Annotated in this window: 45 protein-coding genes and 1 pseudogene; 29 read left to right on the forward strand and 17 right to left on the reverse strand. The window is 63.6% G+C overall.

The genetic code is table 11. The features are described from left to right. Positions 1-532: 532 nt before the first annotated feature. Entirely contained in the window at positions 533-1,744 is a 1,212-nt protein-coding gene (gene tyrS / locus GGR62_RS01955; protein ID WP_184406330.1) for a tyrosine--tRNA ligase, read from the reverse strand. 170 nt (positions 1,745-1,914) lie between these two features. On the opposite strand from tyrS, the gene GGR62_RS01960 reads away from it, so the two are divergent. Both GGR62_RS01960 and GGR62_RS01965 read left to right on the forward strand, forming a co-directional pair. Next, positions 1,915-3,333 carry a M23 family metallopeptidase gene (locus tag GGR62_RS01960; protein ID WP_184406331.1) on the forward strand — a complete coding sequence of 473 codons (1,419 nt, stop codon included), beginning with the start codon at positions 1,915-1,917 and terminating at the stop codon, positions 3,331-3,333. A 285-nt stretch (positions 3,334-3,618) separates the two neighbouring features. Then, positions 3,619-4,755 carry an anhydro-N-acetylmuramic acid kinase gene (locus GGR62_RS01965; protein ID WP_184406332.1) on the forward strand — a complete coding sequence of 379 codons (1,137 nt, stop codon included), beginning with the start codon at positions 3,619-3,621 and terminating at the stop codon, positions 4,753-4,755. Between the two features lie 235 nt (positions 4,756-4,990). On the opposite strand, the gene GGR62_RS01970 is transcribed toward GGR62_RS01965, so the two are convergent. From GGR62_RS01970 to GGR62_RS01980, 3 genes are all read right to left on the reverse strand, one after another. Further along, positions 4,991-5,218 carry a hypothetical protein gene (locus tag GGR62_RS01970; RefSeq protein ID WP_184406333.1) on the reverse strand — a complete coding sequence of 76 codons (228 nt, stop codon included), beginning with the start codon at positions 5,216-5,218 and terminating at the stop codon, positions 4,991-4,993. A 78-nt stretch (positions 5,219-5,296) separates the two neighbouring features. Next, positions 5,297-6,664, reverse strand: coding sequence for an MFS transporter (locus GGR62_RS01975; protein ID WP_184406334.1), 1,368 nt, complete (start codon positions 6,662-6,664; stop codon positions 5,297-5,299). Further along, positions 6,661-7,461, reverse strand: a complete 801-nt coding sequence (locus tag GGR62_RS01980; RefSeq protein WP_184406335.1) for an exodeoxyribonuclease III — start codon at positions 7,459-7,461, stop codon at positions 6,661-6,663. The genes GGR62_RS01975 and GGR62_RS01980 overlap by 4 nt, the downstream gene beginning before the upstream one ends. Positions 7,462-7,581: 120 nt before the next feature. Here GGR62_RS01980 and pyrE point away from each other — a divergent pair, with 120 nt between their 5' ends. The 9 genes from pyrE to GGR62_RS02025 all read left to right on the forward strand — a co-directional run bounded on the left by pyrE (position 7,582) and on the right by GGR62_RS02025 (position 14,299). Beyond that, positions 7,582-8,241 (forward strand): orotate phosphoribosyltransferase, encoded by a 660-nt coding sequence (gene pyrE / locus GGR62_RS01985; RefSeq protein WP_184406336.1) that lies wholly within the window; start codon positions 7,582-7,584, stop codon positions 8,239-8,241. A gap of 22 nt (positions 8,242-8,263) precedes the next feature. Beyond that, a complete protein-coding gene (locus GGR62_RS01990; protein WP_184406337.1) occupies positions 8,264-8,932 on the forward strand; it encodes a hypothetical protein in 669 nt (222 codons plus the stop codon). A 115-nt stretch (positions 8,933-9,047) separates the two neighbouring features. Then, the gene (locus tag GGR62_RS01995; RefSeq protein WP_184406338.1) at positions 9,048-9,845 is read left to right on the forward strand and encodes an AAA family ATPase; all 798 of its coding nucleotides are present in this window, start codon (positions 9,048-9,050) and stop codon (positions 9,843-9,845) included. Beyond that, on the forward strand, positions 9,845-10,774 hold the full coding sequence (locus GGR62_RS02000; protein WP_184406339.1) for a ParB/RepB/Spo0J family partition protein: 930 nt from the start codon (positions 9,845-9,847) through the stop codon (positions 10,772-10,774). Before GGR62_RS01995 ends, GGR62_RS02000 begins: the two co-directional genes overlap by 1 nt. 34 nt (positions 10,775-10,808) lie before the next feature. Then, entirely contained in the window at positions 10,809-11,117 is a 309-nt protein-coding gene (locus tag GGR62_RS02005; RefSeq protein WP_184406340.1) for a helix-hairpin-helix domain-containing protein, read from the forward strand. 97 nt (positions 11,118-11,214) lie between these two features. Beyond that, the gene (locus GGR62_RS02010) at positions 11,215-12,180 is read left to right on the forward strand and encodes an NAD-dependent epimerase/dehydratase family protein (protein WP_184406341.1); all 966 of its coding nucleotides are present in this window, start codon (positions 11,215-11,217) and stop codon (positions 12,178-12,180) included. 294 nt (positions 12,181-12,474) lie between these two features. Then, complete coding sequence (locus GGR62_RS02015) at positions 12,475-13,197, forward strand: glycosyltransferase family 2 protein (protein ID WP_184406342.1); 723 nt, start codon at positions 12,475-12,477, stop codon at positions 13,195-13,197. After that, on the forward strand, positions 13,197-13,538 hold the full coding sequence (locus GGR62_RS02020; protein WP_039816706.1) for a lipid-A-disaccharide synthase N-terminal domain-containing protein: 342 nt from the start codon (positions 13,197-13,199) through the stop codon (positions 13,536-13,538). The genes GGR62_RS02015 and GGR62_RS02020 overlap by 1 nt, the downstream gene beginning before the upstream one ends. Positions 13,539-13,756: 218 nt before the next feature. Further along, positions 13,757-14,299, forward strand: coding sequence for a hypothetical protein (locus GGR62_RS02025; protein WP_184406343.1), 543 nt, complete (start codon positions 13,757-13,759; stop codon positions 14,297-14,299). 511 nt (positions 14,300-14,810) lie between these two features. Here the strand turns inward: GGR62_RS02025 and GGR62_RS02030 are convergent. Genes GGR62_RS02030 through coaBC form a run of 3 tightly spaced genes read right to left on the reverse strand, consistent with a single transcriptional unit; the run spans position 14,811 to position 18,923 of the window. Beyond that, positions 14,811-17,174 carry a phosphomannomutase/phosphoglucomutase gene (locus tag GGR62_RS02030; RefSeq protein WP_184406344.1) on the reverse strand — a complete coding sequence of 788 codons (2,364 nt, stop codon included), beginning with the start codon at positions 17,172-17,174 and terminating at the stop codon, positions 14,811-14,813. A gap of 13 nt (positions 17,175-17,187) precedes the next feature. Next, a complete protein-coding gene (gene dut / locus GGR62_RS02035) occupies positions 17,188-17,655 on the reverse strand; it encodes a dUTP diphosphatase (protein WP_064632651.1) in 468 nt (155 codons plus the stop codon). Beyond that, the gene (gene coaBC / locus GGR62_RS02040; RefSeq protein WP_184406345.1) at positions 17,652-18,923 is read right to left on the reverse strand and encodes a bifunctional phosphopantothenoylcysteine decarboxylase/phosphopantothenate--cysteine ligase CoaBC; all 1,272 of its coding nucleotides are present in this window, start codon (positions 18,921-18,923) and stop codon (positions 17,652-17,654) included. Before coaBC ends, dut begins: the two co-directional genes overlap by 4 nt. A gap of 60 nt (positions 18,924-18,983) precedes the next feature. Between coaBC and radC the strand changes: the two genes are divergently transcribed. The 6 genes from radC to GGR62_RS02070 all read left to right on the forward strand — a co-directional run bounded on the left by radC (position 18,984) and on the right by GGR62_RS02070 (position 24,208). Continuing rightward, complete coding sequence (gene radC, locus GGR62_RS02045) at positions 18,984-19,697, forward strand: DNA repair protein RadC (RefSeq protein WP_184406607.1); 714 nt, start codon at positions 18,984-18,986, stop codon at positions 19,695-19,697. Positions 19,698-19,783: 86 nt separating this feature from the next. Next, entirely contained in the window at positions 19,784-21,472 is a 1,689-nt protein-coding gene (gene argS / locus GGR62_RS02050; protein ID WP_184406346.1) for an arginine--tRNA ligase, read from the forward strand. A 182-nt stretch (positions 21,473-21,654) separates the two neighbouring features. Further along, on the forward strand, positions 21,655-22,545 hold the full coding sequence (locus GGR62_RS02055; protein WP_184406347.1) for an SPOR domain-containing protein: 891 nt from the start codon (positions 21,655-21,657) through the stop codon (positions 22,543-22,545). Continuing rightward, on the forward strand, positions 22,546-23,091 hold the full coding sequence (locus GGR62_RS02060; protein WP_184406348.1) for a hypothetical protein: 546 nt from the start codon (positions 22,546-22,548) through the stop codon (positions 23,089-23,091). It abuts the gene before it with no gap. Between the two features lie 40 nt (positions 23,092-23,131). After that, complete coding sequence (locus GGR62_RS02065; RefSeq protein ID WP_184406349.1) at positions 23,132-23,887, forward strand: SDR family NAD(P)-dependent oxidoreductase; 756 nt, start codon at positions 23,132-23,134, stop codon at positions 23,885-23,887. A 27-nt stretch (positions 23,888-23,914) separates the two neighbouring features. Then, the gene (locus GGR62_RS02070) at positions 23,915-24,208 is read left to right on the forward strand and encodes a hypothetical protein (RefSeq protein WP_184406350.1); all 294 of its coding nucleotides are present in this window, start codon (positions 23,915-23,917) and stop codon (positions 24,206-24,208) included. A gap of 436 nt (positions 24,209-24,644) precedes the next feature. Here GGR62_RS02070 and GGR62_RS02075 read toward each other — a convergent pair whose 3' ends face one another. After that, entirely contained in the window at positions 24,645-25,772 is a 1,128-nt protein-coding gene (locus tag GGR62_RS02075) for an acyltransferase (protein ID WP_184406351.1), read from the reverse strand. Positions 25,773-26,192: 420 nt separating this feature from the next. Here GGR62_RS02075 and GGR62_RS02080 point away from each other — a divergent pair, with 420 nt between their 5' ends. Further along, positions 26,193-26,378, forward strand: a complete 186-nt coding sequence (locus GGR62_RS02080; protein ID WP_184406352.1) for a hypothetical protein — start codon at positions 26,193-26,195, stop codon at positions 26,376-26,378. A gap of 202 nt (positions 26,379-26,580) precedes the next feature. Here GGR62_RS02080 and GGR62_RS02085 read toward each other — a convergent pair whose 3' ends face one another. From GGR62_RS02085 to speA, 3 genes are all read right to left on the reverse strand, one after another. Next, on the reverse strand, positions 26,581-27,918 hold the full coding sequence (locus tag GGR62_RS02085; RefSeq protein ID WP_184406353.1) for a glycosyltransferase: 1,338 nt from the start codon (positions 27,916-27,918) through the stop codon (positions 26,581-26,583). Beyond that, a complete protein-coding gene (locus tag GGR62_RS02090) occupies positions 27,911-31,900 on the reverse strand; it encodes a non-ribosomal peptide synthetase (protein ID WP_184406354.1) in 3,990 nt (1,329 codons plus the stop codon). The genes GGR62_RS02085 and GGR62_RS02090 overlap by 8 nt, the downstream gene beginning before the upstream one ends. A 1,130-nt stretch (positions 31,901-33,030) precedes the next feature. Then, on the reverse strand, positions 33,031-34,917 hold the full coding sequence (speA, locus tag GGR62_RS02095; protein ID WP_184406355.1) for an arginine decarboxylase: 1,887 nt from the start codon (positions 34,915-34,917) through the stop codon (positions 33,031-33,033). A gap of 233 nt (positions 34,918-35,150) precedes the next feature. On the opposite strand from speA, the gene speE reads away from it, so the two are divergent. Further along, positions 35,151-36,008 (forward strand): polyamine aminopropyltransferase, encoded by an 858-nt coding sequence (gene speE, locus GGR62_RS02100; protein WP_184406356.1) that lies wholly within the window; start codon positions 35,151-35,153, stop codon positions 36,006-36,008. Between the two features lie 384 nt (positions 36,009-36,392). On the opposite strand, the gene GGR62_RS02105 is transcribed toward speE, so the two are convergent. From GGR62_RS02105 to GGR62_RS02120, 4 genes are all read right to left on the reverse strand, one after another. Then, complete coding sequence (locus tag GGR62_RS02105) at positions 36,393-37,004, reverse strand: PH domain-containing protein (protein ID WP_184406357.1); 612 nt, start codon at positions 37,002-37,004, stop codon at positions 36,393-36,395. Between the two features lie 192 nt (positions 37,005-37,196). Then, on the reverse strand, positions 37,197-37,982 hold the full coding sequence (locus GGR62_RS02110) for a hypothetical protein (RefSeq protein WP_184406358.1): 786 nt from the start codon (positions 37,980-37,982) through the stop codon (positions 37,197-37,199). Between the two features lie 279 nt (positions 37,983-38,261). Continuing rightward, positions 38,262-40,235: a beta-N-acetylglucosaminidase domain-containing protein gene (locus GGR62_RS02115; RefSeq protein WP_184406359.1), complete on the reverse strand. Its 1,974-nt coding sequence runs from the start codon at positions 40,233-40,235 to the stop codon at positions 38,262-38,264. A 727-nt stretch (positions 40,236-40,962) separates the two neighbouring features. Beyond that, the gene (locus tag GGR62_RS02120; RefSeq protein ID WP_184406360.1) at positions 40,963-41,301 is read right to left on the reverse strand and encodes a P-II family nitrogen regulator; all 339 of its coding nucleotides are present in this window, start codon (positions 41,299-41,301) and stop codon (positions 40,963-40,965) included. Between the two features lie 188 nt (positions 41,302-41,489). Between GGR62_RS02120 and GGR62_RS02125 the strand changes: the two genes are divergently transcribed. The 4 genes and pseudogenes from GGR62_RS02125 (at position 41,490) to GGR62_RS02140 (ending at position 45,586) form a co-directional block, all read left to right on the forward strand. After that, complete coding sequence (locus GGR62_RS02125; RefSeq protein WP_184406361.1) at positions 41,490-41,768, forward strand: accessory factor UbiK family protein; 279 nt, start codon at positions 41,490-41,492, stop codon at positions 41,766-41,768. Between the two features lie 16 nt (positions 41,769-41,784). Further along, positions 41,785-42,627, forward strand: a pseudogene (locus GGR62_RS02130) (magnesium chelatase domain-containing protein); the annotation flags it as partial. Between the two features lie 1,306 nt (positions 42,628-43,933). Next, positions 43,934-44,923 (forward strand): NYN domain-containing protein, encoded by a 990-nt coding sequence (locus GGR62_RS02135; RefSeq protein WP_043087853.1) that lies wholly within the window; start codon positions 43,934-43,936, stop codon positions 44,921-44,923. Positions 44,924-45,088: 165 nt separating this feature from the next. Further along, positions 45,089-45,586, forward strand: coding sequence for a hypothetical protein (locus GGR62_RS02140; protein WP_064485213.1), 498 nt, complete (start codon positions 45,089-45,091; stop codon positions 45,584-45,586). A gap of 273 nt (positions 45,587-45,859) precedes the next feature. Here the strand turns inward: GGR62_RS02140 and GGR62_RS02145 are convergent, their stop codons facing one another. Next, positions 45,860-46,726, reverse strand: a complete 867-nt coding sequence (locus GGR62_RS02145; RefSeq protein ID WP_039513759.1) for a hypothetical protein — start codon at positions 46,724-46,726, stop codon at positions 45,860-45,862. 1,049 nt (positions 46,727-47,775) lie between these two features. On the opposite strand from GGR62_RS02145, the gene GGR62_RS02150 reads away from it, so the two are divergent. The 6 genes from GGR62_RS02150 (at position 47,776) to GGR62_RS21500 (ending at position 54,944) form a co-directional block, all read left to right on the forward strand. Continuing rightward, complete coding sequence (locus GGR62_RS02150) at positions 47,776-48,552, forward strand: sigma-70 family RNA polymerase sigma factor (RefSeq protein WP_043087852.1); 777 nt, start codon at positions 47,776-47,778, stop codon at positions 48,550-48,552. 113 nt (positions 48,553-48,665) lie between these two features. Continuing rightward, the gene (locus GGR62_RS02155; protein WP_201741897.1) at positions 48,666-49,118 is read left to right on the forward strand and encodes a hypothetical protein; all 453 of its coding nucleotides are present in this window, start codon (positions 48,666-48,668) and stop codon (positions 49,116-49,118) included. Positions 49,119-49,120: 2 nt separating this feature from the next. Then, positions 49,121-52,504 (forward strand): UvrD-helicase domain-containing protein, encoded by a 3,384-nt coding sequence (locus GGR62_RS02160; RefSeq protein ID WP_184406362.1) that lies wholly within the window; start codon positions 49,121-49,123, stop codon positions 52,502-52,504. A gap of 85 nt (positions 52,505-52,589) precedes the next feature. After that, positions 52,590-53,339, forward strand: coding sequence for a multiubiquitin domain-containing protein (locus GGR62_RS02165; protein ID WP_043087849.1), 750 nt, complete (start codon positions 52,590-52,592; stop codon positions 53,337-53,339). Next, positions 53,314-54,501 (forward strand): ThiF family adenylyltransferase, encoded by a 1,188-nt coding sequence (locus GGR62_RS02170; protein ID WP_184406363.1) that lies wholly within the window; start codon positions 53,314-53,316, stop codon positions 54,499-54,501. The genes GGR62_RS02165 and GGR62_RS02170 overlap by 26 nt, the downstream gene beginning before the upstream one ends. Further along, complete coding sequence (locus GGR62_RS21500) at positions 54,501-54,944, forward strand: DUF6527 family protein (RefSeq protein ID WP_223571241.1); 444 nt, start codon at positions 54,501-54,503, stop codon at positions 54,942-54,944. Before GGR62_RS02170 ends, GGR62_RS21500 begins: the two co-directional genes overlap by 1 nt. Before the next feature lie 501 nt (positions 54,945-55,445). Here the strand turns inward: GGR62_RS21500 and GGR62_RS02175 are convergent. Beyond that, on the reverse strand, positions 55,446-56,945 hold the full coding sequence (locus tag GGR62_RS02175; RefSeq protein WP_184406364.1) for a hypothetical protein: 1,500 nt from the start codon (positions 56,943-56,945) through the stop codon (positions 55,446-55,448). Between the last annotated feature and the right edge of the window lie 726 nt (positions 56,946-57,671).

Below are 57,671 nucleotides of genomic sequence, written 5' to 3' on the forward strand. Positions count from 1 at the left end.
GTTCCCGTCAGCTTCGTCGTTTCCGTCGAAGCGAGCCGCCTAGTATAGCGGACTTTTTCTTACCGTCAACACCTTGTTTCCGAGGTGGTTGACGCCGCTTCGTTTCCACCCGAAGGTTTTCTGCGAAGCGAGCCGGCCATATTAGCAGGCTTTTCATCTCCGTCAACCCCTCGTGAAGAGGATGTTGCCGCCGCTGCACCTCAATCCGCCGTAGCGTCTTTCCGTGTAGCGAGCCGCCCATCATAGCCGGCTTTTGCGTTTCGTCAACACCCTAAATTCAGGGGATTTTCGAACCCTTTTGCTCTGGTTCCGCGTTTGCGGGGCCGTTGCGTCGGGGGAGGCGAACTATAGACCCGCACGGAGCGTTTTGGAAGCGTTTTGTGAAAAAATTTTCACTATTTCTATTGCGGTACTGCCAACCCGGCGTGGAAGCTAACTGCGGCACGCGTCTGACCGTAGACAGAGGTGCTGACGCCTACTAATAGGTTGCTGCAAGGCCAGTGGGTTGCCGCCCTGCAGCAACCTGTAACGCTCAGCCACTCACCAAAGCGATGCGGGCGAAATTGCGTTTGCCTACCTGGATGACGCCTTCAAAGCCTGGGCCGAACTGGCGCGCGAGGTCCTCGACCACTTCACCATCGATCTTGACCGCGCGCTCCTTGAGCTTGCGCGTGGCTTCCGAATTACTGGGGGTCAGGCCGGCAGCGGTGAGCAGGCTTGCGATCCGCACCCCCTCGGCCGGCACGGCAACCTCTTGCAGCGGCAACAAGCTGGTGTCGCCCTGCCCCGTCACCACGGCATGCCAGCCAGCGATGGCCTGCTCTGCGGTGGCGGCGTCGTGGAAACGTGCAGTGAGCTCGCGCGCCAATCGCAGTTTCACCTCGCGCGGGTGCAGTTCGCCCGAGGCGACCTGCGCTTTCAGGCGCGCGGCCTCGGCCACGCCGATATCGAAGGACAGCAACTCGATCCAGCGCCAGGTCAGCTCGTCGCCGATCTTCATGGTCTTGGTGACGATGTCGATGGCTGGCTCGTTGATGCCGATGTAATTGCCCAGCGACTTGGACATCTTGGCCACGCCATCCAGGCCTTCCAGCAGCGGCATGGTCAGCACGACCTGCGGAGCCTGGCCGTAGTGCTCCTGCAGGCCGCGCCCCATTAGAAGGTTGAACTTCTGGTCGGTACCGCCCAATTCGACGTCCGCCCGCAGGGCGACCGAGTCGTAGCCCTGGACCAATGGATACAGGAACTCGTGGATGGCGATCGGCTGCTGGCCGGCAAAGCGCTTGGCGAAGTCGTCGCGCTCCAGCATGCGCGCCACGGTGTGCTGGGCCGACAGCTTGATCATGTCCGCCGCCGTCATCTGGCCGAACCACTCGGAGTTGAAGCGCACCTCGGTACGTTCACGGTCCAGGATCTTGAAGACCTGCTCCTCATAGGTGCGCGCGTTGGCCAGCACATCGTCGCGGCTGAGCGGCTTGCGGGTGACGTTCTTGCCGCTCGGGTCGCCGATCATGCCGGTGAAGTCGCCGATCAGGAAGATCACCTGGTGCCCGAGCTGCTGGAACTGCCGCATCTTGTTGAGCAGCACGGTGTGGCCCAGATGCAGATCCGGCGCGGTGGGATCGAAGCCGGCCTTCACCCGCAAGGGGACGCCGGATTCCAGCCGCGCTTGAAGCTGATCGAGCTTGAGGATCTCGTCGGCGCCACGGCCGATGAGTGCGAGGGATTCTTCGAGAGTGGCCAACTACAGGCTCCAGCGGCGCTTGCCGTCAAAAACGTGAACGATGTTAAACGTGGGTTAATTCCACGCCAATTGAAAATAACGAACAGGCTCAATGGTTTGACGCGCTGTTACAGGCTGTCTATGGTACCGGCGATTGGGCTCGCACTTCGAGCCACCGAGGAATTTGAACGATGCAGAATTCAGAGCAGGGCCGTGCACGCAAGCGGCGCTTTCAAGAACGCCTCCACGTCCTCCACGACACTGCCCTGCATCGCAAGCTCAAGGCTCATCTTCCGGCGGCATTCAACGACCGTTGGACGCGTCGCCACTGGATCCATGCCAGCCTGTTTGCCACCATCGGTGCGCTGGTCGCCACGATCGTGCCGGGTTTCTCCAACGCCATCGAGACGCCGTTATCGGGCCATTCCACGCTGGCCTTGCCGCTGCCGCCATTGGTCCCTAGCCGCAAGCAGTTGGCACCGAGCCCTGACTGGAACATTGTGCAGGTCAAGTCGGGCCAGACGCTGAGCGCCTTGTTCGGCGAGCTGGGAATTCCGACCACCGTGATGTATCAGGTGCTGGCGCATCCGGGCACCAAGGAAGCGCTGACCAAGCTGCGTCCGGGCGCCGAGATCGCCTTCGATATGCCGACTCCGGGCGAGCTGCGTGCACTGCGCTTCGATCGCGACGACAGCCATCGTGTGGAACTGCGTCTGCTGGGCGACAGCGTGCGCGAGAACGTCACCGAGCGCGCAACGACCACGCGCACGGTGGTGGCAAGCGGTGAAATCAGTAGCTCGCTGTATGCATCTGCCGGCAAGTCGGGGCTATCGCCTGCGGCAGTGGCGACCATGACCGACGAGATCTTCAAGTACGACATCGACTTCGACAAGGACCTGCAGCCGGGCGACCGTTTCAGCGTGGTGATGGATGAGACCTGGCGCGAGGGCGAGCGGATCAGCACTGGCGACATCCTGGCGGCGACCTTTACCACCGGCGGCAAGACCTATACCGGCTTCCGCTTCGAACGCGCCGGCAAGCCGGCCGAGTATTTCGACATCACCGGCCGGCCGTTGAAGAAGAGCTTTATCCGCATGCCGGTGGCTTACAGCCGTATCAGCTCGACCTTTGGTGCACGCCGGCATCCGGTGCTGGGCACGATGCGCATGCACAAAGGCGTGGACTACGCAGCCGCTTCCGGTACGCCGATCATGGCCGCTGGCGATGCACGGGTGGTGTTCGTCGGAACCCAGCGCGGCTACGGCAATGTGGTGATCCTGGACCACGGCAAGAACTTCAGCACGCTGTACGGGCATATGTCGCGCTTCGGCAAGATCAAGGCCGGCCAGCGCATCAACCAGGGCACGGTGATCGGCTATGTCGGCATGACCGGCCTGGCCACCGGCCCGCATCTGCATTACGAATTCCGCGTGGCCGGGCAGCAGCGCAACCCGATGTCGGTGACCATGCCGCCGCCGGAACCGTTGCAGGGCGCCGAGCTTGCAGCGTTCCGCGCGCAGACCGCACCGGCACTGGCGCGTATCGAAGGCATGGAGAAGTTGATCTACGCCGACGCCGCCAAGCCTGCCAAGGGCAAGTCACGCGGTTGAGTGGGTGCGGCGGACCTCTCAGCGGCTGACCGATCAACGGCAGCCGCTTGAACGACCGCGCATCCATTCGCCAATGAAGTTTTAGCTCACGCAAAGCCTGTCGAGCGCCCAGTGCCGCCAGCGACAAGCCGACACCGTGATGCCTACGCGATCGTCGGCACTGCATGTGGACTGCTCGCCTGGTAAGCGCAGCGTCCATTGGTGCTGTCGCGCTGCGTGCGGCGCCGGTTGACTCACCCGCCCCGGCTGCACAAGCTGGGCGATTGCGACGCAACCGGCTCTGGCATGTCTGCTCTGGAACTCAAGGAATCCCCGCTCTATCTGGGCCTGATGTCGGGCACCAGCGCCGATGGCATCGATGCCGCGCTGGTGCGCTTTGCCGACGACAGCCACCGACGCTGCGACCTGGTCGCAGGCACGACGGTGGCCTGGGAGCCGCAGCTGCGCGAGACGTTGGTGACGTTGGGCCAGGGTGCCGAGGTCATCGCCATCGATACGCTTGGACAACTGGACGCGCAAGTGGGGCTGGCGTTTGCGGCTGCGGCCAATCAGCTGATCGACGACAGCGGCATCGAGCGTGGCCGCATCCGCGCGATCGGTTCGCATGGGCAGACCATTCGCCATCGGCCAAAGGCGGACCCCGCGTTCACCTGGCAGATCGGCGATGCCAGCCGGATTGCCGAGCACACCGGCATTACCACGGTGGCCGATTTCCGCCGTCGCGACGTGGCCGCCGGTGGTCAGGGCGCGCCGCTGATGCCGGCCTTCCATCTGGCCATGCTGGGCGCGGGCGATGAAGATCGCGCGGTGCTCAATCTGGGCGGCATCGGCAACCTGACGTTGATCCCGCGCAACGGCGCAGTGCTGGGCTTCGATACCGGCCCGGCCAATGCATTGCTGGACAGCTGGTGCCAGCAGCATCAAGGCACCGCCTTCGATGCCGACGGTAGGTTTGCCGCCAGCGGCCAGGTCGATGCGGCGCTGCTAAACGCGTTGTTGGCCGACCCGTGGTTTGCGCTGGCGCCACCCAAGAGCACCGGGCGCGAGCAGTTCCATCTGGGCTGGGCGCTGCAGGCAATGCAGTCGACAGGGACCGCGACTGCGGCCGATGTGCAGGCAACCTTGCTCGAACTCACCGCAGCCAGCGTGGCCGATGCGTTGCTGCGGCTGCAACCCGATACGCGCCGCATGCTGGTGTGCGGTGGCGGGGTGCGTAATCCGGTGTTGATGGCGCGATTGGCGGCGCGGTTGCCGAACGTGGTGGTGGAATCCAGCGCGCGGCATGGGCTGGACCCGGATTATCTGGAGGCGATGGGATTTGCGTGGTTGGCAGCGGAGCTGCTCGCGGGACGTGCAGCCAATCTGCCGTCGGTGACCGGGGCGGCGGGCCCGCGCTTGCTCGGGGCGATCCATCCGGCGTGAGCCCGGTTGCGCGGCATGGGAGATGGCCGATGCCTGGCCCGTGTTGCTTGGTCCGCATCCTCCGCACGGCATTGGGGTTCAGGGCCGCCGGACGAGCGTCAGGCACTCTACCGAGCCTTGAGGCGGCGTCAGCGAGACGCCTTCTCTTGGCGACACCACGCGTCTCACCGCGTTTGATCGTGCGCGGCTGCGATCACCGGCGAGCATGCTTTACTGCCCAGGACGCAGCCGTCGCCTAGGGATGATTTCCCGCCGGCAGCGCCTTGAGCGCGGCGATCGCGTCGGCCAATGCGTCGACTTCCGGATGCTGCAGGCCACCGGCGACTTCGTATTCGCTGGAAAACAGGCCTTGTTCGAGCAGATGCAGCACGGTCTGGTGCTGGGTCCAGCCCCGCGCCACGGAAATGCGGCGGATCCTGTCCACCAGCACCGGATCGATGTCCCGCACTACCAGATCGGTCATGCCTACTCCCTGTCTGCAAAGCGCCGCCCCTAGGCGAGTCGGGCGATCATCCCGCAGCGACAGCCTGCCCTGCAACCGTCAGGTCACCGCAGTGCGCCGACGCTGTTGCAGGATCAGCATCCCGCACAGGATCACGACAGGAATCGCAATCAGCGCGGTACCAACGAAGAACAGGGCGTAGCCCTCCAGAAGCGTTCGCCCCTGTGATAAGGCCTGCACCGACCAACCAGAGAAGCCCTTCAAGGCCTTGCCGGGCATGGCATAGAACGAACTAAGCAGCGCATATTGGGTCGCCGTGTAACCGATGCTGGTCAGGCTGGACATGTAGGCGATCAGCGCAGTGCTGGCGAAGCCATTGGCGAAGTTGTCGATTGCCATCGCCACCGCAAATTTGGTGGTATCCGGGCCGACATACGCTAACCAGGCAAATGCCAGATTCGAGCAAGGACCCAACACCGCGCCAGCCATCAATGTCGCCAGCACACCCCAGCGTACAGAGACCAACCCGGCCGCAGCGATGCCGGCGAAGGTGGCGATCAGCCCCACCGAACCACGGATGGCGCCGACGGTGTCTTCGGACAAGCCAAGGTCAACGTAGAACGGATTGGCCATCGGACCCATCACGAAATCAGCCATGCGGTAGACGCTGATGGCCACCAAGATCAGGAGTGCACCGCTGCGGTGTTCGCGGATAAAGGCCAGGAACGGCCCGGCGATCGCGTCGAACAGCCCGCGCGGTGTCCACAGCCGCGCTGCCTGCGCCTGCACGGCCACTATTTCGCGAGCAGGCTCTGGGGCCATCGCCACGGCGACCACGCCTAGCGCCATCAACGCAGCCATGACGTCATAAGACACCTGCCAACCCACGCGCGCGGCGATGATCAGGATCAGTGCATCGGTCACCAATAGGGCCGAGCGATAGCCCAACGCCGAGGAGGACGTCAGCAGGCCGAGTTGCTCGGTGTTGTCGGCACTCTCGATACGCCAGGCGTCGATGACGATGTCCTGCGTGGCCGAGGCAAAGGCAACTACTACCGCCATGACCCCGAATACCACCAGGTGTTCCCAGACGATGCCCAGCACCAGTACTTGGCCGCCCCTGGGCTGGACCCAGGCCATCCCGACCAGACCCATCGCCACGACGACTTGTGACAGCAGCATCCAGCCGCGACGGCGGCCCAGCCGTCCAAACAGCGGCACGTCGGTCTTGTCGACAATCGGCGCCCAGAAAAACTTCATGGTGTAGGCCAGGCCCACCCAGGACAGGAAACCGATCGTCTCCAGATCGATGCCCTCCTTGCGCATCCAGAAGCCGAGCGTGTTGCCCACCAGGTACAGCGGCAGGCCGGAACTGAAGCCCAGCATCAGCATCGTCAGCACTTTGCGCTGCCGCAGGTTGGTCAGCACTTGCTGCCAACGTCTGCGTGGCTTGGCCACTTCGCTCACTGCGCGTAATCCACGATGTACGGTGCGTGGTCGGAGAAGCGCTGCTCGCGGTAGATGGAGCAGGCCTTCACCTTGTCGCGCAGACCGGGGGTGACCAGTTGGTAGTCGATGCGCCAACCGACATTGTTGGTGCGCGCCGCGCCGCGGTTGCTCCACCAGGTGTAGTCCTGGCCCTCGGGATGCAGCACGCGGTAGGTATCGACCCAGCCGCGGCCGCTGGCGGCGTTGACGTCTTCCAGCACATCGGCGCACAGGCCGTTGAGCCAGTCGCGTTCGGGCGGCAGGCAACCGGAATTCTTCTGGTTGGACTTCCAGTTCTTGATGTCCAGCGCCGAGCGCACGATGTTCCAGTCGCCGCACAGCACGTACTGACGGCCGCTGGCCAGCCATTCGTCCAGGATCGGCCGCAGCCATTCCATCACCTGGAACTTGTAGCCCTGGCGCAACTCGCCCGAAGAGCCGGACGGAATATAGAAGGACACCACGCTGAGGTTGCCGAAGCGCGCTTCGACATAGCGGCCTTCCTCGTCGAACTCGGGCCAGCCCAGCGCGGTGCGCACTTCATCGGGCTCGTGCCGGCTGTAGATCGCCACGCCGCTGTAGCCCTTCTTGGTGCTGGCATCGCGGAACCAGGCCTTGTAACCGGTGGGCAGGAACTTGGGACCGGCCAGCTGATGCTCCTGGGCCTTGGTCTCCTGCACGCACAGCACGTCGGCGTCCTGGTCGGCGAACCACTCGAAGAAACCCTTGGTGACGGCCGAGCGCAGGCCGTTGGCGTTGAAACTGATGATGCGCATAAGGGCCGGGAATGGGGAGTTGGGAATGGGGAATCGTAAAGCCTACCCCAGCGCAGCCACGAAGGCTGCCGAGGCGCGATGCGTTTACCATTCCCGATTCTCCATTCCCCATTCCCGTCAATGACCGACCACCGCACCCGTTTCCTGCAGCTGGCCCTGGATGCCGATGCCCTGCGCTTTGGCGAGTTCACGCTCAAGTCCGGGCGGCGCAGTCCGTATTTCTTCAATGCCGGGCGCTTCGATTCGGGCGCCAAGACCGCGCAGTTGGCGCAGTGCTATGCCGATGCGATCGATGCGGCCGGGGTGGAGTTCGATCTGTTGTTCGGCCCGGCCTACAAGGGCATTCCGTTGGCGACCGCGCTGGCCTGCGCCTACGCCGGGCGCGGGCGCGACCTGCCGCTGGCGTTCAATCGCAAGGAGGCCAAGGACCATGGCGAAGGCGGCATGCTGATCGGCGCGCCGCTGGCCGGGCGCAAGGTATTGATCGTCGACGACGTGATCACCGCCGGCACCGCGATCCGCGAGGCGCTGGGCATCATTCGCGCGGCCGGCGGGGTTCCGGCGGGGATTGTCGTCGCGCTGGACCGGCAGGAAATCGCTTCGGAGCAGGATCGCCGCTCGGCCGCGCAGGCAGTGGCGGCCGAGGCCGGCATCCCGGTGATCGCGGTGGCCGACCTGGCCGACCTGCTTGCTTTTGCGGCAGGAAACGCCGACCTTGTGGGCTACCGGGAACCGCTGCTGGCCTATCGTGGCCGCTACGGCACCGACACCACAGGCTGACGGCAGGCGACAGGGGGCTGCGATGATGCCGAGACTCACAGGTTTGGCGTTACTCGCCGCCGTTGCGGCGGCCATGGTCGCTGCAACCGCCACCGCGCAGGACAGGCCGGCGGCGGCGAAAAAACTGTATTGCTGGAACCAGAACGGTGCGCGCGTGTGCAGCGATACGTTGCCGCCGGAGGCGGTCAACCAGGCGCGCGACGAATTCAATGCCAAGAGCGGCATGCGCAGCGCCGAGGTGCAGCGCGCGATGAGCAGCGACGAGCGTGCCGCCGCCGCTGCCAGCGAGCAGCAACGCCAGGCCGATCTGGCCGCCGAGCAGATGCGCCAGCGCACCGACCAGGCGATGTTGATGTCGTATCAGAGCGAGGACGACCTGCGCCGGGTGTTCAACGAGCGCATTGCCATCATCGACAACAACATCCATACCGCGCGCTTCAACGTGACCAGCCTGCGCGAAGGGCTGACCAGCCTGCTGCGTGCCGCCGGCGACCGCGAACTGGCCGGCCAGGCCATCGCCGACAAGCTGGCCGGCGACATCCAGCAGCGCCATCGCGAGCTGCTGGCCCAGTTGCGCCTGCAAACCGGCTTCGAGCAGCAGCGGCTGGCGCTGGACAGCGAGATCGCCGACATCCTGGTGCGCTACCGGGCCATGAAGCAGCCGCCAGACGGCTCCACGCCCGCCAGCTGACCGGCTCAGCCGGCATTCCTGCCCGTGCGGCACATTGCGGCGGCCAGCATTTCCCGATCCGCCGCCCTGCCCGCATAATGGCCGGTCTTACTCCTTGCCCACGAGGCTCTCCCGCATGGCCCGGATCATCGCCATTGCCAACCAGAAAGGCGGCGTCGGCAAGACCACGACTGCGGTCAATCTGGCGGCCGGCCTGGCGCGCGCGCCCAAGCGTGTGTTGCTGGTGGATCTGGACTCGCAGGGCAACGCCACCATGGGCAGCGGCATCGACAAGCGCGATGTGGCCGCCTCGACCTGCGACCTGCTGCTGGGCGAGAACACCGCTGCCGAGATCCGGGTGACCGCGCCGGAAGGCTTCGACCTGCTGCCCGGCAATATCGACCTGACCGCCGCCGAGATCCAGCTAATGGACCAGGGCGAGCGCGAGCAGCGGCTCAAGCGCGCGCTGGCGCCGATCCGCGACGAGTACGACTTCATCCTGATCGACTGCCCGCCGGCGTTGTCGCTGCTGACGCTCAATGCCCTGACCGCGGCCGATTCGATCATCGTGCCGATGCAGTGCGAGTACTACGCACTGGAAGGGCTGACCGCGCTGCTGGAAACCATCGAAGCGCTGCGTGCCAACCTCAATCCGACGCTGGAAATCGAGGGTGTGCTGCGCACCATGTTCGACATCCGCAACAACCTGGCCAACGCGGTGTCGGCCGAGCTGACCGAGCACTTCGGCGACAAGGTGTTCCGCACCATCGTGCCGCGTAACGTGCGCCTGGCCGAGGCGCCCAGCCATGGCCAGAGCATCGTCGGCTACGACCGCACCTCGCGCGGTGGCGTGGCGTACCTGGGCCTGGCGGGCGAGATCGTGCGCCGGCAGAACGACCGCAACAAGGCCTACCGGCCCGTGGAGACCGTCTGATGAACAAGCCGATCCCCGCAAAAAAGCGTGGCCTGGGCCGTGGCCTGGAAGCGCTGTTGGGGCCGAAGGCCGCAGCGGCGGCGGCCACGCCGGCCGGCGCCACCGACGAGGCATTGCAGCCGGGCGACAGCCTGCGCAAGCTGCCGGTGACCCAGTTGCAGCCGGGCAAGTACCAGCCGCGCCGGGAGATGGACGAGGTCAAGCTGGCCGAGCTGGCGGAGTCGATCAAGGCGCAGGGCGTGATCCAGCCGATCGTGGCGCGCGAACTGGCGCCGGGGCAGTTCGAGATCGTGGCCGGCGAACGCCGCTGGCGCGCCTCGCAACTGGCCGGGCTGACCGAGGTGCCGGTGGTGGTGCGCGAGCTGGACGACCGCACTGTCATCGCGATGGCGCTGATCGAGAACATCCAGCGCGAAGACCTCAACCCGCTGGAAGAAGCGCAGGCGCTGCACCGGCTGATCGACGAATTTTCGCTGACCCACGCCGAGGCCGCCGGTGCGGTGGGCCGCTCGCGTGCGTCCGTCTCCAACCTGCTGCGCCTGCTTGAATTGCCGGTGGCCATCCGCGTCCTGCTTGAAACCCGCCGCCTGGAAATGGGCCATGCGCGCGCGCTGCTCACCCTGGCGCCGGAGCTGGCCAGCAAGCTGGCGCAGGAAGCGGCCGACCAGGGCTGGTCGGTGCGCGAAGTGGAACACCGCGCGCAGCAGTTCGCGGCCGGCAAAGTGCCCGGCGCGCTGCGCAAGGGCAAGCCGGTGGCGGTTGCACCGCAGGCCGATATCGCCTCGCTGCAGACCGAACTGTCCGAATCGCTGGGCACCAAGGTGGTGTTCAACCACGGCCGCGGCGGCAAGGGCAAGCTGGTGATCCATTACAGCGACCTGGACACGCTGGACGGCGTGCTGGAACGGCTACGCGCGCAGCGCGGCTGACCCCCGACGCCTGCGCCAGAGGATCCTCCCGGCCATGAACCCCACCAAGGTAGATCGCCACCATCTGCTGTGTCTGACCGACCTGCCGAACGTCGGGCCGGCCTGCGAAAAGGATCTGCGCCTGATCGGCATCCGCGTGCCTGCGCAGCTGCGCGGCCGCGACGCCTACGACATGTATGCGCAACTGTGCCTGCGCACCGGCGTGTTGCACGACCCCTGCGTGATCGATGTGTTTTTGTCGATCGTGCGCTTCATGCAAGGCGAAGCGCCGCAGTCCTGGTGGAGCTTCAGCAAGGAACGCAAGGCCAAGCTGGCCACCGAAGCACCGCTCAGCCTGGGCTGAGTGCGTCCGCCACTGACCGCGATCGGACGCCGCAGCGCAGGCGCAGCGGTCACCGCGCCCCTCTTCCGCTTCTGCAACATCCAGGACAACGACGACCATGACCATTCTCGTGACCGGCGCTGCCGGCTTCATCGGCGCCTATACCTGCCGCGCGCTGGCCGCGCGCGGTGAGACGGTGGTGGGCCTGGACAACTACAACAGCTACTACGACCCGCAGCTCAAGCGCGACCGGGTGGCGGCGCTGTGCCCTGGCATCGACATCCGCACGCTGGATCTGACCGATCGCGACGGACTGGCCGCGCTGTTCGACGAGATCCAACCCATCCGGGTGGTGCATCTGGCCGCGCAGGCCGGGGTGCGGTATTCGCTGGAAAACCCGTCCGCTTACGTCGACAGCAACCTGGTCGGCTTCGTCAACATGCTCGAGCTGTGCCGGCATCGCGGCGTGCAGCATCTGGTGTATGCCTCGAGTAGTTCGGTGTACGGCGATTCGGCCACCCCGCCGTTCTCGGAAGACCAGCGCGTGGATCAGCCGCGCTCGCTGTATGCCGCGACCAAGGCTGCCAACGAGCTGATGGGCTACACCTATGCGCAGCTGTACGGCCTGCGCGCGACCGGGCTGCGCTTCTTCACCGTGTATGGCCCGTGGGGACGGCCGGACATGGCGCCGCTGATCTTCAGCCGCGCGGTACTGGCCGGGCGCCCGATCGAAGTGTTCAACCACGGCAGGATGCAGCGCGATTTCACCTTCGTCGACGACATCGTGGCCGGCGTGCTGGGCGCGCTGGACACGCCCAGCGGCGAGCCGATCCCGCACCGGGTATTCAACCTGGGCAATCACACCCCGGTGGAACTGGAGTACTTCATCGACGTGATCGCCCAGGCCGCCGGGCGCCCGGCCGAGAAGGTCTACCGGCCGATGCAGCCGGGCGACATGATCCGCACCATGGCCGATACCCAGCGCGCGCAGGCGGCCTTCGGCTTCGAGCCGGCCACCCCGGTCGAGCGCGGGCTGCCACAGGTGGTGGACTGGTGCCGCAGCTATTTCGGCGCGCGTGCGTAGAGCGCGGCGCGGCGGGCCGGCGCGTCTCCTCAGCTGGCCGACGCAGCGCCAGGAAATCCGCGACGCCCGCTGCCGATCGCGCCTGGTTGACGCCAGCCCTGCCAGGCCAGCCAATGCCGACAAGCCTGCGTGCTCCCCAGTACGTCGGCGCGCAGCAGGTCTGCGGTACGCAACAGGCCGCTTCGCACCCGCTTCAATGCACATAACGCGCGTTTGCTTCATGCCCGGCTCAGACAGCCAAGGCACAATGCGCGATCTTTTTCGCTCCGCCTTCACCCGGGCCACTACGAATCCATGAGCCAACCTCAGCTTTCCGTCGTCGTCCCGGTATTCAATGAGCGCGACAATGTCGCCGCGCTGGTCGGCGAAATCGTCACCGCGCTGCGCGGATTGGTGGCGTTCGAAATCGTCTATGTCGACGACCATTCGCGCGACGACACCCTGGCGGTGCTGCAAGGCCTGAAGACCACCACGCCGGAACTGCGCGTGCTGCATCACGTGACCCAGAGCGGCCAGAGCACGGCAGTGCGCAACGGCGTCAAGGCGGCGCGTGCAAGCTGGATCGCTACCCTCGATGGCGACGGCCAGAACGACCCGGCCGACATCCCCAAACTGCTGACCGCGCGTGCCAGCGCCGAGACTCAGGTGAAGCTGTTCGCCGGCTGGCGGGTCAACCGCCAGGATTCGGGGTCCAAGCGCTGGGCCAGCAAGTGGGCCAACGCGATCCGCTCGCGCATGCTGCAGGACAACACCCCCGATACCGGTTGCGGCATCAAGCTGTTCGAGCGCGACGCGTTCCTGGACCTGCCCTACTTCGACCATATGCACCGCTATCTGCCGGCGCTGATGCAGCGCGCCGGCTGGCGCACGGTGAGCGTGCCGGTGAACCACCGTCACCGCACCGCCGGCGTGTCCAAGTACAACAACCTCAATCGCGCGTTGGTCGGCATCCGCGACCTGCGCGGCGTGGCCTGGCTGATCACCCGCAGCAGGCGCACCGTGGTGCAGGAGCGCTGATGGAACTGCATTGGCTGGATCAACCGCTGACCTGGCTGTACTGGACCGGGCTGCATGTCACCGGCTGGAAGCTGATCGGCTATGTGGGCGCACTGATGTTCGGCGGCCGCTGGCTGGTGCAGTTTGTCGCTTCAAAACGTGCCGGCAAACCGGTGATTCCGCGCATGTTCTGGTACATGAGCGTGGTCGGCAGCCTGATGACGCTGAGCTACTTCGTGTTCTCGGCCAAGCAGGATTCGGTCGGCGTGCTGCAGAACCTGTTTCCGGCGTTTACCGCGTTCTACAGCCTGTACCTGGATGTGAAGCATCGTGGTTGGAAGCGGGATCGGGCGGTGCATTGAGCGGGGAATGGGGAATGGGGAATCGCCGGTGCGGTGATCGGTGATCCAAGTCTCCAGGTTTTTGAGGTGATGCTGGCTGCGCAATCGAAGCTGAGGACGCACGCTGCATCAGCTCTGCCTTACGGTGGACAACGCCAGGCGCCCGATCCCTAGGGTCAAAGCGTTTTTTCGTACAGCGCGACGCGATGGTGACCGACCTGAGATGACGCGCGTCGCCGATGCCGCGTGTGTTTGCTCATCGGCATGCTGTGGTCATGTCCAGCGCGCTCCTCCATTGCCCTGTGTCCGAGCCGGTTCCCACTGCGGCGTACTGGCATTTGTGCTTGCACACGCATCAGCAGGTGCCGCTGTTTGCAGACTGGCGTTGCGCCCGGGCGGCGGCGGCCACGCTGGCGATGCCCGCCCATTGGCGGGATGCACGGCTGCTGTGTTGGGTGCTGCTGCCCGACTGTTGGTGCGGCCTTGTGCAAGCCCCGGGCAAGGCAGCGCTGCTGCAATGGGCAGGGATGGCGCGGCAGGCGGCCGCCGAGGCGGTCAATCGCGCGCGCGGCCGTGGCGGGACCGTGTGGCAGCCGGACATGCACGCAACAGCGCTCGCCGCGCATGCCGATCACCGGCAGTTCGCGCGCGCACTGGTCGCACAGCCGCTGCGCGCAGGATTGGCTGCGCAGATCGGCGCGTATCCGTATTGGGACGCGGTGTGGTTGCTGCATGACGAGCGCAAGGACGACGCTGCGATAGCTGCGCCACACGCGCGCTGACGCGCGACGGGTGGCTGCTGCCTTACGGATTGGTCGCTACGCTGAGCGCGACCCGATGCAGCAGGCTGTTGCCGGGAGTGTCGATGCGCTGCACATCGGCGTCCGGCCCGATCCTGCCGATCTCCGCATCGCATCTGCGCTGTAACGACCGCAATAACGCAGCCGGCCCGCACGCGCATTGACCGCATCGAGCGGTGCCTTGTACCACTGCAGAATTCAGAGATGCCGGATCTTTCGGGTCGCTGACAACAACTCGTCAGTTGTCCTCAGGTGGGCCTGGACGGCGCCCAGGACCGGCATGTTACGCGTGGCACATGCCGATTCCGATCACCGTGCGGCCCACTGACGACGACGTCGCTGTGAGGTTGACCCTCATCAGGCAGTAGATGGCGCTCAACATCCACCATCAGCCAGGCTTGAAGCGGCGTGTGGCCGAGAGACCTCGCCACACGCCGCGCGGTCTGTCTCCAGGCAACAGCACAGCCGATGCATTGCCTCAGCCGACCGCCGATCAAAAGGTCAACGGATGCTCGGGTAACAGCGCCTGCAATTGACTGCGGAACACGCCGCGAATCCGCTCCAATGCCGCCTCGGATTCGGCTTCGAACCGCAGCACCAGGATCGGCGTGGTGTTGGATGCGCGCAGCAGGCCCCAGCCATCGGCGAAGTCTGCGCGCAGTCCATCGATGGTCAACACGCGGGCCGAGGCGAATGGCGATTCCTCGCCAGACTGGGCACGCTCGACGAAGCGCGCCACCAGCGCGTGCGCATCGCCGTCCACCGGCACCTTGATCTCCGGCGTGGACACGCTGTCGGGCAATGCGTCCAATACCTCGGACGCGGTTTCCTCGCGCTGGGCCAGGATTTCCAGCAGGCGGGCGGCGGCGTAGATGCCGTCGTCAAAACCGTACCAGCGTTCCTTGAAGAAGAAGTGCCCGCTCATCTCGCCGGCCAGTTCGGCGTCGGTTTCGCGCATCTTGGCCTTGATCAGCGAATGCCCGGTCTTCCACATCAACGGGCTGCCGCCGTTGCGCAGCACATGGTCGGACAGCTTGCCGGTGCACTTGACGTCGTAGATCACCAGCGCGCCGGGATTGCGCTGCAGCACATCGGCGGCGAACAGCATCAGCAGGCGGTCAGGGAACACGATGGCGCCTTCCTTGGTGACCACACCGAGACGGTCGGCATCGCCATCGAAGGCCACACCGATGTCGGCATCGAACCGCTGCACCATCTTCACCAGATCGCCGAGATTGTGTGGCTCGCTCGGGTCGGGGTGGTGGTTGGGGAAGGTGCCGTCCACCTCGCAATACAACGGGATGACCTCGGCACCGATCGCCTCCAGCAGGCGCGGTGCGATGTCGCCACCCACGCCATTGCCGGCATCCACCACCACCTTGATCGGGCGGTCCAGCGAGACGTCGCCAACGATGCGCTGGATATAGGCATCGCTGATGTCGCGCTGTTCCAGCTCGCCGGGCGTGGCTGCCGTGTGCAGGCGACCTTCGCTGATGCGCTGATACAGCTCGGTGATTGCCGCGCCCGACAGGGTCTCGCCGCCGATCACGATCTTGAAGCCGTTGTAGTCGGGCGGATTGTGGCTGCCGGTGACCGCCACGCAACTGCCGGCGCGCAATTCGTAGGCGCCGAAATACACCACCGGGGTGGGTGCCAGACCGATGTCGACCACGTTGCAGCCGGCGCGGCGCAGCCCTTCGATCAGGCCGTTGGCAAGTTCCGGGCCCGACAGGCGTCCGTCGCGACCCACCACGACGTCGTGCAGGCCTTGCGCCTGCATCACGCTGCCGATGGCCTGGCCGATCAACGCGGCCACGCCGGAATTGAGATCTTTCCCGACCACGCCGCGAATGTCGTAGGCACGGAACATCCCGGCGGCGATCTGCACCGCAGGTACCGGCACCGACACCGGTGCCTGCGCAGGCGTCGATGGCGACGCACCCTCCTCGGCAACGCCCGCTTCGCTGGCCACACTGACATCGTGCTGCAGGCTCTGACTGAAGGTCGGTTCGTCGGCAGTCGACGCGCCGGCGACGCGGCGACGCGGCAAGCGCACGCGGCCACGGCTGGCCAGTACCACCAGCACCGCAATGATCAGCAGCAACGCCGCCACAATCACGCAGCCGATCGCGCCAAGCCCCAACGGGCCAGTGTCGCTTTGCGGCACGGCGGCGGCGACGCGCAGGCCACTGTTTCCCAACGGCTTGGCCAGCGTTTCAGCGGCATCGGCCAACGCCGCATCGCCCTGCTGGGCGACGTTGAAACCGCCCTGGCGCAAGGCCAGATAAGCGCTGCCGGGGACAGCGATCGCATCCAGCGGGCCGGTCAGGCGCAGCAGCGGCAGGCGCACATAGACCACGGCCGGCTGGGTGCCGAGTTTCACCGCCGCCGCTACGCCCAGGCGGACCTGCTTGGCGTCGCGCACCACGCGCACCTGCGTGCGCCCGGCCACCAGCGCCGATTCGAGCAGGCTCAGTCGCGCGTAGCCGAATTCCTTGGGTGTGTCGTAGGCGGCACTGAGATCGCTCGGCAGTACCTGCACCTCTTCGGCACCGCTCACCCGTTCGCGGATGGCCGCCGCACTGGCCAGCGCGTCGCCACCGGCCAGTGCGGCCGACACCTGCGGTTGCTTGAGCACGGCATCGAGCTGGCTGGCCTGGCTGGACATCGCCTGGCCCACCTCCTGCACCGCGCGGTCGCGTGCCCGCTCCAGTTGCTGGGCAATCGCGTCCTGGTGCCATTGCGCATAGCCGCTCCAGCCGAACCAGGCCGCCAGCAACACCAAGATCCCCCCCAATACCGGCGCACTCGTGCGCGCGCTGGACATCGACTGCCTGCGCTGGTTCCCCTTGCTCATCTAACGCCCCCTGTCAGCGCACCCCGGTGTGGCCGAATCCACCCGCTCCCCGCGCGCTGTCGACGAAAGTATCCACCACTTGCAAGCCCACGCGCACGATCGGCAGGATCACCAACTGCGCAATGCGGTCGCCCGGCTCGATGGTGAAGGCGGCGCGGCCGCGGTTCCAGGTACTGATCAGCAGCGGCCCCTGGTAGTCGGCATCGATGAGTCCGGTCCCGTTGCCGAGCACGATGCCGTGGCGATGGCCGAGGCCCGAACGCGGCAGGATCACCGCGCACAGCTGCGGGTCGGCCAGATGGATCGCGATGCCGCTGGGAATCAACGCCGCATCGCCCGGCTCCAGCGTCATCGGCGCTTCCAGTGCGGCGCGCAGGTCCATGCCTGCGCTGGACTCGGTGGCGTAGGCCGGCAACGGCCACAGGTCGCCGAAGCGGGGGTCGAGCAACTTCACCTGCAAGGACTGGGTCGGGGTGCTCATGCCTGCAATCTCTCCGCGATCAGGGCCAACAGTTGCTCGGCCAATTCGGTCTTGCTGCTGCTGGGAAAAACACGCTCGCCGCCTTGCCAATAGGCGGTGGCGGCGTTGTTGTCGCTTTCGAAGCCGCCGCCTTCGATCCCGACCTGGTTGGCGATGATCAGGTCCAGCCGCTTGGCGACCAGCTTGCCACGCGCGTAATGCTCCACGTCGTGCGTTTCGGCAGCAAAACCGACCACCAGCTTCAGTGCGCCGGTCTGCGCAGCGACCTCGGCCAGGATGTCCGGGGTGCGCACCAGTTCCAGGGTCAGCGTTTCGCCGGTCTTCTTGATCTTCTGTGCGACCACCCGCTTGGGGGTGTAATCGGCCACCGCAGCGGCGCCGATGTAGATATCGGCAGGGAATGCGCCCAGCACCGCATCGCGCATCTGCGCCGCTGAGCGCACGTCGATCCGCTGCACCCCGGGCGGGGTGGCCTGATGGACCGGGCCGCTGACCAGCGCCACGTCGGCGCCCTGGTTGGCGGCGGCGGCGGCCAGCGCATAGCCCATCTTGCCGCTGCTGCGGTTGCCCACGTAGCGCACCGGGTCCAGGTCCTCGAAGGTGGGGCCGGCGCTGATCACGATGCGCAGGCCCTCCAGCTGCGCGCTGCCGGGCACGAACGCCCGAGCGGCTGCGCTGCTGGAGGCAGGCGCAACGCTGCCGGCAGCATCGGCTCCGACCAGCGCGGCAATGATCGCCGCCGGCTCGGCCAGCCGGCCAGGACCGGATTCGCCTTCGGCCAGCGGGCCGTCGTCGGGGCCGACCACGCGCACGCCCCGTGCGGACAGGGTCGCCACATTCGCCTGGGTGGCCGGATGCAGCCACATCCGGTGGTTCATCGCCGGCGCCACGGTCAGCGGCGCGGTGGTTGCCAGACACAGCGTGGTGACCAGATCGTCGGCCATGCCGTGCGCCAGGCGCGCCAGCAGGTCGGCAGTGGCTGGGGCGACGATCACTTGATCGGCCCAGCGCGCCAGTTCGATATGCCCCATCGCCTGTTCGGCGGCGCTGTCCCACAAGGTGGTGCGGGTGGGCTGACCGGACAGCGCCTGGAAGCTGAGCGGGGTGACGAACTGCTGTGCGCCGCTGGTCATGGCGACCTGCACCTGCGCGCCAGCGTCGCGCAGGCGACGGACCAGTTCGAGCGATTTGTAAGCAGCAATGCCTCCGCCGACGCAGAGCAGCAAACGCTGTCCGTCCAGGGGGCGGGCCTGAGTGGAGCCGATCACGTCGGAGTCGTCCTACGGTTACAAGGACAACTAGATTAGCCGATGCCCCCGCCTGGCCTGATGGGCGTGCGCGATAAGCACCGGCAATCTCGCCATATGCACATTCACGACTGGCCCACCCACGAACGCCCGCGCGAGAAACTCCTGGCGCGCGGGGCGCCTGCGTTATCCGATGCCGAGCTGCTGGCGATCTTCGTCGGCTCCGGCTTGCGCGGGCAGGACGCCGTACGCACCGCGCGCGATCTACTGCATCGCCACGGCCCGTTGCGCCTGCTGCTGGACCGCCCCGCCCCGGCGCTGGCGCGCCTGCCCGGGCTGGGTCCGGCCTCGGCCTGCAAGCTCAATGCGGCGCTGGAGCTGGCCCATCGCCACCTGCTGAGCGAGCTGGAACGCGGCGAAGCGCTCAGCGATCCGCCCAGCGTGGGACGTTATTTTTCGCAACGGCTGCGTTCACGGTCCTACGAGGTGTTCGCGGTGCTGTTCCTGGACACCAAACATCGCGCGATCGCCTTCGAGGAACTGTTCACCGGCACCATCGACGGGGCGGACATCCATCCACGCGAAGTGGTGCGGCGGGCGCTACTGCACAACGCGGCGGCGGTGATCGTCGGGCACAACCATCCGTCCGGCAACCCGGAGCCGTCCGAGGCCGACCGCGCGGTCACCCAACGCCTGCTGGATGCCCTGGATCTGGTGGATATCCGCCTGCTCGACCACTTCGTCATCGGCGACGGGCGCCCGGTCTCGCTGGCCGAGCGCGGCTGGCTGGGATGACGCTGCGGCGGTGACCTGAACCATCGGCCCGACCCCGGGGCGCGCGGTCGGGTAAAATCGCTGGTTTGGTTCCAAGCAGATCCCACGTGAAAGCCCAACTCCGCGCATTGATCGGCCAAGGCATTGAAGCCTTGCGCGCCAACGGCACCCTGCCTGCCGACACCCTGCCGCCGGATTTCGTGGTCGAGCGCCCCAAGACGCGCGAACACGGCGATTTCGCCACCAACGTCGCGATGCTGCTGGCCAAGCCGGCGCGCAGCAATCCGCGCGCACTCGCCCAGGCGCTGTTGGCGGCATTGCCGGCCAGCGACGACGTGGCCAAGGTGGAGATCGCCGGTCCGGGTTTCATCAATTTCCACCTTGCCCCGGCCGCGTATCAACGCGAAGTGGCGCATGTGATCAAGCAGGGCCACGACTACGGTCGCGGCCTGGCCGGCAACGGCCGCTCGGTGGGCGTGGAATATGTGTCGGCCAACCCGACCGGCCCGCTGCATGTCGGCCACGGCCGCGCGGCGGCGATCGGCGACAGCCTGGCGCGCGTGCTCGATGCCAACGGCTGGAACGTCAAGCGCGAGTTCTACTACAACGATGCCGGCGTGCAGATCGAGAACCTGGCCTTGTCGGTGCAGGCGCGTGCGCAGGGACTCACCCCCGACAGCGAAGGCTGGCCGGAAAACGGCTACCGCGGCGACTACATCGCCGATGTGGCCACCGCCTACCTGGCCGGCGACACCGTCGACCTGGAAGGGCACATGGTCAGCGGCAGCAAGGACCCGGCCGATGTCGAATCGATCCGCCGCTTCGCGGTGGCCTATCTGCGTAACGAGCAGAACCACGACCTGGCCGCATTCCGCGTCGATTTCGATATCTATTTCCTCGAAAGCTCGCTGTACAAGGACGGCAAGGTCGACGAGGCGGTGCAGAAGCTGATCGCCTCCGGCCACACCTACGAGGAAGGCGGCGCGCTGTGGTTGAAGTCCACCGACTTCGGCGACGACAAGGACCGGGTGATGCGCAAGTCCGACGGCACCTACACCTACTTCGTGCCGGACGTGGCCTATCACCTGACCAAGTGGCAGCGCGGCTACGAGCGCGCGATCACCGAACTGGGGGCGGACCACCACGGCTCGCTGACGCGTGTGCGCGCCGGCCTGCAGGCGCTGGAGCTGGGCATCCCGCAAGGCTGGCCGGAATACGTGCTGCACCAGATGGTCACGGTGATGCGCGGCGGCGAGGAAGTGAAGCTGTCCAAGCGTGCCGGCAGCTATGTCACCCTGCGCGACCTGATCGAAGAAACCAGTGCCGATGCGGTGCGCTGGTTCCTGATCGCACGCAAGCCCGATTCGCAGCTCACCTTCGACATCGACCTGGCCCGTCAGCAGAGCAACGACAACCCGGTGTTCTATGTGCAGTACGCGCATGCGCGCGTCTGCAGCGTGCTGCGGCAGGCGCAGGAGAAGGGCTTCAAGTACGAACAGGCTAACGGCCTGGCGCAGCTCGCAGGCCTGGACGACGAGCATTCGCTCAACGTCATGCTGGAGCTGTCGCGCTACCCGGAAGTGGTGGAAATCGCCGGCCAGACACTGGAGCCGTACCAGATCGCACAGTACCTGCGTGAATTGGCGCATGCCTTCCACACGTGGTATCACAACACCAAGCTGCTGGTGGACGATGCCGCAGAGCGCGACGCCAAACTCACCCTGGCCGTCGCCACGCAACAGGTGCTCGCAAACGGCCTGGAACTGCTCGGCGTCAGCGCCCCGGAAAAGATGTAACAGTGACTGGCACCACCTGGCGCGCAATCGCCGGGTGGCTGCGACCGGCGCGCTCAGGGCCAGAATGATCGGAATGGAGCGGCCGCGCACAAGGCCGCACCGTCCAGCGGTTGCACAGTGGCTGCAAGCCGCGCCAAGTCGGGCCAGATGGCCCGCAACGACATGATTCGGAGAAGTGGTAGATGGCAGCACGACGCGGTAAGAGTCAGGCGCGACGCAACACCAGCAATGGCACCCCCGGTTGGGTGTGGTTGGTGGCGGGCGCTGCGATTGCGGCAGTGATCTTCCTGGCGGCACCCAACCTGTTCAAGAAGGACGGCGACGGCTTCCTGCGCGTGGGCCCACGCGCAAATCCCGATGCGCAGCCCGAGCCGGTGGCCGATGCCGACGTCGATACGCCGGCCGAGTTGCCCAAGCCCAGCACGCAGCCGCCCAAGCCGCAGGCCAAGCCCAGCGATGCGCAGACCCAATACGATTTCTACACCTTGCTGCCCGGCAAGGAAGTGCAGATGTCCGATGCCGAACTGGCCGCCAGCGCACGCGCCGAAGAAGCCGCGCGCGCGCGCGCGGCGCTGGAAGGCAAGCCGGTTGCGCCTGCACCGGGTGCACGCGTGGCAGCGGCCACGCCAGCAGCCAGCGTGCCGGTACCGTTGAACGAAACCAGCGCCAGCGCGCCGAAACCGCTTGCGGAAACTGTGCCGGCACGTCCGGCGGCGACACCGGCACCAGCCAGCACCGCAGCGCTCACCACGTCAGCGGCCGCAGCTGCCAATGCTGCGGCAAAACCCGCTGCAACGACCGCAGCTGCAACCCCAGCGGCCGCCCCTGCAGTGACGGACAACACCCGCTACATCCTGCAAGCCGGCTCGTTCGGTGCCTCCGGCGATGCCGAATCGACCAAGGCCAAGTTGGCGATGATGGGCCTGGCCGCGCGCGTGGAATCGGCTGACATCAGCGGCAAGACGGTCTACCGCGTGCGCATGGGGCCCTACGGCAGCGCCAGCGAACTGGCCGAGGCCAAGCAGAAACTGACCGGCAGCGGATTGCCTGCCATCGCCATCAAGGCGCAATAAATGCTGCCTCGCGCCGCCGGCCTGTTGCTGTGGTGGGGACTGATCGGCGCGGCGAACGCCACCGAGCAGATCCCCGACCGCATCCAGATCGACGGACAGGAGGCGGCGCTGCTGGCCGAGCCGTTGTCGTCGGTGCTCGACGATCAGGCCACCTGGCAGCGCTTCGTCGCCCATGCGCAGGAGGCGCTGGGCAATTGCAGCGCCAACTGGCGTGGTTACCAGGCCTCGTGGCGGGTGGAAAACGCGCAACTGCTGCTCGATCGCGTCGTCATCGGCGCGTGCGACGACGCGCCACCGGTGTTGCCGATCGATGTGCTGTTTCCGGGAAAACGCGCACCACTTGCCGCCGACTGGATCGACGGCGAGCTGCTGATCGCCTTGCCAACCGCAACGCCTGCCAGCGCTACCGCAGCGTCGGCGTCGGCGTCCTATCTGCTTTTGCACCTACGACACGGCCGCGTGCTGTCGCGCGAGCCGCTCAGCGAGGCAATGGTGCGCGCACGTCGCGCTCAGGCACGCGCACCAGGCGCTGCCACCACGCCCTGATCCTTCACCTGCCCCCCCTCGTTCGCAGGAGTCATCCCACATGTCCAAGACTGTTCTGATTACCGGTGCCACTTCAGGATTCGGCAGCGCTGCGGTGCGCCGCTTTGCCGCTGCCGGCTGGAAGGTCATCGCCACCGGCCGCCGTGCCGAGCGCCTGCAGGCGCTGGCCGCCGAACTGCCCGCCGGCCAGGTGCATACCGCCGCGTTCGACATGCGCGATGCGCAGGCCTTGTCGGCAGCGATCGACGCAGTGCCGGCCGACTTCGCCGACATCGACGTACTGGTCAACAACGCCGGCCTGGCACTGGGCACGGCACCCGCGCAGCAAGCCGACCTGACGCAGTGGCAGCAGATGATCGACACCAACGTCACCGCGCTGGTCACCCTCACCCACCGCCTGCTGCCGGCGTTGATCGCGCGCCGTGGCGCCATCATCAACATCGCCTCGGTCGCAGCGACCTACCCATATACCGGCGGCAATGTCTACGGCGGCACCAAGGCGTTCGTGCAGCAGTTTTCGCTGGGCCTGCGCGCCGACCTGCACGGCACCGGCGTGCGCGTGACCTCGATCGAACCAGGCATGGCCGAAACCGAATTCACCCTGGTGCGCACCGGCGGCAACCAGGCGGCGTCCGACACGCTGTATCGCGGCGCCACGCCGATGACTGCCGAGGACATCGCCGAGCAGATCTTCTACGTCGCCAGCCTGCCTGCGCATCTGAATATCAATCGGCTGGAAATCATGCCGGTAACGCAGTCGTTCGCCGGCTTCCAGGTGGCACGCGACGCGCACTGAGGCCAAGCACACATGAAGGGGGCAAGGATGCGAGATCACGGAAAAATCAAGCGGGCACATTGGCTGAGTGGTGTGGCCGTGGCAATCGCTGGCGTGATGCTGCCATGGCAGATGTTCGCCGAGGATGCGTGGTTTGGCATGGCATTTGGAGAGCTTTCGCTAGTCTTCTGGACGCTTGCTGTGATCTGGTTCGTGAGCGTGGCATATCTGCTGGGATGGGCAAGACGTTGGTGGATCCTGATCACTGCGCCGGTGGTTCTGTTTCCGATTGCAATGGCGTGCACCGTGCTGATTCAATGTGCGCGCGGCAACTGTTTCTAGCACTCCTTGGCCGCAGTGCCTGATCGAGACCCAGCTATACGGCAGTCGCCAACAGACACCTCTGCGGGCTGTGTATCGGTAGCGATACGACGTTGCGTGGATCTGGCGCGTGCGCACAACGCCCGGCATCGAGAGAGACGAACACGCCGCGCATTGCGCGGCGTGTTCGTGTGGGTAGCGTGATCGCAATCGGCCATGCATCGCTTGAACACCCATGCACGTTCGCTGCCTTGCCGATAGGCGCTCTGCGCAGCGCCAGTCGGAAAGCCCGCGTGCGGCGTGCAGCAAATAGCGCATGGCATCGCGCGTTTGATCGCCACGCCAACTCGCCGTGACTGCGCAACCGTGAGGTGCGCGGCAGATGCACGGCATGGATCGCGCACTGCACTTTTGGGGGCCGTCCATGGTTGCCCTGATGCCCGCTCGCCGTGCGCGATCAGCCACTTTCAGCTGCGGCCGAAGGCCGCGCGCCTCGCCGCACCAGCGTATCGCGCAGCTGCAAGAACGGGCGTTCCACTGCGTAATGCAACAACGCGCCGCCCAGCACCGCCACCACGCCATACACCGCAAACGCGCGCATGCCCTGCCCTTCCAGCGCGGGGCCAAACCAGAGGTGCGTCAGGTGGAAGACCGCCTTGTGGGTGAGATACAGGCTGTAGGAGATCGCCGCCAGCCATGCCGCGCCTGGCACGCGCAACCCGCCAAGCACTCCGCTGCTGGCGGTGCCTGCAAGCACCAGCAAGGCGAGCCCCAGCGACAGCACCGGCCAGCCCACCGCATTGCCGAGCAGGCCGGTGCGCTCGCGAAACAGCCACAGGGCCAACGCCAGAATCGCAACGCCTGCCAACAGGAAGGCGTTGCCGTGCCGTTGCAGCCGTTGCCACAGGTCGGGGCGAAAGACCTTGAGCACCGCCAGTACGACACCGGCCAGCAAACCGTCCAGACGGTTCCAGGTCGGGTAATAGATGTCTTCGATAAACCAGTTGCGCTGCAGGCCCGCGCCCGCGCTCTCCAAGGCCGTGTTGTGCAACCAGACGCCGGCACGCAGCGCGATGCCGGCGACCACGACCGCCACGCACAGCACCACGAAACGCGCCGCCGAGGGCCGCCGCAACAGCAGCGTCGCCAATAGCGGAAACACCAGGTAGAAATGCTCTTCCACACACAGCGACCAGGCGTGCGAGAACGCCGCATCACGGCCGTAGTCCACGAACAGATTCAGGGTGAAGGTGACAAACTTCCACCAGGGCGCCAGCCCGGGTGACTCGCGAAACTGCGGCCATGCCATGTAAACGATCAGCACCACCAAGAACGCCGGCACGATGCGAAACGCACGACGCAGATAGAAATCCTTGAAGTCCAGCCGCTGCCCGCGCGCCAATGGCGACAGCACCTGGGTACCGATCAAAAATCCGCTCAGCACGAAGAACAGGTCCACGCCCATCCAGCCATAGCGCGACAACCACGCCCAGTCCGGCCCCAGGCCGCCGACCACGAACGAATGGAACAGCATCACCCAGACGATGGCGATGCCACGCAGCAGATCGAGGGCGGGATAGCGCATGCGGGCGGGGTGAGCAGAGGAAACCCGATTGTGCCGCAGACACACCGATGCAGCGATGTCGGCATCGCTATGTGCCGCCGCTTTGCGCGTGCTCAGCCCAGGGGCAGATGGACCTGCATCCGGCCCGCCATCAGGAACTGCTCGGCAGCGGGCAGCGGGGGCCTGGGAGGCCGGGATCGCCTCTGCGCGGTTTCAGACGCAGGCGCGGTGGCCGCTGCACCGGATCGCCACCGCTGCTGGGCCAGCATGGGAAACGGCGGCATGGACACGCGCATTGTCACTGGTGACGCTGGATGCCCGCTCGGCTGCGCAGCGCGGCGACCACCGCGCTGGACCGGGCCGGCATGTCGTGGCGTATCGCCTTCACCGGCAGCAGCCTGGCCGGGATCTGGACCCGTGAGCGCCAGGCCGGGATTGACCTTGCGCACATCCGTCGGCCTGCTGGCAGTGCGGCCGCACTGCCACGCCGGGTTGCCGACACTGCCCGCGCTCGGGTTGAACCTGCATCGCGCCGAGGCCATACCTGCGCCAGCGATCGCACGGCCGGCCGCGATCCTCAGCCAGCGACTACACGAGGCGCATGCGGCGTACCTCGAGCCGACGTAACGGCGCGTGCTGGCACAGCGCGTGGCCCGACGCGGGCGTCTGGCAGTGCGATACCCCATGACACCAACACGCACTGACAGCCGACGCCCGCCACACAGCGGCTTACCTGAGTTGCGTACAGGTGCCCGTTAGCTGCCCGTGGTGACACGCGCCACAGGGTGCTTCGGCCTCGACGCAGCGGCTCCCCCCACTGCGTGAGCCGTCATGCCACGGCCTGCTGCTCGCTCCGCACGCGCGCTGCAACCGGCCGGGCGGGTTGCAGCAGGGCCCAGGCTTCCAGCTGATCTACCGCCGTGTTGATTCCATCTTCCTCGCGGATACGCTGGCCGAGTGCGCGTGCCGCCGCCCGCATCGCCGGTGCGCTGGCCTGTTGCATGGCATCGGCCAAGGCCTGCGGCTGCAAGCCGGCCCGTGCGAGCGCAGGCGGCGCCACGCCGCGCTGCGCCAGGCAGTGCGCCCAGAACGGTTGGTCGTAGCCGAACGGCAGCACCACCGATGGAATCCCCGCCGCCAGCGCGGCACCGGTCGTGCCGGCGCCGCCGTGATGCACCGCTACCGACACGCGTGGGAACAGCCAATCGTGCGGTGCCTGCTCCAGCTGGAAAAAGCGCCCGGCATCGTCGGACGCGTCTTCCGCAGCCGCCAGCCCGCCCCAGCCGCTGGCCAGCAGCGCGCGTTGACCGGTCAGACGCACTGCCGCCTTGACGATGGCGGTGAGCTGCGCCGCATCGCTGCTGATCATGCTGCCGAAACCGATGTACAGCGGCGGCGGGCCTGCCTGCAGAAACGCCTCCAGCGCGGCCGGCGGCTGCCACTGCGGCTGCGACAACTGCCAGAAACCGCTGACCTGGGCCCGGTCCGGCCAGTCCGGCGGACGTGGGCACAGATGCTCGCTATAGCCATACAACACGCGCTGCGCACTGCGATCTGGGCCAATCCACGGATACGCCGGCAACCCCAATGCCGGGCGCACGATGCCGTTGAGCGCCGGGCGCATCAGCTGCCAGCCGGCAAAGCGCATCGCGTGGTGCAGCGCCACGCTCACCACCCCAGGCAGACGCACGGTGGGCATCACCATCAACGGCACATGGCGCGAGGCGGTCAGCGGCTGCAATTGCGTGAGCACCACCGGCAGGCCATAGGCCTGGCCCAGGCTGTGCGCCAGCAGGCTCGCGCTGCCGACGCCGAGAATCAAGCCGGCATCGGCACAGGCCGCGCGGCCCTGCTCGGCCCAGTCGCGCGCCCACTCCAGCAGCTGCGCACGCAAGGTGCCCCAGATGCCGCGCCAGCCACCGCGCATCTCGGCAACATCCGGATGGCCCTGCATCAGTTTCTGGTGGTCGCCGCTGAGCGGGAAGAATTCCAGCCCGTTGGCGCGGATAAGCGCCTCGAAGTTGGGACTGGTCAGCACCCGCACCGGATAGCCGCGCTGCTGCAGGCCACGCGCGAGCGCAATGATCGGACGCACATCGCCATGCGTGCCCAGGGTGGCGATCAGCACCGGGCGCTGGCGTGCGGGGTCAGCGACGGATTCACGCATATTCGGTCACTCCGTCGCTGGCGTTGGCGTTGGCGGTGCAGTCGGCGCGCTGCGTGGCCTGCGCGGTGGCCGCATGCAGCAACGTGCTGAGCGTGGCCGAGTGGGCCGACGAGAGCATCGAATGGTGGTCGCTGTCCAACACGTGCAGGTGCAGGTTGCGCACGTACGGATGCCACGCCTGCGGCCGGTAATCCACCCACTGCGCATCGTCGCCGCCGGAGCTGATGCGCACCTTTGCTTCGACGAACAGCACGTCCTGGTCCAGCCGCTTGGGCCGGTGACGCCGCGCCAGGTGCAGGTGATGCTGGGTCACCCCACCCAGATCGTCCAGCAGCGTCGGGCGTTGCTCAAGCAACTGGCGCACTGCCGGCACATCGGTCAGCCCGTAGTGCTTGCACAGCAGGCTGGCCAGCTCGGCCACGGTGGTCGGCATCGGTTGGCCATGCGCCAGATTCAGGCCCAAGGCATGCACCGACGCGCGCACGTTTTCCGACTCTGGCAGCGACGCGGCCTGTTCCAGATGCGGATAGCTGTCGAGCATCGCCAGCAATTCGACCTCTTCGCCGAGTGCATGCAATTCGGCGGTGATGGCGTGGGCGATCAGACCGCCCAGCGACCAGCCGATCAGCCGGTACGGTCCGTGCGGCTGCACCGTACGCAGACGCGCCAGGTAATCGTGGGCGATCGCCTCGATGCTCTCCGGGCGATGCTGCGGGTCGCTCAGTGCCGGCGATTGCAACGCATACACCGGCCACTGCGGATCGAGCTGCCCGAGCAGGGTGAGATACGACCAGCCCAGCCCGACCACCGGATGGATGCAGAACAGCGGGGTGACGCCCGCGCTGCCCACGCGCAGCGGCAACAGCACGCCCAGCGGATCGTTCGGAATCTGCGCGCTGCGCTTGATCACGTCGGCCAGGCCGGCAATCGTCGGCGCATGGAACAGCGTGCCCAGCGATAGCTCGACACCGAACATCTGCGGGAAACGCGCGGCCATTTCCGCCGCACGCAGCGAGTCGCCACCGAGCTCGAAGAAGTTGTCGTCCACACCCACCACCTCGATGCCCAGCACGTCCTGCAGCATCGTGGCCAGCTGGCGTTCGAGTGCATCGCGCGGGGCGACGTGCGCGCGTTGCGACAAGGCGCCAGGAGCCGGCAAGGCGCGGCGATCCAGCTTGCCGTTGGGGGTCAGCGGCAAGGCCGGCAACGGTACCCACAACGTGGGAATCATCGAGGCCGGCAACCGCTGCTGCAGATGGGCGCGCAGCAGCTCGGTCGATGGCGTGTTGCCGTGCTTGCCTACCACATACGCCAGCAGCTGCAACGCGTTGCTGTCGCCATCGCTGTGGCCGACGACCACCGCCTGCGCCACCTGCGAATGCAGCAGCAAGGCGTTTTCGATCTCGGCCGGCTCCACCCGATGGCCGCGAATCTTCAATTGCGCGTCCGCACGGCCGATGAATTCCAGCAGGCCGTCGTTGCGCTGACGCACGCGGTCGCCGGTGCGGTACATGGTGCTGCCGTCGTCTGCGAACGGGTCGCGCACGAAGCGTTCACTGGTCAGCTGATGCTTGCCGCGATAGCCCTTGGCCACGCCTGCGCCACCGATATACAACTCGCCCACCGCGCCGGTCGGCAACGGTTGTCGTTGCGCGTCGAGCACGTAGACACGCGTGTTGAGCAGCGGCCTGCCGATCGGCGGCGCCGCCGCGTCGGTCAGCTGCAAGGGCATGATGGTCGACCAGATCGTGGTTTCGGTCGGCCCGTACAACTGGGTCAGCCGCCCGACCCGGCTCAGCAACTGAGTCGCCAGTTCCGGGATCAGGGCTTCTCCGCCGACCAGCGCGTGGATGCGGTCCAGCGCCAGGTCCTGATTGGCCAGCAGGATGCGCCATAGCGATGGCGTGGCCTGCACCACACTGATCTGCTCGTGTGCGATCAAACGCGATAGGCCACGCGGGTCGTGGGTGATGCCCGCCGGCGCGATGACCACGCGTGCGCCCACCAGCAACGGTAGATACAACTCCAGCCCGGCGATATCGAAGGTGATGGTGGTGACCGCCAACACGCGGTCGCGCGGTCGCAATGCCAGCTCCTGCTCCATCGCATGCAGGAAATTGAACAGGTTGCGATGACTGATTTCCACGCCCTTGGGCGCGCCGGTCGAGCCGGAGGTGTACAGCACGTAGGCGGTGCCGTCCGGCGTGGCCAGCGGCGCGATCGCCTCCGGCAACACCGCCGGGCGCGGATCCAGCCAGACCATGCCACCAAGCAGATAGCGCTCGCACAACGCCGGCTCGCACACCAGTCCGATGGCACCGGAATCGTTGAGCATCTGCCGGTTGCGCGCGGCCGGGCTCTCCGGGTCCAGCGGCAGATACGCCGCCCCGCTCCACATCACCGCCAGCAAGGCCACCAGCAATTGCTCGCTGCGCGGCAACGCAACGGCCACCACATCGCCGGGACGCACGCCATCGGCCACCCATTGCGCGGCGATCCGCGAGGCCAGCTCGCACAGCGTGGCGTAATCCAGCGTGCGGTTGTCGTATTGCACCACCACCGCAGCGGGCATCAGCTCGGCGCGCTCCAGCATGCCGTGCAGCAGCGTGGCCGCTTCCGGCAGCGGCGCGGCGGTATTGTTCCAGGTCTGCAGCAGACGCCGACGTTCTTCAGCGCCCAGCACATCGACCTCGCCCAGCGCGCATTCCGGGTTGGCCAGCACCGCATCGGCCAGATGGGTCAGGCGGCGGCAGTGTTCGGCCAGTTCGTCGCTGTCGTACAACGCAGGGTTGGCATCCAGATCGAAACGCAAGGCTGCGCCGTCGCCACGTTCGTAGCAGAAGATGGTCAGGTCGTCGGCCGGGCCGTTGCACAGGTTATGCGGCATCGCATACGCATCGCCAAAGCGCAGTGCGTAGTCGAACGCTTCGATATTGACCGCCAGGCGCGCGAACTTCTGTTCGATCCCGAACAGACCCAGATCGCGGCGCACGTCCTCGAAGCGATACTGCTGATGACGCAAGGCATGCCGCACCACCGACGACACCTGCGCGAACAAGGCATGGATCGGCTGCTGCGGATCCATCTTCAAACGCAGCGAAATCACATTGGCCACCAGGCCTGCGGTTTGCCGGTAACGCGCATTGATGCGCCCGGTCACCGGCATGGCCAGGACCAGATCTTCGGCGCCGGTGCAGCGGTAGTAATACGCGGCGATCAGCGAAATCAACATCTGCGGCAGGCTCGCGCCGTAGTCCTTGCCGAGCGCACGCAGGCGCACCACCTGCTGCGGCGAGAACTGTCCGGTGCCACGCAACAGCCCGGTCGACAGATGATTGCCGGGCCGCGCCAAGGTGGCCGGCGGCGGTAGATCGGCCAGCTGCTCGATCCAGTAGGTGCGATCGCGCTGAAACCGATCCGATTCGCGGTATTGCTGCTCCATCTCGAGCAAGGACAGCGCACTGCCGTACTGCGCAGGTTCCGGCTCGACATTTTGCGCGTAGGCGTTATACAGCACCGCCATGCGCTGCATCATGATCGATGCGCAATAGCCATCCATCACCAGATGGCTCACGCACTGCACCCACATATGGTGATCTTCGCCAAGACGGAACACCGCGCACTGCCATAACGGCCCGTCCTGCAGATTTTCCGGCTTGCGGATTTCCGCGTCGACCCAGTGCTCGGCGGCGTTGCGCGGCGACGGATCTTCGCTGACATTGAAAAAGGGAACCGTGCCGTTGTACTCGGGCATGACGACCTGATGCGGCACGCCATCCTGCTCGCGGATGCACAGCCGCACGGTGTCGAATTCGCGCGTCAGCTGCATGGTGGCGCGGATCAACACCTGTGGATCCAGTGGGCCGAACATCTCCAACGCTTCGGACAACATCAACGTGTTGTCGGTATGCAGTTTGCTGGCGACCCACAGGCCGCGCTGGGCTTTGGTCAGAGGAAACACGGGAGGGGCGTCAGTGTGCATTACGTGCATCCTTGTTGGGTGGCGCACAGCCGCCCGATGCGCCTAAACCGCAACGCGGCCGATGAGACGTCGGATCAGCTTGAAGGAGGTAGGGGACACCATCGACCACCAGCGGATGCCGGCGATACACGGTGGTAACGCACAATGGAGACACACAACGAAGCGACACGCGCCATCGAACCCCCGATGGACAACTGTCTGTTCCCACATCAACTTGCGTCCTGGCAAGTTAAATAGACACTAACAATTGGGCGCTGGAATGAACCGTGCAAATATCACGAATTCCGCCAAGAAAAAAAATATTTCTCTCAAAACTGTGATTTTGATTAGCGTTCTACGCACAAACGTTTGCAAGTAAGCGCAACCGTACGAGCAAGACGCATGGAGAGCGCAATACATGCTGCGCAGGATTGGCTCAGCGACGTGCAGATGCGCCGCAACGGCAAAAAGCCAGAACGCGATAAGACCACTGCGCACCACATCACCGCCACACTTGGATAATGGCGCAAACCATTGATGCATGCCGCGATCTATTGCAGAAAAAACCCTCTGTATTCTCACAATCACGCTTTGGCGGTTTGAATGTCATCGATTAGAAACATGCGCCCTGGTGGGGACACGGACGGCAGACAGGGGTGGCTCAAGCGGCATGCAGATGCGCCGCAACGTTAAAAAGCCAGGACGCGACAAGACCACTGAACAACACATCGCCGCCACACTTGGATAATGGCGCAAACCATTGACGCATGCCGCTATCGATTGCAGAGAACACCGTACGTATTCTCACAATCACGCTTTGATGGTTTGAATGTGATCGATCAGAAACATGCGCCCTGGTGGGGGACACGGATCGATTCGATCGCACAATCCGGGCTTGACGATCGACGCTGCCAATCCAAAAGATCCGCCATCTCAGGGCCAGACCCTGCAATCAGGTCGGCACGTGCTAGTGCACGGTGTCGAATCGTGACGTCTTGCGGGTTTTTCCAGACACCGCACCGGCCAAGCCAGCGACGCCGGGGGGCGTCTGCACACGTCTCTGGCGCATTGACGCCCGTCGCGCAAACCTACCAACCCGCACATCGCACGACGGCCGCCGCCGCCGCCGCGCGATGCATGGGTTCGGGCGATCAGGCCAACGGTTCGTCGGACAGATAGGTGTACCCGGTCAAGCCCGCTTCCAGTGCCTGGCTCAGCTCCTGCGCGCGCTCCGGCGACAGCTGCGCGGCGGCGATGCGGTCGGCATAGGTCGCGCGCAGCGTGTCCAGCTGGTAGCCCACGTAGTCGAGCATCACGTCGGTGGTATCGCCACGGCGCTGCTGCGCGATGCGATAGCCGTCGCCGTCCACGGCCACTTCCACCGCGTCGGTATCGCCGAACAGGTTATGGATATCGCCCAGGATTTCCTGGTACGCACCAACCAGGAAAAAGCCGATGCGATAGCTCTCACCCGCGTTCAAGGTGTGCAGCGGCATCGAACTGTCCAGGCTCTCGTTCTCGACATAGGTCTTGACCATGCCGTCCGAATCGCAGGTCATGTCGGCAATGATGCCGCGCCGCTGCGGCGCTTCGTTCAAGCGCTCGATCGGCACGATCGGGAAGACCTGGTCGATCGCCCACACATCCGGGATCGACTCGAACACGCTGAAGTTGACGAAGTACTTGTCCACCAGCCGCTCGTTGAGCTCGTCCAGCACCGGGCGATGGCTCTTCTCGTCGAAGCTCAGGCGCGCACGCACGCCGTGGGCGATGGCATAGAACAGGTCGTCGATGCGCGCGCGGTGGGTGAGGTCGATCTGGCCCAGCGCGTAGGCGCTCAGCCCTTCGGCATGAAAGTGCTGCGCTTCCTGGAACAGTTCCACCGCCGGGCGCACGTCGAGTTCGTCGTGGATCTCGCGCAGGTGGCGGATCGCCGCCGGTTCGTCGTCGTGCGCGTCGGGCACGCGGCCTTCCGGCGCCTGCTCCACTTCGGACACGTTGGCGATCAGCACCGCATGGTGCGCGGTCATCGCGCGGCCGCATTCGGTGACGATGCGCGGCGGGGTCAGGCCGTGTTCTTCGCAGGCGCTGGCCAGCGGCTGCACGATATTGCTGGCATACGAATGCAGGCCATAGTTGATCGAGCAATAGCTGCGCGAGCGGGTGCCTTCGTAATCGATACCCAGGCCGCCGCCGACGTCGACATGGCTGATCTTGGCGCCCAGCCGCGACAGCTCCACGAAGTAGCGTGTGGCCTCGCGCATGCCGTTGGCGATGTCGCGCACGTTGGAGATCTGCGAGCCCATGTGGAAATGCAGCAGCTTCAGGCTGTCGGCGTACTCGGTGTCGCGCAGCGTCTTCCACAGGTCCAGCACCTGACGCGGCGACAGCCCGAACTTGGCCTTGTCGCCGCCGCTGTTCTGCCATTTGCCCGCGCCCAGCGAGGCCAGCCGCATGCGCACGCCCAGGCCCGGCTTGACGTCCAGCGCACGCGCCTCTTCCAGCACCAGCTTCAGCTCGGAGGGCTTTTCGATGACGATGAAGGTCTGCAGGCCGAGCTTGCGCCCGATCAATGCCAGGCGGATGTATTCGCGGTCCTTGTAGCCGTTGCAGACGATCAAGCCGCCCGGGCGCGACAGTGCCAGCACCGCCATCAGCTCGGGCTTGCTGCCCGCTTCCAGGCCGAAACCGTCGCCGTGATGGCTGGCCAGGGTGCCGGCCACGCCACGGTGCTGGTTGACCTTGATGGGGTACACCGCGGTGTAGCCGCCGGCGTAGTCCCATTCGGACTGCGCCTGCGCGAACGCCGCCTGCAGCTTGCCCAGGCGCTGACCCAGGATGTCCGGGAAGCGTACCAGCAGCGGCAGCTTGGCGCCGGCCGCGCGCGCGGCGTCCACCACCTCGGGCAGCGACACCGACGGGCCGTCGACGGTGGGGGTGACCACCACGTGGCCGGCGGCGTTCACATCGAAATACCCATCGGCCCAATGCGGGATCGAGTAGGTCTTGCGGGCTTGGTCGAGGGACCAATCGCTCATTTCGTTGTCTCGGCTGGGGCAAAAAGGGCGTGAAGTGTAACGCCTGGCACGCGCAGGGTCCGTTACAATCCGCGCCGACTTCACGCCCCGCTCCTGACCGGATCGGGGCAGAGCAAGGGTCAGCCGCTGCGCAGTTTGCGCTGCACGAAGCGACGCCCGACCCTCATCCGGCGCGACGCGCCACCTTCTCCCGCCGGGAAAAGGAACAGCCCGCTTCTTTCTAGGATCAACGCATGAGCGCCAACGACAACTGGTACATCGAACACTTCCAGCCGACCGGCTCGGCGATCGGCTTCCGCATCAGCGGCAAGCTGGACGAGGTGCAGTCCCCATTCCAGAAGATCGAGATCTACCAGACCACCGACTGGGGCAAGCTGATGCTCATCGATGGCGCGGTGATGCTGACCACCCGCGACAATTTCTTCTATCACGAGATGATCAGCCACCCGGCGCTGTTCACCCACGCCGCGCCCAAGCGCGTGGTGATCATCGGCGGCGGCGATTGCGGCACGCTGCGCGAGGTGCTCAAGCACCCGGGCGTGGAAAGCGCTACCCAGTGCGATATCGACGAGCAGGTCACGCGCATGTCGGAGAAGTATTTCCCCGAGCTGTGCGATTCCAACCACGATGCGCGCGCCGAGCTGTTGTTCGACGACGGCGTGGCCTACATGGCCAACTGCCCGGCCGGCAGCGTGGACATCGTGATCGTCGATTCCACCGACCCGGTGGGGCCGGCCGAAGGCCTGTTCAACAAGGCGTTCTACCAGAGCTGCTTCAAGGCGCTGAAGGACGACGGCATCCTGGTGCAGCAGTCCGAATCGCCGCTGGCGCTGCTGGAGCTGATCAAGGAAATGCGCACCGAAATGGGCAAGGCCGGCTTCCAGTCGTTCAAGACCCTGCCGTTCCCGCAGCCGTGCTACCCCACCGGCTGGTGGAGCGTGACCATGGCCAGCAAGCAGGCCAATGCCGATTTCGCGTTTCGCCAGGCCGATGCGCAGGCCAAGGGATTCGACACGCTGTACTACACCGCGCACCTGCACACCGGCGTGCTGGTTGCGCCGCCGTTCGTGGCCAAGGCGCTGGGCGAGTAAGCCCGGCCAGCGATACAGCGTGAGCAGTGGCCAGGTGGACATGGACGGCGCGCAGTCATCGCCATGTCCCCGTTGGCAGCCGGTTCCGCGTGCCGGCGGGCTAAAGATCAGGCGACATGCGCAGCGCGCCCGCCTGCCGGCTGGACGCACGGGCGTGTCCCCTGCCGCGCTCACTGACAGCCCGCGTTGCACTTTTGCGCGCAGGTTGCGCAAGCGCCGAGCGGCGCAGACAGACCGCCGCTCCAAGCGGCGATCTGAAGCACTGCAGACAGTGGCCGGTGCTTGGGTCTTGATAGGTACTGGGCGCCGCGCGTAGCGCACGCCCACGCTGTTGCTCCACCGCCCACCTCAGCGGACGCTACCTGTGTGGTCTGGCAGCCGCTCTCACAAGCGCGACAGCACCTCCGCCTTCTTGCTGTCGAACTCCTCTTGAGTGACCAGTCCCGCATCGAGCAGTTGCTTGAGCTTGCTCAGCACCTGTATCGGATCGTCGGTGGCGGGCACCGGGGTCGGCGGGACCGAAGGCATGGCGCCCTGTGCGGTGGGCGCATGCACCACCACGCCACCGGCCGACGCGCGCAGCTTGTCGATTTCCAGCTGCTGGCGTTTTTCGTAAGCGGATTCTTCCACCTGTTGCGCATAGGCGTACACCCGCCGCGCCTGCTTCTTGGGCAGGCTGTCGACGGCGGCGTATTCGCCCTGCGTGGTGCGACACATGATCGTCGCACCCAGCATCTGCTCGCTCATGTGCACATCGAGCACCTCGCGCCACGGGAAATCCCGGAACGTCATGCCGAACAGCTTCGGGCACACCACAATGAATCTGCGATTGGTCAGCACCACCGCGTCCGGCGACAGGTTCATCACCACCTTCTTTTGCACGGCGATGTATTCGACCTGCTCGTCGCGGGTCAGTAATTCGGTCACCTTGGGCAGGATCCTGCCCACCGCCGCCGGATCCTGCTCGTCGGTCAAAAATTGCGCAAAGACATCCATACCTTCCTCATCGTGATTGTTTACGCCGCAGCGTTGTCCTACATGACACCACATCTGCGCGTTGGTGATGCCGGTGCGCGGGTGAAGAGCGTGCACTAGCGGATCGTCGAGCGTTTTACATCGTCAAAACGACAACAGGGCGGATGTTGCCATCCGCCCTGCTCGCCATCGACCCTTGCTCGGCTCGCCTGATCAGAAGCGCACTTCTGCGCCAATATTCAGTACTTCAGCGCGATTGATGGTGATGTCTTCGCTGTAGTCGTAATAGTCCTTGGCGTAGATGTAGTTGGTATACATCACACTCAAGCTGGCATATCTCCCCAAATCCACGCCCAGGCCAAGGCCTGCGTAGCCGCCGTAGATTTCCTCGCTCATGTCCTTGACGTCGGCATACCACGACCCCACGCGCACCACCGCAAACAGCGGGCTGTCACCGAAGTTGAAACGTGCCGTGCCTCCCAGGCCGGCGAACCTCACTGCGGGAACGAAGACGTCGTCCGCATTGCCGGTGCGATCCAAACGCCCAGCCGATGCCTCAAGACCGATCAGCGTCACCGAGCCGGCACGCCAACGGTAACCGGCGTTGAAGCCCAGCATGTCCTGCTTGTAGCCGTCGAACACCTCGCCTCTGCCACCCTGCACGCCGATAAACGCACCGCTGTCGATGCGCGATGCTTCGGTCTGCGTGTAACTGGGTGCGGGCGCCGGAGCTACCGTCGCTGGCACCGCAGGGGCATCCGTTGTCACGGTCGTAAACCCATTGTCGGCCTGGCTCGCTGCGACCGAGGTGGCAGCAGTGGCGGCTTGCGACGTACTGGACGGCGCCGCTACCGGCGCGGTGCCACCCTGCGCGCCCGACTGCTGCTGTTTTTGCTGCTGGCGATAGCTGTCCCATCCGCGCGACAACGACTGCGCCGTCGCGTCGCAGACGCAGCCAAACGCGGTGCACGCCAAGAGCAATATTGCGGTCCTTTTCATCGCATCCCCCATCAGTGGTAGTGCATCGTTTCCGCATCCTTGCGCACGCAGGCATAGCCCAACGACGTCTGGAAGTGGCGCAGTTGCCGTCAACACCTGGGGACTTCCCCGCATCACGGGACGGCGCGCAGCATCTGCGCCGGTCGGCGGCCGCATCGGCCCGCCGGATATTGCGTGTGATGCAGCCCCCTGACCGCAGCGCGCACAGTGTCTGGAGTCTCATTGGCTGTCAAGAAGAGGTGTGATGGTTTTCCGACCGACGGTTTGCCGCTCCGGTCGTCACTGCGCCGTCGCCGGTGCTGCTGCCGATGGCACGCGATAGGCGATCAGCCTCGGCGCGTCGGCCACGAACCGGTCCAGTACGCCATCGGCGATCTTGACCGGGCCACCGAAGCGGGTGGCGCCGGGAATGGACGGGATCGCGGAGGCCACGGCGGCCGATGCGGCCGCTTCGGCAAACAACGCAGCTGCCTGGGCATCCCCGCGATTGGCCGCCTCCAATCCGGCTGCGGTCTGCTGCAACGCGCTGCCCCAGTGCTCCATCGCTTCCAGCCAGGGACGTGATTGTTCCGCAAAGCCCTTGTCGACCACGCCTGCACGAATGCTCTGCGGCGCAGCTGCGAACGCCTCCGCTGTGCGCGCCAACTCGGCAATGGCCTGGCTGCGCGCTGCTGCATCGCCGAGCGCGATCGCCTCGCGCACATGGTCGAGCACGGCCTTCAGGCGCGGCGCCTGTTCCTGCCACGGCTGACTGCCGAAGGTCGGCGCCAGGTGCTGGGTATCGAAGAAGGTCAGCAGCGCGGCGGTCACCTGCGCGTCGCCACCGGCCAGATCGCGCGCGGCCGCGTGCCAGGTGCGCTGGGCATCGTAGCCGGTGTCGTTCCACGCAAACGCGGTCAGCCCCATCACTGCGACCCGGCTGGGCACTTCCTGATTCATCGGGTTGGAGACGATGCCGGACAGCTCGGCCGACAACCCGGCTTCGCGGCGCGCGTAGGGCGCCATCAACAGACGCCCGGCCGAGGTTTCGAAATCGTTGACCGGATAGTTGTCCCACAGCAGCGTCTTGCGACCGAACGCCTTGGTCGCCGCACGTGCATCGGGAATGGAGATGGCCGGCGGCACCACGTCGGTGCCGGTCCACTGCACCACGATCTTCGGGTCCAGGTGCTTGCGCAGCGCTTCCTTGTACGGGCTTTCCTTGGCGTCGAAATACTCGGTCGGCACCATGATCAGTTCCGACGACGCATCGTGGCGGGCGACCAGATCGGCCTGCACCAGGTTGAGCAGATGCGACTGCGCGATACCGGCCGCCTGCGCGCCGGAATCGCCGAAGGTGGTCTTGTCGCGCTCGCAGTTCCACTTGGTGTATTCGATATCGTCCAGCGCCACATAGAAGCTGCGCACGCCCAGCGCGCGGAACGCATCGAACTTGCGCAACAGCGCCTTGGCATCGGCCGGATCGGAGAAACAGACCGTCGGCCCCGGCGAGATCGCATAGACGAAATCGACATGGTTGCGCTTGGCGGTGGCCGCCAGCTTGCCCAGCGCCTTCAACGTGGCGGCCGGGTACGGCTCGCGCCAGCGATCGCGCGCGTACGGGTCGTCCTTCGGGCTGTAGATGAAAGTGTTGGCCTTGGTGCGGGCGAGAAACTCGATGTGCTTGCTGCGATCGGCCATCGACCACGGCGCGCCGTAGAACCCTTCGATGGTGCCGCGGATCGGCATCGCCGGATAATCCTGGATCACCAGCGTCGGAATGGCCGGGCGCTCGACCAGCTGACGCAGCGTCTGCGCCGCATGGAACAGCCCATCGTGATCGTAGCCGGCCAGCGTGATCAGGCTGCCGGTGCCAAGCGCCACGCTGGCGAGCGTGTAACCCTCCTTGTGCGTGTCCTGCGCTGCCTTGCTACGCGCCAGTGCATCGCGTACCACCGCCGCCTCCCCGGTGCCGAGCACGATGTGCGGGCGGTCGAACGTGGCCGGCAGACGCGACGCGGTGGCGACCTTGGTGACGCCTGCGGTGCCGAGGATGCGGCGCACCAGCGCGACCGACTCCGGGTCTGCGCCCGGCGCCACGACCAGCACCACCGACCGGCCCAAGGCGATCGTCTGCCCCTCCAGCGCGATCGACACCGGGGTCGGGAACAGCGCCGGCTGGGTCACCGGCTCGGCCAGCGCAGGCGCGGCCAGTCCCGCTACCACCAAGACCGAGAGCAGGCGCAAGCCCGACTTCCTGTTGCGTCGCTTCATGTCCGAACTCCGGTATTGGAATGGTATTACGGCCTAGAGTAGGCAAGTCGCTGCATGGCGACAAGCGCACCTTTGGTCTTGGAGGGTCGAGCCTGCTTTGGCGTGCTTGCCATCCGCGTCTGCGTCGCCTGGGTAGACTGGAACCGGGCATGCCGGCCATGGGGTGCGGTATTGAAATGGTATGACAGCAGGGCGATTGGCGTTGCAGGGACCACGGTTGCGGTAGCGGCATCCCACGCGACGTGGCGGCGGCTAGGCCCACCTCTTCAGATGACACATGGGCGTATTCGACGCTCGATCAGAGAACGGCTGCCAGGACGCGATCTGCCAAGGCCTCACGCTGCGCAGGAACCGACCTGAATCATGGCCAGTCTAAGGCGGTAGTCGCGTAGGCAGACACGTCTGCGCCCCGCCATTGCCGGTCAAGGCCGCGGTACCCGCTGTTCCACTTGCTCGCAACGCAGCGCCCCCGCATGCATCGATCGGCGTGTGCGGTATAGGCGTCGGCGTCGCAGAAACTAACGCGTGCGTTAATGACGCCGCCGCTACGCCAATGACAGGCGCGTCGCAGCCGTACCGGTTTGCCTGCAACGCGGCATTGCCCAGCGCATCCATCAATCTGGCGTGTGCTGTCAGCGTTGAGAAGGCCTGATGCGCGCCGCACTGCCGTCAGCGTCTTTCAGCACGCAGCAGAGCCGCCGCCACAACGCCGCGCCACGCGACAGGGCTACAGCGCGTCGCTATCCAGCTCGCCGGTACGGATGCGCACCACGCTCCCCAGATCGTAGACGAACACCTTGCCATCGCCGATCTTGCCGGTACCGGCTGCGGCGACGATCGCCTCGACCACGCGCTCGGTCTGGTCGTCGGTGACCGCCACTTCGATCTTCACCTTGGGCAGGAAATCGACCACGTATTCAGCGCCGCGATACAGCTCGGTGTGACCCTTCTGCCGCCCGAAGCCCTTGACCTCGGTCACCGTGATACCCGCCACTCCGCAGCCGGCGAGCGCTTCGCGCACATCGTCGAGCTTGAACGGCTTGACGATGGCCATGATCATTTTCATCGGTGCAGATCCAGGGCATGACAGGCGCGCAGCATACCGTGGACAGCGATAACACTCATCCCATCGCGCGCGCCCGTTACCGCGACCGACAGCCGAATGGGACTATCCTTACCGCCTGCCGACTGACTTGCCGATGTTCCGCGTGCCCCGGCCTGCACTAGGCTTCCTACGGACCTGCGGAGAACACCATGATCGATTTCAACCAGCTCGACGACCTCGCCCGCCGCCTCAGCGACCTGGTGCCGCCGGGCCTGCGCCAATCGCGCGAAGAGCTGCAGAGCACCTTCAAGGGTGCGCTGCAGGCCGGCCTGGGCAAGCTGGACCTAGTCACCCGCGAAGAGTTCGACGTACAGCGCGCGGTACTGCTGCGCACGCGCGAAAAACTCGATGCGCTGGAACAGGCCGTCGCCGCCCTGGAAGCCCGCGCGCCCGGCACACCGCCTGCCGCGCCCCCCACCACTCCCTGAGTCAAGGCCGCCCACCATGAGTCTGGCGCTGGTACACAGCCGTGCCCGCGTAGGGGTGCGTGCGCCTGAAGTTCGGGTGGAAGTGCACCTCTCCGGCGGTCTTCCCTCCACCCAGATCGTGGGCCTGCCCGAGGCGGCGGTACGCGAATCGCGCGAACGCGTGCGTGCCGCACTGCTGTGCGCACAGTTCGAATTCCCCGCACGCCGCATCACCATCAATCTGGCGCCGGCCGATTTGCCGAAGGAAGGCGGCCGCTTCGACCTGCCGATCGCACTTGGCATCCTGGCCGCCAGCGGGCAGATCGACCGCCAGGCGTTGGCCGATTACGAATTTCTCGGCGAGCTCGCGCTGACCGGCGAGCTGCGCGGCGTCGATGGCGTGCTGCCGGCCGCCCTGGCGGCCGCGCAAGCCGGGCGGCGGCTGATCGTGCCGCTGGCCAATGGCGCCGAAGCGGCCATTGCCGGGCACGTGGAAGCCTTCACCGCGCGCACGCTGCTGGAGGTCTGCGCCGCGCTCAACGGCAGCCAGCAAGCGCCCGCAGCAGAAGTGGCGATCTCCGCACTTGGCGCGCGCGCCCTGCCCGATATGGCCGATGTCCGCGGCCAGCCGCACGCACGCCGCGCACTGGAGATCGCCGCCGCCGGAGGCCACCATCTGCTGCTGGTCGGCAGCCCCGGTTGCGGCAAGACCTTGCTCGCCTCACGCCTGCCCGGCCTGTTGCCGGAAGCCAGCGAGGCAGAAGCACTGGAAACGGCCGCGATCACCTCGATCAGCGGTCGCGGGCTGGATCTTGCCCGCTGGCGGCAACGCCCCTACCGCACTCCGCACCACACCGCCAGCGCGGTCGCGTTGGTCGGTTGTGAATTTGCAAAGACGGTGCAACTCGGCAAAGCTGTTGCAACTGCACGAAGGGCTATACGACAGAATCCGCGCTCAGGTGACAGCTATTTGTCTGGCATGTTTGAGCCTGGTAGAGCCGCTTCACGAAGCGAGTTATTGCGCTCTTCAGCGAGGGCGATTACGCTTTTGGCTGGCTACGCAGACAGCAGAAAATTTGTCGGCGGTGCTGCGAGACTGGCAACAGTCACATGAAGGGAAATTGCTGGCACTTGGGTCGTCCACTTTGATGAGGAGACTTGCCAGCGAGGCCGTCCTTCCTCGTAGCCAACTATCTCCCCAACTGCCTATCCCCACCCGGCTAATTTCGTCTTTTTGCGCATCATTAAATGTCCTTGGCAGTTCCCGGTAACGGCTTGGCACGTAGGCGGGTAAGGCTGTGTTAGAAGCTGCCCTCAATCTGCAGCGTCATGCATACAGACCGATCAATTGGCGCGTTAGCCTCGATAAGATTACTCTGGGGCGCTACGCGCGCCGCAGGTGGCTGCGACTGTTGCGTTTGCTAGCACTTTCGCCCAAGAGAGCTTGCGACGGCCACTCAATAGGTGCTCAATCTCAGTTGTCGGCTAGGGCCTGCTGAGGAAAAATTCAGTTCGATGAGTACGAATAATCGAGAGTGGGAGCGTGGGCCGCCAATCCGGTCTTGGGCAGGAGAGCACTTCAACCACGAGGATAGGGAGATCTATGACGTTGAGCTCGCGGTCTCCCTCATCAACCGTAAGCCTGATGACTTTCAATTCATCGTCCTTCCCATTGACCGCATCCGCGCCCAAGTCGAGGGGAGAGGTAGTGTGGACCTGCAGTACGCGGCCGCACTCACAAACGAGGATGCAGTCCGTCCTGTCCTGCTCGGCCGCTATGCCGATGGCTCCGCTCGGCTACTGGACGGCTACCACCGGGCGACCCGGCTGCTTCGTACAAATGTCCCGCATGTAGGGGCTTGGTTGCTCACTGTGGAGCAAACCAAGGCTATTCGAGTGTATGTCCCCATCGCCCACCTTCCGGCCAATGCCCGGGTAAACCCTACATCTCAGTGACCATGACGCGCTCGATGACCGCATCTGTTGAGCCGACGTATACTGACGATCTGCGCCACAGGTTACGACCAGAGCGTTCACATTCGCAACGCAGTGTTCTATTTTTGGATGCTAATTCTGTGACATTTGCGTAACCTTTTTGACCAGCATTTGCTAGCCTAGTGCCCAACAACTAACCCTTGTTCCTATGAGGCTTGGACTCTAGGTGTGAGGGGGGAAAAGCCGGCTAAATGCCGGTTTTTTCATGTCTGGAGGTAAGGAAAGTGCCGCTACGGACGCGGATTTACATTGATGGATTCAATCTCTACTACGGCTGCCTCCGAAAGACTTCCTACAAGTGGCTGGATCTCCGAACGCTGTTCGAAAAGCACATCCTTCCCTCGATTCTCTACTGCCCGGGTCCTGGCGCCGAACCGGCGAAGATGGAACTAGACAGCTGTGCCATCCGCTATTTTACTGCCCCGATCCTTGGGCGAGCCGCCAAGGCAGAAGACTCAGTCGCGTCGCAAGCCCAGTATCACGCTGCTCTAGCTAGCTTTGAGGCCATCTCGGTCACCAAGGGATACTACTCGCTGACCAAGTCCTCCCAGCACTTGGTCGATGGAGATGACCCGGACAAGGATCCGAGCGAGTGCGGCAAGGTCACCGTGTGGAAGTTGGAAGAGAAGCAGTCAGACGTCAATCTGGCGCTGTCCCTCTATGACGATGCCATCAGCTGCCCGGAATTGGGGCAACTGGTTGTGGTCACCAATGACACTGACATCGCTCCCGCTTTGGCGCTCATCAAGCGGAAAAAGCCGGACCTGGTGATAGGCCTGGTGATTCCGACCAGGCCTGATAAGAATAAAGGCGACCTTGCCATGGAGCGCGAGGTCAACGCGGATCTCAGCAGGTACGCAAACTGGACCCGGTCCCACATCAAGAGCCAGGAATTGGCGACATCGCAGCTTCCGCGCGTGGTCCAAGGTCGTCGTAAAGCGGCTATCAAACCTATCTCTTGGTACGGCCGTCCAGACCTCCTGCAAGCAGCCATGACGACAGCCCTGCCGATCAAGCCCCGGCCAGGCGATTTCTTCCAATGGGCCGAGAAGGCGAACGACTACATGGGAGGTCTCCGCCCTATTGATTTGCTGGAGGATGAGGCTGGAGCAGAAGTGGTTATGGCCTACATCACCGGCTATATCCGCGACCATCTGCCTGCGGACACTGCCCTCCCATAACAGGCTGCTATTTCACCTAAGGCCAGTCCATGAGCCTGTTGAGCGCCTGTCGACCCAATAGTTCCTTCCCATCGACATGATCGGCCACGCGCTGATGGCGCTAGAACGCTAGCGCCTGCCGTGCCCAGTACTCGGAAACACCAACCAACAAGCAACGAGCGATCCATGACGATCAAAGCAACTGCCCTTACCCTCGCCACTGCAATAGAGCTTCAACCAGGCGCAGTATTTGTCGCCGACGGCCATTGGTATATGCGTGCAGACGTAAGCGATAGGGCCGATGTCGAGACTCGCCAGGCCGCAATACCGCTATCGAAAGGTGCTGAGTTCCATTGGCTGACCTCGGAAAAATGTCTGACCTTGGCAAAAGGGTATCGTTACGAGCTACGGATCATCGGGCCACTCCAAGGACCAGGAAAGACAGAACAAGGCTCCCTTGTCTGGTGTAATGACGGCACGCTGGCCGTTGCGATGAAAAACTATTTCATGGCTTTTACCGGCGTTGAAACGAAGGATGTCAACATCCGCGCCGGAACATTTTCTGCCTTCCATTGGGGAGCGTGGGTGCTCGATGCTGATGGCAAGGAAATCAGTCCCGACCCGCTGTTTGTGATCGGTGCTGATGCAGAAAACACCGGGATTCATGCCAAGGCCCGAACTTGATCAAATCGACGCCGGGGCGTCACGGCGAACAGGAACGACTTGCGGCCGCAGTGAAATCGAGCCCGGTGAAATCTACCGAAGGCCGGAAACGCGAAGGAGGCCTATCGCAGTTGCTGAGCGGGGCGCTCGCCGCCGCCGCCACTTGAGCTGCCGCCGCCACTTTGCGAGTTGTTCTGGACAAAAGGACACTTCGGAATCGCATTGCCCTTGGCTATCTCGCGTTGCATCCGACGTCGATACGCCAAGAGGGGGAGCTCTTCTGCCGACGGCTCACTACCAGCCCTCAGGAAGATCTAACCCAAGTTTGACGAGCTCTTCCTTCAGTTTGTCCAACTGTAGTTGTGCTTCCGCTAATCGCTCCTCCTCGCTTCCCTCATAATTGGTGCGCAGCCAAGCAGCCGGGATTTCGCGCATTCCAGCCGTAATGGCTGCCTTGTCACCCTGGATGTGCTGATGAATTCGCCGAATGGTCGCGAGCTGACCGCTATCAGGACCGTCCGCTTCAGCCGATCTGCTGAGCATCTCGCGCATTGCTGGAGACTGATAAAGGCGCAGCTGCAGCGAAATCGAGCGCCCGACGTTACGAGGTATGCCATTGAGCGACCAGAACGTGTCCAGAGCGGACATCACGCCCGCAACACAGGTCGCTACACGAACAGGCGCAGGCTCGTATCGATTACTCCCTGTCTCGAAGTACGTCGTTCCCAACAAACCAATTGCCGCACCGATCGCTTCCACGCGCGAGCCCGTCTCCTTACCGCCGGGAAGCGCCGTCACCATGTCCTGTATCTTCTCGCCAATCGTCATTATCACGATGGCCACCTTGGTGCCGAAGAAGTCTGCCCATACCTCTAGAGCCTTGGTGTCGTCGTTGGACTCATCTTGATAGCCGCCATGTACGTTGAGTAGATGGGCAGTCTCATGGCCAAGCACCAAAAGTATGAAAATCATCCTCTCTAAGCTGTCTACTTCGCTCTCCGCGAGGTCAGTGCTGATCATGATGCCTCCACTTCTCACACTGCCTCGATATACCGTGCGAGTTCCTTGCACGGCGACGTTCATCGAAAATCCTGCAGAGAGATAGAAGAACTCCTCTATGTCGGACTTAAAAGCTTTAATTACATCTTTTCCCTTTAGCATCTCTCACTCCACAGTGCGGCATTCCATTTAAATATCATCGCATCTGAGACAACCCATATTATAGTTCCGAGGCCGGCTGGGACATGCCAGCAGCAATTTATCTATGGGAGGCAAACAAGAGGCGTCAAGGACCCACTTTATCCTACCTGCAAACCCGCGGCTTCACCATTGATCAGGAGCGGCGATTGGTCCGCCGCGGAACTGATCGCCAAGCGCTACTCAGCGCCTGGAACCTACTCGAACCAATCGGGTACATCCCGCTGCCGAGGCCGAGGCAACCTACTATCGGCCACTCGCCAGTCAACCACCGAGTGGATCCCTAACTTAAACCAAACAGCCTCCATAGAACCCGGAACGACTAGCCTGTGCCGATCGGATCAGGTTGACTGACGTTGATGATGCGCATGGCACAAGTCGTTCCGGAGCGCTAGGATTGTTGCACCCATCAATCCTAGCGCTTACGCTAACGTTGGCTACGCAGACAGCAGAAAATTTGTCGGCGGTGCTGCGAGACTGCAAACAGTAACATGAAGGGAAATTGCTGGCGCTCGGGTTGTCCGCCTTGGTGTGGAAACTTGCCAGTGAGGCCGTCCTTCCTCGTAGCACCTTAATTTCCTAAGTAAATACATCACGACTAACCCGGACTTCAAGCTCGACTACCGCTCAGCGTTAGGGGGACGCCGGGGCTCGTTCACCGCAGCCGATCTGGCTCGATAACGTAGCGAGCTGAGCAATCGAGTGAGACATCTTGCGTTGCCCAGGCTTGGCGCAGTCAATGCGCGCTTTCGGGAACCTAATGGGGTAAATCAGTTTAGGATGCGCCCTTCACTCTTCAATGCACCCTTTCGGCATTGCATCTTTTCCGAAGCGGTGGATATCTATGTTAATAGCACCTAATGGCCAGAGAGCCAGTGTTCGTGGACCGCTTTAAACTTCCGGCGCGATAAGTTGGCAGCCGACTGTTGATCAACAAGAACTTGATGCTTGCTGCTAAGATCCGGAAGGACCCTAGATGAAGGGGCACTAGTGCACGGGACCGGGGGAAAATCGTGCTAAGACCTATTCGCAAGCGCAAGCTTGACGGAACATCATATTTTAGGCGAGAAAAGGTCGAAACCGAAATCCAGGCGTTGGTTGGAATTAGTGCCACCGAACTGGAACGTCGGGCCGACCTGTGGCAGGCCAGCGACCCCGGGTTCGTTTCCCCGGAAGCGCTGCTGTATTTTGTGCGCAACGCGGTCGCAGGCGCTCACCGCGAGAAGCTGACCGAGAAGCTTTTAGTTCGTGTCGCTCGCCGGGTTCCGTTAGCTTCTGACTCCGGCAGCAACACAGACTCGTTGACTAGGATGAACATCCGCGAGGACGTCCGAGACCACTTCGTCGATCTCTTGCTAAGCGACCGCAAGCAATACGACGACCGTCTCGACTACTATGAGGTCAACTTCAACAGCGCAGTTGCCGCGGATCGTAGTGACGCGAACGAACGCCACTGGAAGCATGAGAATCGGACCACTGAAATCGAAAACGAGGACGGTGAGATCTCGGCCCAGGTCGAATCAATTGTCGGCGAGTACGACCCTTTCGATGCCGAAGAACTCGATAAAAAAGATTACCGGCTCCTCCTTGACGAGGCGATTGACAGCCTACCTGAGTTCCAAAGGAGGATCGTCGTGATGGTGCGTCAAGATATTCCAATCGTGTCCAACGACCCCTCGGTCGAATCCATCAGCAAGGTCCTGGGAAGGTCGGACAAGACCATCCGCACGCATCGTGACAAAGCATTTGTGTCCCTGAAGCTGCGCCTTGAGCGCAAGGGGAAGATGTGATGGCCAAACAGCCTCGAATCACTGCAGACGATGTCCTGAGAGCTTTCGCCATGGATTTCGAGCCAGGAGCCGGTGTCCTGCAGCGATACCTTGCCCATTATCCGGAGCATTCCGTGGCCCTGGTAGACCTCTCCATGGAGCTAGCACGGGAAATTAACGATGACCTCCCCCCCGGTGCCGCCGACTTTGACCTCGCCGCCGCCGGGATGGCGCGCCTCCGGGAGGACACGATGAATCTCAAGTCCCTACAAGCTGCTCCAGCAAAGACGTTTGTCGACGCCATCAAAGTGCTGTCCTTGCCTATGCAAGTTGGCCTGGCGTTCCGAGAGCGTCGGATAGACGTCGCAACTTTGCCCCAAAGTGCTTTGGCGAAGTTGGCTGAAGCGCTGCAGACATCGACAGCCACGCTGCTTTCGTATCTCTCTCTCCCCCCCGAGGCTCCCCTGACTCGCGCAAGGAAGTCGACCGTCAAGCCAGGAGCTCCTGAGAAGGTATCGTTCGAGAGGGTGTTGCAGGATGCTGGCGTCGACGAAAAGAGCATTTCGAACCTACTCAACGAGGAGTAGGCATGGATGCGATAGAGCTGGCTCGGCAACACGCGCAGCGGCTGCACGAGGAGGCTGTGCAGCGTGGGCGTAATCCATGGTCCCCGTACGAGTTTGCTGTCGGTATAGCCAATGACCTTGGCATCACCGTCGAAACCTGCGCTCCCGGCGCCGCGCTGCTTGATGGTGGTCGAGCCTCCTTTGACCCGGACCTTCCCCTTATCGTTCACGAGGCAGAAGGCTCGTCTTTCAACCAAGCGTTTCTAGTTGCGCACGAAATCGGACACGCTCAACTCGGCGATGGCGAAGAGAAGTTCGAACGAGCGGCCTACATCGACCCAGCCCGCAGCTCGGAAGCCGCTCCGGTCGGGATGGACCGAGTCGTCGACTACAGTCAACGTCAGCGGCGAGAGGTACAGATGGACCTCTTCGCGAGGGAACTTCTCCTCCCGAGGCCCGTGGCTGTCAACCTACATTTGGTTCAGGACCTGACGTGCTCCAACATTGCCGAGCGCTTGGGGGCTCCGTTTGAGGTAGTCGCACAGCAGATGCTGGATGCTCTGCTGCTACCTGCATTCCAGCCAGTCTCCACAGCAGATCTGGTCGAAATCCCCCTAAACGGCAAGCAGCGAACCGCCGCCACCCACCGTGGTGCTGGATTCCTGCTCCAAGCTGGGCCAGGCACAGGGAAGACGCGTACATTGGTGGCGCGCGTCGAAAGCCTGCTCGATGATGGCGTTGACCCCGGGCGCATCCTTCTCCTGACTTTCTCGAACAAGGCTGCAGGTGAAATGGCCGAGCGGATCGCCCAGAAGCGTCCGGAACAGGCAGCTGCGCTATGCATCGGCACGTTCCACAGCTTCGGCCTAGATCTCCTAAGACGGTTCAATGACAGGTGTGAGTTGCCCCAGGACCCCCGGCTGATGGATCGGACAGAGGCCGTTGAGCTACTCGAAAACGAGTTCCCACGCCTCGGCCTGACCCACTACCGAAACCTGTACGACCCATCGCAGACTGTGGCCGACATCTTAGCTGCGGTATCACGCGCCAAGGACGAAGTGGTTGGTCCACAGGACTACCTGGCCCTGGCTCTAGGGATGCGCGCGGTCGCGACCGACCAGGCCGCCAACGAGGCTGCTGAGAAGGCTGAAGAGGTTGCCAGGGTCTACGCACGCTACGAAGAACTCAAGACCATCTCAGGGTGCGTCGACTTTGGGGACCTCGTTATGCAGCCGGTGCTCCTCCTCGAACGCGATGAAGCGGTGAGGATCCAGCTCCAGAGCGACTACGACCATGTCCTAGTCGACGAGTACCAGGACGTGAACCGGAGCAGCGTGCGGCTCCTTACGGCTCTCAAACCTACTGGGGAGAACCTGTGGGTGGTCGGGGACGCAAGGCAGTCTATCTATCGTTTCAGGGGCGCCTCGTCCTTCAACATGGCGCGGTTCGGCCGCGAGGACTTCCCTGGAAGCCTTCGAGACAGCCTGGACATCAACTATCGCTCCACGTCAGAGATCGTCGGAACCTTCTCCACCTTTGCAGCTAGCATGAATGCTGCCGACGGACATCTCGCGCTTGAGGCAGACCGTGGCTTCAGCGGTGCGAACCCAGAGGTCCTCACGGTCGCGGATGGCTCGCTCATGACGCCGGCGCTCATCGACAGCATCGAACAATTCCGCGCAACAGGCTTTCGGTATCGCGATCAGGCAGTTCTATGTAGGGGCAATGATCGGCTATCAGACACAGGACAGGAGCTTGAGCGGGCCGGCGTCCCCGTCCTGTTTCTGGGCAGCCTCTTCGAGCGCACCGAGATAAAGGACCTTGTAGCATTCCTCCTGCTACTTGTGGACAGGCGCGCCATGGGATTGATTCGCACCGCCTGCTGGCCCGAGTTTGCGATGACGCTTGAAGACGTCGTGCGTGTGTTTGAACGCCTTCGCGGCGCTGAAGTTCAGTCTGGCGCGTGGCGGCAGGGGGCACCAGGCGCCACCCCAGCCGGGCAGGCTTCCCTGGATGCCTTGAGTGCCGCGCTGGACGGTTTCGACGCCACGTCCCAGCCCTGGATGGTGCTTACGACCCTCCTGCTCGACCGAACTAGGCTGGCAGCACGTATTGCCTCATCGTCCAACGTTCCCGACCAGGCACAGGGCATCGCCATCTGGCAGTTCATGAACTTCGTGCGGGTCCAGCCTAACGGGCAGGGTCTTCCGATCCAGCGGCTGGCTGACCGCGTGCGGAGGCTGCTGCGCTTGCGGGACGACAGGGACCTCAGGCAACTGCCCGCTGCGGCCCAAGGTATCGACGCCGTCCGGCTGATGACGATCCACGGCTCCAAGGGCCTAGAGTTTCCAGTGGTCCACGTGGTGGGCGTGAATCACGACTCCATCCCAGGCGCTATCCGCCCTTCTAAATGTCCGCCGCCGAGCGGCATGGTCGCAGGAGGGGAGGGTAGCCCGGACGAAATCGCCCGAGCCGCTCACAACGAGGAGCAGGAGTGCCTCTTCTATGTGGCGATGTCGCGGGCAAGGGACCGTTTGGCGTTCTACGGCGCTACGGCGAAGTCCAACGGCACTTCAAGGCCGCTATCGAAATTCCTGGACCGGATGGGCGCAGTCAGCCGGCGATCGGTCACGCCATCAACGACCCTACCCCCAGCCCCCGATGTTGCGCACATACCTGTGGTCTTCTCGGGAACACCGCGCTTCACCTCCGACGCGGTCGCACTCTATGAATCATGCGGACGGAGGTTCCTTTACACGCATCTGCTGCAGGTTGGCGGTCGCCGCCGCATGAGCGCCTTTATGCTGATGCACGAGGCTATCAGGGAAGTCTATAGGGCGGTTATAAGCCAAGGAACTGCCTCGCCCGATCAGTGCGACATGCTTCTCGAACAGGCATTCATCACCCACGGACTCCACGAGCATGGCTATGTCGAGGACTACCGTGCCATGGCCTCCACGATGCTTAACTATTTTTTGGAGTCGCGGGCCGGCACGCTGGTAGAGGCAGCTGCGGCACTGCGCATCACCTTCGACAAATATGAAGTGGAGGTAAGGCCCGACGAAGTCTTAGTGCGTGATGGTGTTCGAACGCTGCGACGGGTCAAGACGGGGCACGCCACTAGCCAGGGAAGCAAAGACGTTGGAGCAGCGGCATTCGTGCTGGCGGCCCGTGACGCTTTTCCTGATGCGGTAGTGGAACTGGTGTATCTGGCCGACGCCACAGCAAAGCCTCTGCGGCTGTCCGACAGGGAGCTGAGCAACCGTCACATTAAGTTGGGGACCATCCTGCGTGACATTCGCGCGGGCACCTTCCGGGCCGAGGCATCAGACATGACGTGTCCCAACTGCCCAGCCCTCTTCGTGTGCGGCGCTATTCCGCCGGGCGACCTAGTGAAAATCTTCTAAAAAAGTTTACCGGCGGGGTCCGGTGGGTCCGATTGAGTAGGTGTAGGGGAGCAATGAAGCTTCCTACAAACCTCAAAAGGGCTATATGTCTCTCTCAAACTACGACGACGTTGGTGATGCGATCCGTGAGGGCCGTGCTTTGCGGGAGGCAGACGCCTACCGCATCCGCTTCGGCCTTGAAGGACTGACTTTTCGTGACATCGATGTACCGGACCCGGTTCCGACCGGCCGGCAAATCTTGGCCAGTGCCGGCCTGGACCATCGTGCTGAATACATTCTGTACGCCTACTTGAACACGGGTGACTTCGAGGACGTCCGCCTCGAAGAGACCTTCGACCTGCGCGGCAAGGGCGCCGAACGCTTCATCGCGTTCAAGTCCGACCGCGAATTTAAGTTCTCGCTGGACGATAGACAGCTGGCGTGGGGGCGCGCCGACATGCTGGGCACTGTCCTCTACGACCTCGCCGACGTATCGCCGGACGAAGCCGTGTTCTTGGAGGTTCGCGGCGGCGAAGACCGGCTTATCGAACCAGACGACCGCGTCAATCTCGATGCACCGGCCATTGAGCATTTCATCACCGCGCCTAGGCCGCAGACCGGCTACGTCATCTTGGTCAACTCGACCGAGGAAATCGTGCCAGACAAGCATGTCACCTTCGAACAGGTGGTCAAGCTGTCGCACCCGAATGCACCGGCCGGGACCAATGTGAAGTTCTCGATGACATACCGCAATGCGGCCTCGCTCCCCCACGCCGGCGAGCTCGGCGAAGGCGGCTCTGTTGATGTTAAGAAGAAAGGGACGATATTCAATGTCACGCGCACTGTTCAATCTTAATCCCGACTTGGCCCGACTCCGCTCGGATGGCTATTTCGTCCGCATCCAAGGGAGTCTTCTGGTAATGCTGGAGGTGCCATACGTCGACGCGCAACGCCAGGTGCGCTTCGGCACCCTAGTGACGAGTCTCGACTTGGCAGGTGACCGCACCCGCAAACCCGAAACGCACGTCATGGACTGGGATGGCGACTTCCCGTGCAATGCCGACGGGACGCCGTTGCAGGGCATCTCCTATGCCTCGCCTAACTCTGACCTCGGCCAAGGGCTGACTGCGCGATACAGCTTCTCCAGCAAGCCGAGCGACCTAGGCTACCCGGACTACTACGCCAAGATGTCGACCTACGCGACCATCGTGTCCGGACCAGCCGCGGTGCTGCAACCGGGTACCAGCCCACGCGTGTTCCGCGGCGGCGGCGGCGAGGAGGAGGAGGAGGCCAGCGTGTTCAATTATCTCGACACGGCTTCCAGCCGTGTCGGAATCGGTGCGTTGACCAACAAGCTGGAGCAGGAGGTGGTGGGCATCATCGGTCTGGGAGGCACTGGTGGCTACATCCTCGATCTCGTCGCGAAGACGCCCGTCAAGCAGATTCGATTGTTTGACGCCGATGACTTCCTGTCGCACAACGCATTCCGCGCACCTGGCGCACCGTCATTGGATGAGCTGCGGGATGCCCCTAAGAAGGTGCACTATCTGAAGGGCATCTACGCGCGCATGCACCGCGGAATCGTAGCGTACCCCGTGCAGATGGAGGTCGAGACTCTTGGCCTCTTGGATGGCATAACTTTCGCGTTCCTTAGTATGGACGCTGGCGAGGAAAAGCGCGCCGTGGTGGCCAAGCTTGAAGCCTTGGGAGTGCCCTTCATAGATGTCGGCATGGGTCTGGAACTGACTAACGGCAGCCTCGGCGGAATCCTGCGCGTCACGACCAGTACGCCCGCGAAGCGTGACCACGTCCACCAGGGCCGCATATCCTTCGCGGGTGGCGGTGGCCAGGCACTCTACTCGTCAAACATCCAAGTTGCAGACCTGAATGCGCTTAACGCGTGCCTTGCCGTTGTTAAGTGGAAAAAGTTACGCGGCTTTTACCGTGATCTGGAGCAGGAGTATCACAGCACCTACACCACTGACGGCGGTCTGCTGCTTAACGGAGACCAATTATGATGGAGTATAGAACCTTGGAACACCGGTTTGTCCGGAACGCACCCCGCGACTTGGAACCTGGCCTGCTGTACATCTCGATAGAGTATGCAACTGCAGTTCATTCGTGCTGCTGCGGTTGCGGTGAACGAGTGGTGACACCGTTTACTCCGACCGATTGGCGGATGACGTTTAACGGTGAGTCTGTGACGCTTAGCCCCTCAGTGGGCAACTGGAATCAGGATTGCCGCTCGCACTACGTAATCCAAGAAAATCGTGTTATCGAGTGCGGTCCGTGGTCTGAAGCGCATGTCGAGGCTGAAAGAAATCGCGACAAGAGTGCAAAAGCCCAGTACTACCAAGTGTCGACGCCTGTGAAAAGTGACACGACGGCGACTGAATTCACTGATGATGCTGCCCGGGCAAGCGGCTTGTGGTCTCGCTTGCGGGAGTGGCTATTCAGGTAATCGACCTATTGTCATTAAACAACTCTAGTGGATCGAAGGAGTTCCTCAATCCGAGTGGCGAAGAGTTCCTCTCTGCGCGGATGCCCATTGGCGACTATGGCTGGATGTGCGCTCCTTGGCCGACACGGGCGCATCGATTAATGTCCTGTGTGGACAGGGAAAAAGCGGACCTAAGCTGGTCGGCGCGCTTAAAATGAATACGCGTGTGGCGGAGCTAACGCCGTTCCGTGCACCGTAGCCTGTACAAAGTGCGCAACCTATGGTCTTGCGATTGAGCCAAACGGCGAGCTCCATTGCTGCGCGGAATTTGCACCCACTTCGGTCGGTTTTCAAAGCAGCGGGTTGGAGCGCACCACCCTGGGATCAAGGGCTAGTTACCGCTAAACGAGGTGGCCACTGTTGCGCGGAATTTGCACCCACTGCGTTTGGGCATCCAAAGCAGTGTGTTGAAGCCGCGCAACGAAGTTAAACAGGACCCTCACGCGACTGGTAAGCCGCTTTCTAAATTTTGCGTCGATGCTCGACTTTCCTAACACGGCGTGAATTTTTCAGTTGCCGCTCTTCGTACTGAACTACATGCCGAATCAGGCGATTTCTAAAATGTCGGACGTAGTTCAACTCTGCTCGATGCCCCCTTTCCGGCTCTGGCAGCTTATCGATAGATGCAGGCAACTGAGTTGTTTGGTGATTGACGTGCATGGGAGCAAGTAGCCAACGCGGAATTTGCACTCCATTCCCCCAAGGGTCATTGCCAGAGAAAGGAAAGCCCTTTAGCCAAACGTGAAAATGTTCAGCCCCTAAGGCATCAGCGTTAACTCGCCTAACCATTGCCAACGCGAACTCTCCATCATCTGGTTTGCGGTGAACATCAAGCATGTAGGTGTATTGGCCACCAATTTGCATTTCTAGAATCAGGAAATTCCTCTTCCTGGGATATTTCTGGAAAAAGCAATCGTTAGCTTCAGACTCAACAAATTTGGCAGACCACGGCAGCCCTTCAGGGTGTGGCTGCTCTGCAACGAAATCGATGACGGCCTGAAATGCGGTACGAGATCGCTTGAATAGGGTTGCAGCTTCTTCGGCCTCTTTCTCAGGAGATCTAGGGCGAACTGCAAGCACGGCCTTGTCTTCAGGTCCAAGCGTCGTCATTGAAGCAGCTTCGATTTCTACATCCGGATTAGGAAATACGATAGAAACCCCTATCGCTGGCTGAGGCTCCTTTTCAACTGATCGTGTTGTAACCGGCATTGTCTCAATCGAGTTGTCTAGGAAATAAAGCGCAGGAAACGATGATGAGGTAGTTCGGCGCACGCCGGTGCGATTTCCTACAAGAGGCCTCTCCTTAACATCGCGGACTTCTGGCGCACCGGTTCTAGCGGTAGTCGGCCTGCGATCAACTATCTCTTGATGAGCCCTAACTTCTTTAAATAGCTCAAACCCATTGAAGGGCCACGGCGCGTCAAAACCCTGCAGATGAAGAAGTAGCCAGCGCTCCCGGCCATCGCGCGGTAACAACCTGCGCATGCGAAATGTCCACTCCGCCGGCACACGATGTGGCGGCCATATCAACGGAAGCCGTACCCGGTTGGCCATGAGCTTCTGATGGATCATCCGGGCAGATCGATTGGCATCAGGGTCAAAAAGTAGCCTGGCAATACGTTTGGCTTGATGCCCCTCAAGAGAGGGCGGTGCATGGTAGATCACATGCCCTGCATTACATTGCGTCCCCGGCAACCAAGGTGTCTCGATCCCGTAATTTTGATTCGCGTCCAGCATACCGCCAAGTACGTAAGGAATGATCGGTGGGTCGAATAGGTACCAAGCATGCAGAATCTGCCAGCACGGAACGACCAACTCCACACCCTCAGCCGAATCAAACGTGTAACAATCCGCAGTGATGCTTCTTTTATAGAGTGGGTATTCCTCTTCTGAAAAAGGACTATTCCTTCCTCCGGGGGTGCCTGAGCTAATCGGTCGCGGATGGATCTTCAGAGTTTTCATGGGGTGCTTGCTTGAGTCGTAGCCCACGATGCGCCCATTGCGCCATAGAGACTGAACACCGTAGAGTCCGAGCTCTTCGATGGGGCGCGTCTCAACACGCCAGGACGGAGTACCGCGCCCGGGGAACGGATAGTGTACAAACACAATATCCACATAAAGCGGACTTGCCCCACTTGCAATCTGGCGGCACCCTCCTACCCAAAGAACTCGCCAATCCCGACCGCGCAATCCTTCGATATAAACGTCTTGGTTCATTGCCCGCCTGGTCAGTCACTGAATGCAACCCCAGTGAGAGTCGGCCTTGCCGCTTGCCTCTATGGAGTGACCTGAGTATTCCCCGAAGGACCAGTTCTTCGCAAATGCGACCGCTATCCCCCCACAATGCGGCTAGCGAGACGCGTACTACGTCTCATTTTTTCTTCTGGTGCCCCGCCCAGCGATTGTTGAAGTTGGGTACTGATCGCTCCAGCCTCTGAAGCACTTGATCTAGCCAGGCCGGCTGGCTTGAGCCTTTACAGTCATCGAAGCGACCACGGTAAAGGCGATGGTCAATCGCTTTTTCGAGAAAAGTGGTTGGCCATCCAAGAAGGACGTGTCGCAGAACGCTCATTGCATACCGCCGATGTTCTAGTCGCCAGTGCTCGATGCCAAGACTAAGTTGAGTCGGCCGAGCTCGATACATGCTGCTGGGCATAAGCTCCACCAGACCTACGCCATGGCTGCTCG

Origin of the sequence: Xanthomonas sp. 3075, from assembly GCF_014197275.1 — a bacterium.
In the GTDB taxonomy this organism is placed as follows: Bacteria; Pseudomonadota; Gammaproteobacteria; order Xanthomonadales; family Xanthomonadaceae; genus Xanthomonas; species Xanthomonas campestris_B.

What these genes read in the sequence shown, in the direction of transcription:
- GGR62_RS01960 (WP_184406331.1), top strand. Translation starts at nt 1,915, where the DNA reads ATGCAGAATTCAGAGCAGGGCCGTGCACGCAAGCGGCGCTTTCAAGAA.
- GGR62_RS01965 (WP_184406332.1), top strand. Translation starts at nt 3,619, where the DNA reads ATGTCTGCTCTGGAACTCAAGGAATCCCCGCTCTATCTGGGCCTGATG.
- GGR62_RS01970 (WP_184406333.1), bottom strand. Translation starts at nt 5,218, where the DNA reads ATGACCGATCTGGTAGTGCGGGACATCGATCCGGTGCTGGTGGACAGG.
- GGR62_RS01980 (WP_184406335.1), bottom strand. Translation starts at nt 7,461, where the DNA reads ATGCGCATCATCAGTTTCAACGCCAACGGCCTGCGCTCGGCCGTCACC.
- pyrE (WP_184406336.1), top strand. Translation starts at nt 7,582, where the DNA reads ATGACCGACCACCGCACCCGTTTCCTGCAGCTGGCCCTGGATGCCGAT.
- GGR62_RS01990 (WP_184406337.1), top strand. Translation starts at nt 8,264, where the DNA reads ATGATGCCGAGACTCACAGGTTTGGCGTTACTCGCCGCCGTTGCGGCG.
- GGR62_RS01995 (WP_184406338.1), top strand. Translation starts at nt 9,048, where the DNA reads ATGGCCCGGATCATCGCCATTGCCAACCAGAAAGGCGGCGTCGGCAAG.
- GGR62_RS02000 (WP_184406339.1), top strand. Translation starts at nt 9,845, where the DNA reads ATGAACAAGCCGATCCCCGCAAAAAAGCGTGGCCTGGGCCGTGGCCTG.
- GGR62_RS02005 (WP_184406340.1), top strand. Translation starts at nt 10,809, where the DNA reads ATGAACCCCACCAAGGTAGATCGCCACCATCTGCTGTGTCTGACCGAC.
- GGR62_RS02010 (WP_184406341.1), top strand. Translation starts at nt 11,215, where the DNA reads ATGACCATTCTCGTGACCGGCGCTGCCGGCTTCATCGGCGCCTATACC.
- GGR62_RS02015 (WP_184406342.1), top strand. Translation starts at nt 12,475, where the DNA reads ATGAGCCAACCTCAGCTTTCCGTCGTCGTCCCGGTATTCAATGAGCGC.
- GGR62_RS02020 (WP_039816706.1), top strand. Translation starts at nt 13,197, where the DNA reads ATGGAACTGCATTGGCTGGATCAACCGCTGACCTGGCTGTACTGGACC.
- GGR62_RS02025 (WP_184406343.1), top strand. Translation starts at nt 13,757, where the DNA reads ATGCCGCGTGTGTTTGCTCATCGGCATGCTGTGGTCATGTCCAGCGCG.
- GGR62_RS02030 (WP_184406344.1), bottom strand. Translation starts at nt 17,174, where the DNA reads ATGAGCAAGGGGAACCAGCGCAGGCAGTCGATGTCCAGCGCGCGCACG.
- dut (WP_064632651.1), bottom strand. Translation starts at nt 17,655, where the DNA reads ATGAGCACCCCGACCCAGTCCTTGCAGGTGAAGTTGCTCGACCCCCGC.
- radC (WP_184406607.1), top strand. Translation starts at nt 18,984, where the DNA reads ATGGGCGTGCGCGATAAGCACCGGCAATCTCGCCATATGCACATTCAC.
- GGR62_RS02055 (WP_184406347.1), top strand. Translation starts at nt 21,655, where the DNA reads ATGGCAGCACGACGCGGTAAGAGTCAGGCGCGACGCAACACCAGCAAT.
- GGR62_RS02060 (WP_184406348.1), top strand. Translation starts at nt 22,546, where the DNA reads ATGCTGCCTCGCGCCGCCGGCCTGTTGCTGTGGTGGGGACTGATCGGC.
- GGR62_RS02065 (WP_184406349.1), top strand. Translation starts at nt 23,132, where the DNA reads ATGTCCAAGACTGTTCTGATTACCGGTGCCACTTCAGGATTCGGCAGC.
- GGR62_RS02070 (WP_184406350.1), top strand. Translation starts at nt 23,915, where the DNA reads ATGCGAGATCACGGAAAAATCAAGCGGGCACATTGGCTGAGTGGTGTG.
- GGR62_RS02075 (WP_184406351.1), bottom strand. Translation starts at nt 25,772, where the DNA reads ATGCGCTATCCCGCCCTCGATCTGCTGCGTGGCATCGCCATCGTCTGG.
- GGR62_RS02085 (WP_184406353.1), bottom strand. Translation starts at nt 27,918, where the DNA reads ATGCGTGAATCCGTCGCTGACCCCGCACGCCAGCGCCCGGTGCTGATC.
- GGR62_RS02090 (WP_184406354.1), bottom strand. Translation starts at nt 31,900, where the DNA reads ATGCACACTGACGCCCCTCCCGTGTTTCCTCTGACCAAAGCCCAGCGC.
- speA (WP_184406355.1), bottom strand. Translation starts at nt 34,917, where the DNA reads ATGAGCGATTGGTCCCTCGACCAAGCCCGCAAGACCTACTCGATCCCG.
- speE (WP_184406356.1), top strand. Translation starts at nt 35,151, where the DNA reads ATGAGCGCCAACGACAACTGGTACATCGAACACTTCCAGCCGACCGGC.
- GGR62_RS02105 (WP_184406357.1), bottom strand. Translation starts at nt 37,004, where the DNA reads ATGGATGTCTTTGCGCAATTTTTGACCGACGAGCAGGATCCGGCGGCG.
- GGR62_RS02110 (WP_184406358.1), bottom strand. Translation starts at nt 37,982, where the DNA reads ATGAAAAGGACCGCAATATTGCTCTTGGCGTGCACCGCGTTTGGCTGC.
- GGR62_RS02115 (WP_184406359.1), bottom strand. Translation starts at nt 40,235, where the DNA reads ATGAAGCGACGCAACAGGAAGTCGGGCTTGCGCCTGCTCTCGGTCTTG.
- GGR62_RS02120 (WP_184406360.1), bottom strand. Translation starts at nt 41,301, where the DNA reads ATGAAAATGATCATGGCCATCGTCAAGCCGTTCAAGCTCGACGATGTG.
- GGR62_RS02125 (WP_184406361.1), top strand. Translation starts at nt 41,490, where the DNA reads ATGATCGATTTCAACCAGCTCGACGACCTCGCCCGCCGCCTCAGCGAC.
- GGR62_RS02135 (WP_043087853.1), top strand. Translation starts at nt 43,934, where the DNA reads ATGCCGGTTTTTTCATGTCTGGAGGTAAGGAAAGTGCCGCTACGGACG.
- GGR62_RS02140 (WP_064485213.1), top strand. Translation starts at nt 45,089, where the DNA reads ATGACGATCAAAGCAACTGCCCTTACCCTCGCCACTGCAATAGAGCTT.
- GGR62_RS02145 (WP_039513759.1), bottom strand. Translation starts at nt 46,726, where the DNA reads ATGCTAAAGGGAAAAGATGTAATTAAAGCTTTTAAGTCCGACATAGAG.
- GGR62_RS02160 (WP_184406362.1), top strand. Translation starts at nt 49,121, where the DNA reads ATGGATGCGATAGAGCTGGCTCGGCAACACGCGCAGCGGCTGCACGAG.
- GGR62_RS02165 (WP_043087849.1), top strand. Translation starts at nt 52,590, where the DNA reads ATGTCTCTCTCAAACTACGACGACGTTGGTGATGCGATCCGTGAGGGC.
- GGR62_RS02170 (WP_184406363.1), top strand. Translation starts at nt 53,314, where the DNA reads ATGTCACGCGCACTGTTCAATCTTAATCCCGACTTGGCCCGACTCCGC.
- GGR62_RS21500 (WP_223571241.1), top strand. Translation starts at nt 54,501, where the DNA reads ATGGAGTATAGAACCTTGGAACACCGGTTTGTCCGGAACGCACCCCGC.
- GGR62_RS02175 (WP_184406364.1), bottom strand. Translation starts at nt 56,945, where the DNA reads ATGAAAACTCTGAAGATCCATCCGCGACCGATTAGCTCAGGCACCCCC.